We start from the raw sequence: 56,251 nt of genomic DNA, 5'->3' as shown, positions 1-56,251 counted from the left end.
GGGCCGAAGGCCGCTGTAGCCCAAACAGCAGTCGAAGTGTCCATGTCCTAGGAACACAACTGTCGAAGGATGTGGCGTCCCTCCCAAAAGTGACATGACACTGAAGATGAAGAGCCTGATTGAAGGTCTCGACCTTGATGAATAGTTCCTAGTGATGTTGGTGGCTGGTGGGGCGGTAGTAGGCGGTGAGGGAGCATTTGTAGGCGCGTTGATGTGTCAGATTCCGGCGATGACGGCAAGGAGCAGGGTGGCCACTCGGGCGTAGACACCGGGAAGGGTTCTTCCGGCGTGATTTTCTATTCCGCGTTGGTCTTCGCGTTCTCCAACGTTTGGGCTGGCCAGGCCCCAGAAGACGGACGACCTGCATGCCTTTGAGGGGGTGCTGATCGGGTCCAGCCGGAAGCCTCAGAAGAGCCACGAATGCCAAGCGCAATAGCCGTAGCCCGCATGCCCGGAGATGTCGGAGCGTTTGACGGTTTTCCGGGAGGTGACGCTCGGCACGAGAGTGGAAGCGACCAGACGCAGGACCTCATGCCACGACGGGGTGTCCCGGGCCAGTGCGGCGTTCGAGCTGCGATCAGGGGTCCGGCGGCCCGGCAGCGTTTGTTGGTGCCGGATTGGTGCGGGATGTCTGGAAACATTCCGGACAGGTGGGCCCGGGAATGCCGAACCCACGTGGTCTCGGATGAGCAGCCGAGCAGATGCATTCATACGGCAAAGCACTGCAACTTGGCGTCTCTCAGCGCGGGTTCCGCCCGGCTGGCGGTCCCTTACTCATCTAGTAGGCGCCGCCCTTTCCAGTAACTGCACCGAAGGTTCGGAGCAGATAGTTCATGTCTTGAACCATGGACCAGTTCTCCACGTAATACAGGTCCAGGCGAATCGAGTCATCCCAGGAGAGATCGCTGCGTCCGCTGACCTGCCAGGGACCAGTGAGACCAGGCTTTACCAAGAGACGCCGATGCGCGAAATCGTCGTAGGCCTCCACTTCCGCCGGCAAAGGAGGGCGAGGACCCACTAGGCTCATGTCACCTCGGAGCACGTTGAAGAGTTGCGGAAGTTCATCCAATGAGTATCTGCGTATGAACCGGCCCACACGGGTGACCCTTGGATCCTCCTTCATCTTAAAGAGGACACCATTGCCGTCGTTCGATCCTTTGAGTTTGGACAATTGCTGCTCGGCATCGACCACCATGGACCGGAATTTCAACATGTTGAACACTTCGCCCGAACGACCGATGCGCTGTTGCCGGAAAATCACTTCCCCGCGGCTGTCCAGCTTGACCATGAAAGCAACAACGCACATTGGCACAGCCAACAAGATGAGCAACGCCAGGGACGCGCAAACATCGAATGTACGCTTGGCCAGGGCCTTCGGCCCCTCCATCTTGGGGGTGGTGACGTGGACCAAGGGCAGACCCGCCAATGGCTGCACATGAACACGGGGACCGGCAACGTCAGTAAGGGCCGGTGCCATGAACATGCCAACGTCACGGGCAGTCAGGGCCCAGCCCAGCTGCCGCAGTGTTGGGGGATCTACGTCGGCGCCGTTGGAGATGGCTACTGTGTCCGCATTCGCGGACTCCACCGCCGCCAAGATCCCGTCGAGGTCCCGCCCGTTCCCGATGACGGGGAGGTCCGGACCGTTCGACGATAGGCCAGTGACGTCCGGAGTCGTCAGGTACGCAGCGACTGGCTGATATCCGGCCGCAGGATGGGATCCTAGTTGGCGGGCCAGGTGGGCAACACTCTGGGCCGCTCCAATGACGAGGACCCGGCGTACATGAAGGCCTTGCCTCCGCCTGCGGATCAGGTCCTTGCGCAAGATCCAGCGCCCGAACAACAGGCTTGCGATGCCCAGGGGTAGGGCCACAGCCACGTAGCCTCTGGCGGTATCCAACTGGAATACGTAAGAGAATATGGCCATTGCCCCGAACAACCACAGCGAGGACGTAGTGACCCGCCTGTACTCCTCCGCTCCGTATCCCTGGATTCGGGGTTCCCGGGTTCCTGAGACTCCCAGGCTCACCCACCACAGGACATCAATGACCAAGCTGACGAGCGGGTATGGAGTCTGCACGGACCCTATGCCCAATGAAGGGCGCTCCAGTCCGAATCGCAGGAGCTCTGCAATCGCCACTGCCCATGTGATACAGAGAAAGTCGACAAGCATGAGCCTGACTGGACCGTCGTGCGCTCTGACCGTCCGTTCTTTGCATGCTTCCGGTTGTTCATTCGGGTCTTGAGCAGCAATATTTACCAGCTTCAACCGCAGAGTCTCCCTAGGCTAGGTTTAATATTCCAATGGAGTTCTGGAACCGGCACGAAAAATTGACCATGATGGCCCTCTCGCCAATTGGTTCTTCTTCCGTGACATGAGGCGCAGTTACGCCAGTAAAATAATTATGAAAGACTTCTCGACTTGGCATTCACTAACTACCCCACAAGTACTATGTGTTGAATTACTCGGACCGGCTTTCGGGATGTCAACAACCATCATCACTACTGAGTATTAGCGGCCGCCGCCACTGATGCGTGTGGCCTTGAAAGCTAATTTGGCTAAGTGTCAGTTCAAGAATCTTTAGCCGTCAGCACAGAAGCGAGCCCCACGGGAGCGGTTACTTCCGTGACCGCCGTTGACTTTGTTCACAGAAATCCGATCCTGGCCAGTGCGGTGGCCTGGGAGTGGAGGAAACAAGGGTCATCCATAGCGCTCGGAGAGATCCACACATCGTGGTCCTCATTCATCCTGCAGGATCCCCTGGAAGCCGCTAGCTGGATAGCACTGGACGCTTTTTCCGATGACCTGGTCCCCCTTCCACTTAAGGTTCGCATCATTTCAGCATCCGGCCGTAACTGCATCGTTTTAGGGAAGCTCAGAGCCGCTCAACGCTATGCCCTGTCAGCGGAAGGTGCCGTGGCCATCCTTGACAAGGAAGCTACGGCTGCCGAGATTCCGTGTCAGATAACGGATGTGGTCCGAGGGGTTGCCCGATCCCTTCCCCGCCGTACGAGCATTGGCACGGCAATCACCGACAGGGAGATTCAAATACTTGAGCTCTACGCGCGTCGGCAGGCACTTACGGCATCGACGTTGGCCAAGACCCTCGGGATCCGCGACGACACTGTCCGAGGCCATCTGGCCCGTGGCCGAAGGAAGCTGGCAGCAGCCGGGTTACGGTGCAGCACACGTGTCGAACTCGCCAATGCCCTTCAGGAAATCGGATATAGCCACACCGACGACCAATGGTCTGCCGTTGGCCGCTGGTAGCCCCTTCACGCCTGGGAACACTGAGGTCACCGGACCTTTAACACTGAGCTTTTCCGCGACGAATATCCGAACGGAAATCCAGCATTAGATTTGAGAGCCCGAGCCAATCAGTACGGAGCTTCCCATTGAACGTCGACAAGTCTTCAACAGCCATGCCTCAGCAACGGACCGACCCCCCGAAACGCAGCAAGCGGACTGGGAGGCATGTGCTCTTGGGGGCCACCATCCTGGTCCTTCTTGCCACGATAACTGCCGCCAGTTTCTTGTTTGGCCTCGCTAATACTTTTGATACAAAGAGCCAGAAGATTGAGAGTGCCTTTCCGGACGAATCAACCCGTCCTTCCACGACGGTTCTCCCCGACGGAACAAGTCCCATCAACGTCTTGGTGGTGGGCAGCGACAGCCGGGACGCAACTCCAGAACAGGCGGAGTCCGGACAGGCCTCCAACCAGCGCTCGGACACAATGATGCTGGTGCACATCCCCGCGGACAGAAAAAAGGTGTATGTCGTATCCGTGATGCGGGACCTCTGGGTGCCGATTCCTGGCCATGGAAGTGCCAAGATCAACGCCGCCCTCGCGCTCGGCGGCGTTCCACTCATGGTCCAAACAGTTGAGGGGTTTCTGGACCAGCGGATTGACCATGTTGTCTTCATCGACTTCGATGGCTTCAAAGGCCTTACGGACGCAGTTGGAGGAGTAGACGTTGACGTTCCGGTCGCCTTTACGCCGTCGTGGTCGGGCGGGTCCAACATCAGTTTCGCCGAGGGGCCCATGCACATGAACGGCGAGACGGCCTTTTGGTTCGTCCATGAACGATACGCATTTGCTGACGGGGATTTCCAACGAACAAGAAACCAGCAGCTCTATTTTAGGGCCCTTTTCACGAAGATCGTGAGTCGCGACATATTGTCACATCCTCTTGCCGTCAATACCATGATCAGTGACTTTTCGCCGTATCTCACGGTGGACTCCGGCCTGAATTCGAGTGCCCTAGCGGGCCTCGGCATCGAGCTTCGAGATATCCGGTCCGATGACCAAGTGTCGTTCACCTTACCTACGAACGGCACTGGTTGGTCAACGGACGGGCAGTCCATTGTTCTCCCGGACCCGGATGCCGTTAGTGCATTGTCGCGCGCCATGGCGGAAGGAACAATGTCCCGGTACGTCTCCGATCACTCGGCGGCCATCAAGTAAGCAGAATGACGGCATCGTTCAGAGGGTCAACGAAAAGCCTCCTGGCGTGCAGCAGCTGCACACCAGGAGGCTTTTGTGATTCCCCGCTCCCACGCGGCGGGCAAAACGAAGCCCCCGGACCGGGACGGCCAGCCATCAGAGGCGGGCACGGACCAGGCCGGGGGCCGTCGTGTCGGATTCTAGTCCGAATCCGTCAAGGTCACGTTGACCACTGACACCGTGGTGTTGCCGTTGTAGGTGACCGTGGTGGTCAACGTCGCGTAGGAGGGGCGCTCCCCGCTGCTGAGGTTCTGCGTGCTGATCGCGAACATGGCCTTGCCATCTGCACCGGTAACCGTGGTTGCGACCGGATGGGGGCTGTTCTCGGGACCACCGTTGTCGGGGGCCGGGAAAACGTAGACACCCAAGACGTCACCGTCTCGGTTTGTGCCGGACGCCGTTACCGTTACTGTCGCGCCGACAATGGGGTTGCCGTTCGCGTCCTTGACGGTAATCGGGAAGTCGTACGCTCTCTGCGAGAGGTTGGTGTCGTGGCTCCCGTAGTGATGATCACCCTTCCAGTGGCTGACATCCGGCCCCAAATCCGGCGTCACGACCACCGGATCGGGTGAAACTGCGTGCGCAGGAGTTGCAACAGCTGCTGCAATCAAGGGAACGCTCCACGCCGTGCCGATTACTACCTTTCGACGGTCAATCGTCGAATTCTTGAATTTGCCTTTGTCTAAGGCCATCGTTTGCTCCTTCAAGTCGGCGCGGTGGCAGACTTAGGTAAATCTTTGATCGAGTATTGGTGCACACGGAATCTAACAGCCATTCCATTTGGCGTACAACACTTAGTTAATCGCGCAACCACCACTGAGATACGCAATCCCGGATGCTATGGACTTTCTAAGAATCCACCAGAATGCCGTGTGACTTGAGTTCTTCCACCACGCTCCGCAAATGCGCTGCGTATCCGTGCGGCAGCCCCACATGTGGAGCGATCCGTTCTGCAATAGCATTGATGTCACAAGGAACTGCCAGAGCGTTCCAGACCACGGGCCCAATACCGGTCACATGAACAATCCCATGCTCAGTCATTGCTACCAGTTCAGTCCCCTGACCGGTTGGGGCCGGGATCTCGACAGCATCGATGAGCGTCCCGCGTCTAAAAAATCCGGAGTGAGCAGTCCCGCCAGGGGCGGTCTCCGTCCGCTCCACCAGGGCTGCCGACCACGTTTTGGCCATGGGGGCCCGCTCCATGAGTTGAGGCAATATTCCTGCCAAATCCTTCGCCTCACGGTAAGACACTCGAACGGCGCCACCGGTCCGATCCAGGATTGAACACAGGCGTTGAAGCGGCTGCTCGACGGCACCCAGGAAAGATGCCTGGGGGGCCAATTCAATGATGGCTTCAGCGTGGCCCAGGGGTGTGATCAGCGGGAGTTCCGAGTCGCAATTCCGGTCGAGCAGCGCAACGGATGCCAACGTGGGCGCGTCTGGCGCCACCATTAATCCCAATTCGTCTGGTCCGACTTGGCGCTTAGGGGCCGGATGGCCCTGAGTAATGACTGATAGCGGTTTCGGGTACGGCACGATCGCGTTCGAACCATCAAGAGCCACGGTCTCGTCAGTAACGTACCCCAGATCTACCCCCAGTCGTCTGGTGGCCGTTGTCTTTCCCATGCCCGAACGGCCAACGAGGGCGGTTGTGCGGCCCGTCCTTGGGTCACACAACCCGGCAGCATGCAACATGAGGAGATCGCCCTTGCTCACGGCAACCCCGGCCAAGGTGATGGTGGTTGTCAGCGTCGCCGCGAAATCCCTGAAGGTTTGACCGGCGACGAACGACGTGCCTCCCATCGACGACACCCTCGCCCGGAATGGAATCAATTCCGAATGGTCAAAAGCTGCAGCCCAGTGCAATCGATGAGATATCGGCGGGCTTCCCGCGTGATCAAGGCACCGGGACCAAGCACGCTGCAACTCCAATAGAAGATCGTTTGTTACTCCCGAATCCATGACCACCGAGATCCGGGTACCTAAAACACGGAGTTGGAGCTCTTTGCTTCCCGCGTCCTTCATGTTTTCTTCTACCACCGTGACCTCCTGGGCAGTTACGTGACTTGGCTGGCTTTACAAACCCAACACCAAAGCACTCCAGATCATGCGTCGCTAGTAGTACAAACTGATGCGGTCCTCGCTCGACAACGAAAATTGCCCTGAATATGAGGAGATCAATTCAATGTGTTCTGACAGGCGGCGTGGCCAAAGTAACGCCAGGTCAGATCCCTCCCCGAACTACCCCACCAAATTCTCGGCCGCACCATCCATGTGCGCGATGATCGTCTCCCGCGCTTTCGCAGCATTCCCGGTTTCAATGGCAGCAACAATGTCATGATGCCGTCCGACGCTCATGTTTCGGGTTGCGCGTTCCAGTCCTGCGAACATGATGGACATCCGGATGGAGCCCTCCAGGGATTCCCACGAATGCAGCAGGGTTTCGTTTCCGGACAGGCGGCACAGGGTGCGGTGGAACTCCAGGTCGGATTCGATCCGCTCCTCCAAGGAGGACTTCGAGGCCTTTTCCATGGTGTCGACGGCGGCACGCAGCTCTGCGAGTGCGGCTTCCTTATCCGGCATGTCGCTGAGTGTCCGGGCCGCCAATGATTCCAGGACGCCGCGTACGGAGAAGATGTCCCGGATTTCCTTGACGTCCAGGTGCCGCACGGACATACGACCACGCGCGCCGGCGGAGATGAGGCCCTCCTGCTCCAGCTGACGGAGTGCTTCGCGGAGGGTGCCGCGGCTGATTTGCAGCATCTCGGAAAGCTCGGTTTCCACCAAGTGCCGCCCCGGCTCGAGTTCACCACTGGTGATCGCGGTCCGCAGTGCTGCGAGTGCCTGTTCGCGCAGGCTCTTTTTCTCGAGTCCCAGCAGGGATGCGGTGGCGGCCATGGTGTGTCCTCAGGTTCTATGGGCGACTGCTAACAGTCCGGTGTTAACTGTCGATACTACGGGCAGGAGTGCGGGACAGGCAGTCATGTCCGTCCCGCAAACCCAAAGAAACTCAGTCGAGTTCCGCCAGCACCTTGGCCACAATCCGGTCCACGGACAGCCCGTACCGTTCATGCAGCGTCGGCAGCGCACCGGCGTCGAGGAATTGATCCGGTAGCGCGATGGGAACCACCCGTTTGCCCAGACCGGCAGTCACGACGGCGGAGGCAACAGTTTCGAACAGACCGCCAACAATGGTGTGGTTCTCCAGCGTCACGGCAAGACGATCCGTGTTCAGCTCCGCCAGCACCGTGGCCGAGTCGAAGGGCTTGATGGTGGGCGTGTGCACCACGGCCACGTCCACGTTGTGCTTCGCCAGGGCATCCGCCGCCTGCAGCGCACGCATGGTCATCAGGCCGGAGGATACGAAGACGACGTCGTTTCCGCCACGCAGGACCTTGGCTTTGCCGAGTTCAAACTTATAGTCGTACTCGTCAAGGACAGTGGGCACGTTGCCGCGCAACAAGCGCAGGTACGTGGGTCCGTCCGAGGCTGCAAGCTGGGGAACGGCCTGCTCGATGTCCACGGAGTCGCAGGGGTCCACGATGGTCAGGTTGGGCATGCCGCGGAAGATCGCCATGTCCTCGGTGGCCTGGTGGCTGGGTCCGTAGCCCGTGGTCAGCCCGGGGAGCCCGCCGATGATGTTGACGTTGAGGTTCGGCTCGGCGATATCCAGGCACAGGAAGTCGTACGCACGCCGGGCCGCGAACACCGAGTAGGTGGAGGCGAACGGGATCAGCCCGGTTTCGGCCATGCCTGCAGCGGCGCCGAAGAGGAGCTGCTCGGCCATGCCCATCTGGAAGAAGCGCTCCGGGAACGCCTTGGCGAAGATGTGCATGTCCGTGTACTTGCCAAGGTCCGCGGTCAAGCCAACAATCCGCGAGTCGGCCTCGGCGGCTTTGACCAGCGCATGCCCAAAGGGGGCGGAGGTGGTCTTCTGGCCCGGATCGGCGAAGGACGCGATCATGGCGGAGGTCTTCAGCTTCGGTTTCGTGGTCACTGTGCTCATGCTGATGCCGTCCCTTCGTATCCTGCGGTCAGCTGTTCGCGGCAGATCTGCCACTCGTGTTCTTCGATGCGCATGAAGTGCGCCTTTTCGCGGGTTTCCAGCAGCGGCACGCCGCGGCCCACCTTGGTGTCGCAGAGAATCACCGAAGGCTGCCCCGAAGCAGAGGTTCCCGCAACCGCCCTGCGGGCGGCGATGTTGTCGAACGCTGCCAGCAGCGCACCGACGTCGTTGCCGTCCACGCGCTGCGTGTACCAACCGAACGATTCCCACTTCTCGGTGACGGGCTCGGTGCGGAGCACGGTGTCCGTGGCGCCGTCGGCCTGGAGGGCGTTGATGTCCACCATGGCCGTCAGGTTTCCCAGCTGGTGGTGATGCGCACCCATGGCGGCCTCCCACGTGGAGCCTTCATCGAGTTCACCGTCGGAGAGGAAGTTGATCACGCGGGACGCGGAGCCCTGCAAGCGCAGTCCCAAGGCCATTCCGACGGCGACGGTCAGGCCGTGACCCAGCGAACCGCCGGAGATTTCCATGCCCGGGGTGTACGTGGACATGCCTGACATGGGCAGGCGTGAATCGTCGGAACCGTATGTTTCGAGCTCGGCCACCGGAACAATTCCGGCTTCAGCCAAGGCCGCGTAGTGCCCGATTGCGTAGTGCCCGGTTGAGAGCAGGAAGCGGTCGCGGCCCTCCCAATGCGGGTCTTCAGCATGGTAGCTGAGCTGGTCGGCGTAGACGGAGGCGAACATATCGGCTGCACCAAGGGCCTGGCCAACGTAACCCTGGCCTTGGACCTCGCCCATGGTCAGGGCGTAGTGGCGGATGCGATGGGCAGCGGCGCGGATGCGGTCAACGCGCTCTGGCGTGGGAGCGGCCACGGGGGCCGCTGCAACTGATGAGAGAGTCACTGGTTTCCTTCCGGAGCCGGGCGCGCACCGATGGGGAGAACGCGCCCGACGTCGAGGGGTGCTTTAGGCGTTTACCGTCTGGGGAGTTTTGCTGGCGGCTTCTTCGGCGAGAGCACGCTCACGCTTGCCCCAGGTTTCCCGGGTGATGAGCGCCGACCACAGGCCGATGGCTGCGTAGATGCTGAACAGGGCGGCGGGGCCGATCCATCCGAAGCTGACGAACAAGAGGGTGGTGATGAAGGGGGTGAACCCTGAAACCATGGCCGAAATCTGGTAGGCGAGGGAGGCGCCCGATGAGCGGGTCTTGGCCTGGAACAGTTCCGGGAACCAGGCACCCTGGGCGCCGGCCAGTGAGTTCTGGCAGACAGCGTAAGCCACCACGATGGTTGCGATGATCAGGAGGAAGACACCGGTGTTGACCAGCATGAACATCGGGATACCGAACACCACTGCGAATGCCGTGGACCAGATGTAGACAGGACGTCGACCAACGCGGTCGGTCAGTTTGCCCCAATAGTAGGTAGCGAAGATACCGATGCCGGCAGCGACGCAGAGGGCAACCAGTGTTTCGGTTTTGTCCGCCAGTTTGTTGGTGTGCAGGTAGGAAATCATGTACGTCACGGACACGGCGTAGCCGGCAGTCTCAGCGATACGCAGGCCGATGCCCCGGACGATGTTGCGCCAGTCGGTCTTGATGACCTCGACAATAGGCGACTTCACGATGTCGCCCTTGGACTTTACTTCCTCGAACACCGGCGACTCGGGAACTTTGGAGCGGATGATCAGGCCAACGGCCACAAGGACGATGCTGGCGAGGAACGGGACACGCCACGCCCATTCGCTGCCGAGGCCCACGCTGCTGAGGAAGACGAGGTTTGCGAGCAGGAGGCCCACCGGGAAACCGGCCTGCACGATGCCTGTGAACTGACCCTTCTTCCGCCATGGTGCGTGCTCGTAGCTCATCAGGATGGCGCCGCCCCATTCAGCTCCGAACGCCAGGCCCTGAATGATGCGGACAAGAACAAGGAGTGCGGGAGCCAGGAGTCCCACTTGGGAGTACGTGGGCAGCAGGCCGATGGCGAAGGTTGCCAGGCCCATGAGAATCAGCGAGGCAACGAGGACCGGCTTGCGGCCGAGCTTGTCGCCGAGGTGGCCACCGATGATGCCGCCCAGCGGACGGGCAGCGAAGCCGACGCCGAGGGTCGCGAAGGAGGCCAGGGTGCCAGTCACCGGGTCGGCGCCCGGGAAGAACGCTGTACCGAAGTACAGCGCAGCGGCGGTGCCGAAACCGATGAAGTCGTAGGTTTCGATGACTGCGCCAACGCCTGAGCCGACGGCGACGCGCTTAGCTTCCTTGGTTCCATGAACCGGACCACGCATGGTCAGAGCTTCATTGCTCATAAGTGTCTTTCCCTTTCAAAAGTGCGGTGCGTCTTCGGCAACCCCACTGTCGACAGTCAACATAATACGTCAACTGTGACCGACGACACCAGCAATGTCAACAGTCAACTTTGAAGGTTGACTGTTGACAGTCAACGCAGCTAACGTGGTGTCCATCACTAAGGTCCCTCTCTGGCGAGGGCCCCAACTTGAGGATCAACGACGATGTTTCATCAACGACTGGGCTGCTCGTCCATCAGCTTCCGCCACCAGGATCTGCCGGCCGCCCTGCACACCATGCGCGGTCTCGGCTTCGAGGAAATAGACCTCGGTGCACTCCCGGGCGTCTGCGACCATGTGCCCTACGTTCTGGACGCCGAGGCCGTGGAGGCGGTCGCCGCCGTCGTCAATAACTCGGGCCTGCGCATCCGCTCGGTCAACGGTGACGTCGGGGACCTGAACGCAACGCTCGACGCCGGTGCCCAGGAAGCGCGCGAACGGCACCTTGAAATGCTGCTCGCTTTGGCCTCCAAGACGGGCGCGAAGGCGCTGGTCCTGCCTTGCGGGGCTATCGACCACGAGCCGCTGCGGAGCCTGGAAGACGACATCGACGCCGTAGCAGCTCAACTGATCCATGCTTCCAAGCGCGCGGCCGAGTTCGGCGTCGAGCTGTGGACCGAATCCCTGCACTACTACCGGCTGTGCTGGAACACGGAACGCGCGCAGCTGCTCGCCGACCGCCTGGCCGGGTCCGACGTCGGAATCGTCATGGACTTCAGCCACATCGTCGCCTCAGGCGGTGGCCCCGTGGATTTCGTGGACCGTTTCGCCGGCCGCATCAAGCACGTACACCTGCGGGACGCCGTGGCCGCCACCGAAAACGAGCCGGGGAATATCAACCTCAGCATCGGCAACGGACAGGCCGACTTCGCCGCCGGCCTGGCAGCACTCAGGGACAAGGGCTACACCGGCCATTTCTCCCTGGAACTCGAAACCCGGGACGTCACCCACGACGAACGCCCTGCCGCCGCAGCCAAAGCGGCCAGCTACATCTCAGACCTCATCTAACACCCACCATTCAAGGAGCACCATGACTACCATCCAGCGCACCGCCGTCCTCACCGGAGCTACCTCCGATCGCGGCATCGGCCTGACCACCGCCCGCCGCTACGCCAACCAGGGCTGGGGCATCGTCATCCTGGACCTCGACGGCGAGAAGTCCGCCAAGGTTGCCGCAGAGATCGCCAACGAATTCAACGTCCCGGCCTTCGGCTACGAAATCGACGTCGCCAACGAAGCGTCCGTCACCGCAGCCCAGGCCGCCGTCGCCGCAGAAGTTGCCGCCGGAAACCTCCCGCCCGTGGGTGCCCTGGCCAACATCGCCGGCATCACCTCACCCGTTCCCTTCCTCGAAACCACGCTTGAGCTGTGGCACAAGGTCATGGACGTCAACGCCACTGGCACCTACCTCGTCAGCAAGGCGTTCCTGCCGGACATGATCGCCAACGGCTGGGGCCGCATCGTCAACATGTCTTCGGTCTCCGCGCAGCGCGGCGGCGGCGTGTTCGGCAAGGTTCCCTACTCCGCAGCCAAGGCCGCCATCCTCGGCTTCACCAAGGCACTTGCCCGCGAAATCGGCGAAACCGGCGTGACCGTCAATGCCATCACCCCCGGCGCCGTGGACACCAACATCCGCGTCGGCAGCACCGAAGAGCAGGAAGCCGCCATCAACGCCGGCATCCCCTTGGGCCGCAATGCCACCACGGAGGAAGTAGCCGCCGTGATCACGTTCCTCTCCTCCGAGGACTCCGCGTACCTCACCGGCACCACCATCGACATCAACGGCGGCAGCCACATCCACTAAGTCCCTCCCCCAGTCCGAAATCCAGAACCAGGACCCACCATGACCAGAATCTTCAACGATCCCGCCGACTTCGCTGACGAAGCCCTCGCCGGTTTCTGTGACGCCCACTCGGACCTCGTCCGCCAGGTGGAAGGCGGCGCAGTCCGCCGCAACCGCCCGGCAACTCCGAAAGTTGCCGTCATCACAGGCGGCGGCTCCGGGCACTACCCGGCCTTCGCAGGCATCATCGGACCGGGCTTCGCTGACGGTGCCGTGGTGGGCAACATCTTCACCTCACCCTCAGCCCAGCAGGCCTACTCCGTGGCCAAGGCCGCAAACTCCGGAGCCGGCGTGGTCTTCACCTACGGCAACTACGCCGGGGATGTCATGAACTTCGGCATGGCCAGTGAGCGACTGAATGCCGAGGGGATCGCCACTCAAAACGTGCTGGTCACGGACGATATCGCCAGCGCCTCCCTCGAGGAGATCGAGAAGCGCCGCGGTATCGCCGGTGACTTCGTGGTCTTCAAAGTCATGGGAGCTGCTGCAGAAGCCGGGCTGGACCTCGACTCCGTGGTTCGTCTGGGGCGTAAGGCGAATGAGTTGACGCGGACCATTGGCACGGCCTTCAGCGGTTGCACGTTCCCCGGTGCCGAGCAGCCGTTGTTCCGCCTTCCCGAGGGACAGATGGGCCTGGGCCTGGGTATCCATGGCGAGCCTGGACTGTTCGATACCGAGCTGCCGTCCGCCGTCGAACTTGGCCGGGAACTGGTGCGGCGCGTGCTGGCTGAGACGCCTTCGGCTCCCACGTCCGGCAGGCTCGCCGTGATCCTCAACGGCCTTGGGTCCACCAAACACGAAGAACTCTTTGTCCTCTGGCGGACCGTGGCTCCCCTGCTGCGCGAGGCGGGCTACACGCTGGTCATGCCGGAGGTGGGCGAATTGGTCACCAGCCTGGACATGGCGGGCGCTTCGCTGACACTCACGTGGCTGGACGACGAGCTTGAGCAGTACTGGACCGCTCCGGCGCTGACGCCGGCGTATCGTCGGGGTGCTGTTGGCTTTGAAGTCGCCACCGCGGGCGCGGATGAAGCTGAGTTGGATGCCACGGCCGCTGCCGACTACTCCTCCACAGAGGCCTCCCGCGACTACGCCCGGCAATGCCTGAAGGCGTTGGACACCACCGCAGCCTTGTTGCGGGTCTCCGAGGCGATGCTGGGCGACATGGACGCAATCGCGGGCGACGGTGACCATGGCCGTGGCATGGTCCGAGGATCTGCCGCAGCCCTTCATGCTGCCGCCGCCGCCTCCGATCGCGGAGCGGGAGCCGGTTCGCTGTTGGCCGCTGCCGGCGATGCGTGGGCAGACAAGGCCGGCGGAACGTCGGGCGTCCTGTGGGGTGCAGGGCTGCGCGCCTTTGGCGAGCGGTTGGGTGACACAGAGACCCCGACGCCGGCCGTCCTCGCTGAGTCGGTTCGCGCCTTCGCGGATCGCATCGCGAACCTTGGCAAGGCCGAGATCGGCGACAAAACCATGATGGATGCGCTCCTCCCGTTCGCGTCCTCACTCGAAGACCGCGTGGCTGCCGGTACACAGGCGGAGCAAGCGTGGGCCGCTGCCGCAGCAGACGCTACCGGCGCCGCCGCCTCCACTGCCGGACTTCGTCCGCTGAAGGGCCGTGCCCGGCCACTGGCCGAAAAGAGCATCGGCACGCCGGATCCAGGGGCGACGTCGCTCGCCATGGTGTTCGCCGCCGTCGGGCCCCATTTCACCGCCATTCCCGTCCCCGCCGCAGCAACAAACTAGGAGAATTTCATGCGCATTATCGTGGGCGCCGACGAAGCCGGCGTTGATTACAAAGACCGAATCATGGCCGATCTTCAGGCTGATTCCCGGATTACGGAAGTGATCGACATCGGGGTAAACCGGGCAGACGAAGACTTCACCAGGGCCTACCCTTACGTTGGCATCGCTGCCGGAGAGATGATCCGGGACGGCAAGGCGGACCGGGCTATCCTGTTCTGCGGCACGGGAATCGGTGTTGCCATCGCGGCCAACAAGGTGCCGGGCATCAGGGCGACGGCAGCCCACGACTCGTTCTCCGTGGAGCGGTCAATCCTGTCCAACGACTGCCAGGTCCTCACCATGGGCCAGCGCGTGGTGGGCGTGGAGCTCGCCCGACGCTTGGCCAAGGAGTGGATCGGCTACGCGTTCGATCCCGAGTCCGGGTCAGCCGCGAAGGTTAAGGTGCTGAGCGACTTCGAGGGCTGCTAGATCTTGGCCGCGGTCATGAACAGCCAAAAGAGCGTGGGTTCAGGTACAGCGCAACGGCCCCTCGCTACACTGGCTTCCATGTCCTGCCGAATTAGCGAACTGGTCCTGAATTGCACCGACGCGGAGCTTCTCGCGAAGTTCTGGAGCGAAGTCCTTGGCTACGTTGAACTCGACCGCGAGGATGGCGCGATTGAAATCGGGCCACCTGACGCAGGTTTCGGAGGGCTGCAGCCCACCATCATCCTGAGCCCCAGCAGCAGCCCCCGCACGGGGCGCCTTCCGCTGCACATCGACGTCAATCCTGTGGACCGGGACCAGGACGCGGAGCTGGAACGGTTACTTGCCCTCGGGGCCCGGCCAGCCGACGTCGGCCAGACCGGTGAGGAGCAATGGCACGTACTGGAGGACCCTGAGGGCAACGAATTCTGCCTGCTGCGGAGGCGGCTGGGATAAGGATAGAGCTTGCAACGGGCAGTAGTCCCGAGAAGTAGGTCTGGCAGTCTTCCGGATGGTATGACGAGCCGGGCCTGCGCCGTTTAAGGTGTGCAGTCGACAATGGTTTGCACGAAGGGAGCACACTTTCTCATCCAGTCGCCGCCCTTCTGATGGCACCATGCCGCGGCATCGCTGACCCAGAGCAGCGGCTCCTCGTGCGCCTTACTGTAAACCGCCTGCCATTTCGAGTGGCTTCAAGTGGTTGGCAATGAAACGCCGGTCTGATCGTTCGAGGGACTCGTCGCTCTCCAGAATGAGCCTTGCCCCCGGTTGACGCCAAGCCATCAAGCAATCGCCCGAGGCAGAGGGGCCGGGTCATCTTATCCGCTAGGTTTCGGTCAACGTAGAGGCGTGTTGAGAGACCGGTATCGGTGACTCCGCTGAGAAAAGCTGCCCCTTCGTCCCTAGAACCCTCCGCCGCCACCAGCTGAGTCGCCTGCCATGTTGGCGAAGCGCGAGTAGTGACCTTGGAAAGCAACCACGATGTCCTTCGTGGGACCGTTACGGTGCTTTGCAATGAGGATGTCTGCCTCGCCGGCACGCGGCGATTCTTTGTCGTACACATCCTCACGGTGGAGCAGGATGACCATGTCGGCGTCCTGCTCGATGGAGCCGGATTCGCGGAGGTCGGAGACCATGGGGCGCTTGTCCTGGCGCTGCTCGGAACCACGGTTCAGCTGTGACAGCGCGATGACTGGAACCTGCAACTCCTTGGCGAGCAGCTTGAGCGCACGCGAGAACTCGGAGACTTCCTGCTGGCGGGACTCCACTTTCTTACCGGAGCTCATGAGCTGGAGGTAGTCAAGGATCACCAGCTTGAGGTCATGCTGCTGCTTCAGGCGGCGGCACTTCGCCCTGATCTCCATGAGGGACATGTTGGGGCTGTCGTCGATGAAAAGCGGCGCGTCATTCATGCGGCCCATGGTGGTTGCGATCTTTGACCACTGCTCGTCCTTGATGGTTCCCTTGCGGAGATCCTGCAGGCCAATGGTGGCTTCTGCGGAAAGCAGACGCATGGCGATTTCGTTCCGGCCCATTTCCAAGGAGAACATGACGGTGGCCAGGTTGTTCTTGATGGCGGCGGAGCGGGCAAAGTCCAGTGCGAACGTGGACTTACCCACGGCAGGACGCGCGGCGATGACGATCATCTGGCCCGGGTGGAGGCCGTGCGTGAGTTCGTCCAGCTCATAGAACCCGGTGGGAACACCCACCATGCCTTCGCCGCGGTGGCCGGAGGCCTCGATCTCGTCCACGGTCGCTTCCATGACGTCCTTCAACGCCACGTAGTCCTCGGCTGTGCGCTTTTCAGCCACCGCATAGACCTCGGCCTGCGCCTGGTTGACGAGGTCTTCCACCTCGCCGTCCTGGCCGTAGCCCATCTGGACGATCTTGGTACCGGCATTTACCAGTCGGCGGAGCACAGCGCGCTCAGCGACGATTTCGGCGTAGTAGCCGGCGTTGGCTGCTGTGGGGACCGTCTGGATGAGTTCGTGCAGGTAAGCGGGGCCGCCGATCCTGTTGATCTCGCCGCGCTTGGTCAGTTCATCGGACACGGTTACGGCGTCGGCAGGCTCGCCGCGGCCGTAAAGATCGATGATCGACTCGTAGATGGTCTCGTGGGCCGGACGGTAGAAGTCGTGCCCTCGGACGATTTCGACGACGTCGGCGATCGCATCCTTGGACAGCATCATGCCGCCGAGTACCGATTGTTCAGCGGGGATGTCCTGGGGAGGTTTGCGGCTCGAATCCGAAGCGCGTGAGCCCTCGATTGAGTCCAAGTGCGTAACTGACAAAGCCGTCCTCCATTTGTGTACCGCTGCAGAGAGTGAGTCCCTCAGCGGTGCGTAAAGCGCAGGTGAACCTGGGATGGATTGCCCGAGCCTCCGGACCAGCCGAGTGCTCCTGTTATATCCACTGGGTCCGACAGTTTTCGGTCTTCCCCAACTATCCACAACTTATCCACAGACGAATCCCCAGGCGTGTTTGCGCGCGGCTGCTTGGGGGTTACTGAGAGGGCGGATTCCATACTGAAACAGGTTCCTCAGCTACGTTAGCGGTGCTCCACTCCGCCGCAAAGCCCACTGTCAAGTGACGTTGTGGAAAACCTGTGGAATACCGCCCCCACGTTGTGCACAGACTGTGGGCGAGCCTGTGGATAGAGAAATTCTTTTCAAGGAAACTAGCCTCTGACCTGCGGAAACGTTGACTTTCGACTGTGGACGAAAGAAAACTTCGGCGGAAATTCATCCACAGCCACCACAGCCCGAGGTGGTTCGGAGCGGGTCAAATCCATGCTAAACATGCCGCAAATGTGATGCATCTTACATTGAGGGCCTTAATTTGACACTGCCCTCTCAGAAGCCTATGCCGGTATTGGAATGTGCTGTGGATAACCAACTTCTGGCATAAGCTCTAGGCATGGGGATGAACTTTGGTGACGTGCTGTTGATTGCCCTTCCGCTTCTTGTCCTCGTGGGCCTGCTGTGGGCGCTCTCAGCGGCCTTCAAACCGCGGGATACAGGCCTCTCCGATGCAGAGAGGTATCAGCGTGAGCTGGCGGCTCGTTCTGCTGCGCACCAGGCTTCCCAGGTGCAGGCCGCACTGGCTGTACGCGCCCGGATCGACGCTTCCACCAAGCCGAGCCAGAACGAGGCCCAGCACAGCCAGCAGACGGAACAAAACAGGTCAGCCGTCCAGGCGCAGGCCGCAAAATCCCAGGCCGCCGGCCAGACAAGCCACCAGCCTGCCGTGCTCCCCAATGGGCAGCTCAACCCTCAGCTCGCCTACGAGTTGCAGAACCTGGTCCGCAACGGCCAGAAGATCCAGGCCATCAAGATCCTTCGCCAAGCCACCCATTCAGACTTGCTTACCGCTAAGAACTACGTAGATCGGCTCTGACAAAACGCCATGGATTCCATCGTCGTACCGCTTTTGATCCTCATTGTGGTCATCGCGGGCGTGCTCCTGCTTATTCGCTCGTTCACCAAACGTTCGGCAGAAACCACCGCCGGCGTCGCTGCGGCGAACACACCCAAGGATCCCGTGGAACTGGCCAGGGAGTCGGCGGCCAAGCTCAACCAGGAGCAGCACCGGCAGCTTTACTCACTCATCGCCCAGGGGCAGGGCATGGCGGCCATCAAGCTGTACCTCCAGGCAACCGGAGAGGGCCTGCGCGCGTCCCGTGACGCGGTGGGTGCCCTGGCCGCACACCCGCAGCCGTTCACGCCACAAGCTCCAGCCAAAGCCTTGATCGCCGACGATGACGATGAACCCGAACGCTTTCCCTACCGCTACAGGGCAATTGTCAGCAAGGGTGACGTGACCCGCGAGGTGAGCAGCAACATGCTCAACGATGAGATCTACGGGCGCATCCGGACGTTGGCAAAAAGTGGCGACGTCGAGGGCGCGGCCCTTGCCCTGACGCGCCACTCAGACATCAACATCAAGCAAGCCCGCGAGTTCATTGAGCTCCTGGACGACTGACGTAGAAGAAACCGTCGAGGGGTGCTGAGTGGCAAGGGTACCGATCGTTTACAAGACCACACACCGGGTCAAGTTCTCCGAGCTCGATCCTTACAACCACGTGAACACGGGAGTGTACGCGGCCTATTACGCAGATCACCGGATGGAGGGCCTGCGTGACAATGTCGGATGGGATCTGGAGACCCTGGGAAAGCTGCCATTCATGGTCTGGGTCAGGAGGATGGAGATCGATTTTCTGCGGCCCGCCCGGGGCGATCAGGAAATCATCATCACGTCGTTCGTGCGTGAGTTCCGTGGTCCCGATGCGCTGATCGAGTGCTCCATGGCCGACTCCCACGGAAATAGCGTCTCGCGCTGCCTCATGACCGTTGCCTACGTGGACAAGGAAACAAGTCACTCGACAGACTGGCCTGCCGACGTCATGGCGCTGTTCTTCGAGAAATGAAACCTCGCGAGCGCATTCGGCCGCCGGGGCAAGGCCAATTCCGCCTCGTCAGGGAAAACTAGAAGTCGAACAGGTCGCCCAGGAAGCCTTCCTTCTTCTTGCGTTTCCGGCCGTACTGGTCACGATCAGAGCCGCTCCTGCGGTCGTAGTCCCGCCGATCGTAGTCCCGCCTGTCCCGGTCGTCGTATCGCGGCTGCTGTGGACGCGACTCAAAGGGGTTGTAGAGGGGCGGCGGCGCGATCGGCGGCTGGGACGGCGCTGCAGCCGGCCGGGCCGGAGCGGGGCCGGTCTCAGCAGCGACCCGATCAATGATCTTGTCCAGCTCGCCGCGATCCAACCACACTCCCCTGCACTGCGGGCAGTAGTCGATCTCGACGCCGCCTCGTTCGCTCATCACCAGGTCAATGGAATCCACAGGACACTTCATGTCTGCCCCAACGACTGGAACGGCCGGAAAGTTCGGCCTACCTGCCTGCTGAGATACCGGCGAGCAACTGCTCAAACGGCAGGGACTCAAGCGCTTCGCTCTTCCGGCGCGGCTGGGTGCCACTGAGCAGCTGCACGAGTTCACCCGCGGCCCGGTCCACGCGCGCCGACAGGGGCGATCCGCCGTCGTCGGTGTTTCCCCAGTCCTGGGGCCCCGCAAAGACGCCGGTGGCCGCGATCCTGGTCCGCAAGTAGCTGAACAGAGGACGCATGGCGTAGTCGAGGACCATCTGGTGGCGGTCGGTGCCGCCGGTTGCGCCCAACAGTACCGCTTTTCCTTCCAGCGACTTGGGGTCAAGGACGTCGATGAACGACTTGAAGAGTCCGCTGTAGGAGGCGCTGAAGACAGGACTGACTGCGATGATCGCGTCGGAATCCTCGACGCCGGCAATCACCTCTGCGAGGCGCGGCGCGGCATACCCGGTGACGAAGTTGTTGGCGATGTCCACGGCAAGGTCGCGCAGTTCGACCACGTCGATCCTCGGCTCGTAGCCTGCCGCACGCAACAGCCGCTCGGCGGAAGCGGCCAGCTGGTCGGCCAGCAAACGGCTCGACGACGGGACGCCGAGTCCGGCGGAAAGTACTGTGATGCGGCGGGTTTCCATGGCAATCTCCTGTTGCTCGTTCATACTCAGCTTACATGCATTTGCATCTAAATCAATGAACGGCGGGGTCGGCGGAAGTATTCCCGGACCGCCCTAGCGCCCCCTGTTTTGCTCCAGGAAAGCCACGGTCGCGGCGGAGATCTGCTCCTGGGCTGCCTCTTGGCTGATCTCCGGATGGCCGTCGCCGGGCTGCGGACCGTAACTGCCGAAGAAAGCGTGAGCACCGCCCTGAATCGCAACGAAACCGGCGGCGGGAGGCAGCAGTTCGCGGGAAGCGTCGATCTTGTCCGGCGTGCTGAGCCCATCCTCCGTCCCCGAAATCGACAGGACCGCCAAACCCTCGCGGTCCCGTAGCGATTCCACCGGATACGAGGCGTAGAGGAGCAGGCCGCTGACATCTGCGTTGTTGCCGGCGAACGACGACGCACTGACCCCGCCCAGCGAGTGGCCACCCACTACCCACGTGGAGATCCCGGGGTTCGCTGCCATGGCGCCGCGGGCCTGGTTTCCATCCAGCAGGCTGAGGCCCAAAGGCGTTTTCAGGATGACAACCAGGAACCCTGCATCCACAGCCGGCCTGAGTACGTCCGCGTAGGCCCTGGCCTCAACACGGGCACCCGGGTAGAAAATCAGCCCCAGGGTTGCTGGAGCGCCGGCCGGCTTCATGGTGATGGTCGTCGGTGATTCGATGACGGACACTTCCGACGCCGGTCGCGCCGCGGCCGCACTGTTCGGCTGATAGGCAAAGGGGTTGAGCCACGCCAGGGCAGCCACCAGAGCCAAAACGGCCACACGGCCCGTCCATGCCCCAATGGTCCGCAGCGTGGAACGCGGTGGTGACGCATGGCGACGGCGCCACAGGAGGACGCCCCAGAGGAGTCCGAGGACCGCGGCCACCACCAACAGGACAGGCAGCAGGGGGTGCCCGCGCAATACCGCGGGATTGCCGATCAGCATCCATCCCGGGACCAGAAGCATGGCCGCGGCGCACACCCCGGATGCCCAGAAGAGGACTGGCCGGCGCGTCGCAGGTCCTGCTGGAGCCACTGAAGAGGAGGTCATCCCACAATAATAGTTCCATCATGGAGATAATTCCCAACCGCCGCGTCACCCTCGGGGCTCCGAGACCGACTGGCCTCAGGGTGTTCGGCTGGTATGGGCGGCCAGGAAATCGAAGGTCTTGTCCCGGGCCTCCTGGGCTTCAGCGAAGTTCAGATGGAACTGGTACTCGTGGGGAAGTTCGGGCACATGGTTGGCGGGCCAAAACAGTTCGGTCACCGGAACACCCGCCTCTTTCAGACGGGTGCTGTACGGCACGGATTGGAGCCAGGTGAGGCCATCGCCGTTTCCGCCGCTGATGAACGTGGGAGGGAAGTCTGCGGTCACGAAGTCGATGGTGGACATGGTGGCGCCCGCGTACGTCGCCGACCAATCCTTGGTGCCGGTGTAAGCCCACAACGAGGTCTTGAACCCCCAGGCCACAATGCCGCTGAGGTCCGCCATGGCGCGGAGGTCGTAGACGCCGCAATGGAGTATGGTGGCGGCCAGGTCTTCCTTCTGGAGGGCCGGCCGTATTCCCATCAGGTTGGCGTACTCGGGGTTCACTGTCAGCGTGGTCAGTTGGCTTGCCAGCTGCGCCCCGGCAGAGTCACCGGCGAGGACAATCCGGCTGGCATCCACGTTCAACTCGGTGGCATGCGCCTTGATGTAGGCAAGTGCGTCATTGATGTCCCGCACGGCCGTGGGGTAGGTGGCCTCGGGGGCGATCGGGTAGCTCATCCCGATGGTTGTGTAGCCCTTGGCAGCGAGGATCCGAAGATACGGTTCCACGTCCCGCTGCGCCCCTGAGATCCAGGCACCGCCGTGGATCCAGACCACCGCAGGAAGCGGCGCGGCGGTCCCGGCAGGGCTGAACACGTCAAACGTGGAGCCTGGCTTGTAGTTGACTCCCGGATTCGTTTGCAACGGCGTGTCGGGGACATAGGGCTCCATCTCGTCGATGGTGGCCTGGGCTCCCCGCTCGAACACGCTGCGAATCAGCATGGCGGACGGCCACGGAGTGGCAGAGAGCGCCAGAAGGACGATCAGGACCAGCAGGATCGCCAAGTCGAGTTTCCGCAGGCGCCATGAGCGCTTGATCTTCCTGCGGGACGGCGGGCTGCCCGCAGGTCCCGCAGGCACTGTTTTGCTGGCTCTTGAGCTGGCTTGAGTCGATTCCAACGGCCCCACTAGACACTCTCCCCCGGTCGGTGCACCTGTGGACCATGCTAAACCTTGGCTGCAAGGGCGGGTCCGATCACGAAGTCCATGTCATAAGTCGATTTTGGCGACGGCATGCTGGCTCTTGCGGTGCCAGTTGGGCCAGAGTGTAGGAGTGGACTGCGCGCCACCCGCTCCGCCATTTTCCGCACGAAAGTAGACCATGACACACGAATCAATCGCCCCGTTGGAGGGCGTCCGGGTATTGGAACTCGGCAACTACATCGCTGCGCCCACAGCCGGCAGGCTGCTCGCCGATTTCGGTGCCGAGGTCATCAAGGTCGAACGGCCCGGGACGGGCGACGAACTGCGCAACTGGCGCCTGCACAAAGGCACCACGTCCATGCTTTACCGCACGCTCAATCGGAACAAGAAGTCCGTGGTCCTGGATCTCCGCACCGAGGCGGGCAAGCAGGCTGTGCTTGCCCTCGTTGCGGAATCGGACATCCTCCTGGAGAACTTCCGGCCCGGCACGCTGGAGAAGTGGGGCCTCGGCCCCGAGGTCCTCAACGAGGCCAATCCGGACCTGATCGTCACCCGCATCTCCGCTTTCGGGCAAACAGGTCCGCTGTCCCAGCGGCCCGGATTTGCCGCCGTCGCCGAAGCGTATGGCGGGTTCCGCAACCTCGTGGGCGACCCGGACCGCGCACCAGTGCGGGTGGGCGTCTCCATCGGGGACTCGATCGCGGGCCTGTACGCCGCCTTCGGCTCGGTGATGAGCCTGTATCAGCGTGAAGCACGACGCCGGGACGCAGCTGGCGCTGTTCCGCTCGCCGAGCGCGTCATCGACGTCGCCCTCCATGAAGCAATGTTCTCCATGATGGAATCCCTCGTCCCGGACTACCAGGCGTACGGGGTAGACCGCCAGCGCGTGGGTGGTCGGATGGAAGGCATCGCCCCCTCGAATGCCTATGTGTGCCAAGACGGCGCGAGCATTGTGGTGGCCGGAAACGGCGACTCCATCTTTCAGCGCTACATGCAGACAATCGGCCGCCCCGACCTTGCCGACGATCCCGAGCTTCAGCGCAACGCCGGACGCTGGGCCAGGCGTGAGGAGCTTGACCAGGCAATCGGCGAGTGGACAGCCTCGCTGGACGCCTCCGACGCACTGACAGCGTTGGAAGCCGCAGGCGTCCCCGCAGGACCCATCTACACCGCAGCCGATATCAGCACGGACAGCCAGTACGCGGCGCGCAACATGATCCAGAAGTTCGACGTTTCCACGGGCGAAGAGATCCTCCCCGGAGTGGGGTTCCCGGGCATTGTTCCCGTGATCGGCGGCCAGTCCCTGCCCATCAGGAACCTCGGCCCGGACCTGGGTGAAAACACGCAGGAAATCCTTGGCGGGCTCCTGAAAATGGACGCCGCACAGATCGATGCGGCGTCCGGCCGCGAGGAGGCCATCCGGCCATGAAACCCGTTGAAAGCCCCTTGGCCACAACCTTGGGTGGCGCCATCCTGCGGGACGTCACGCTGCGGGACGGACTTCAGCTCACCGGCAAGCTCCTGCCCACGGAAGAGAAGATCCAGACAGTCCGCGAACTGCTGCGGTTGGGCGTGCCTGCCATCGAGCTGGGATCCATGGCCCGCGCGGACCTCGTCCCCACCATGGCGAACACCCTTGAAGTGGTGCAGGCGCTTACCCCCGAGGAACTCGAAAAATGCTGGATCTGGGTGGCCACTCCGGGCCACGTCGCCAAGGCCTCCGCCGCGGGCGCGCGCAATTTCCAGTACTGCCTGTCCGCCTCGGATTCACACAACAAGGCGAACATCGGGCGCACTATGGACGAAAGCCTGGCCGCTTTGCCCGAGGCCGTTGAATACTCCAGAGCAGTCAATGGCCGGATTCAGCTGTGCATCGCGACGTCCTTCACGTGTCCGTTCGAGGGCTACGTTCCCGAGGAGCGCATCCTGTCCATCGCCAACGATCCCAGGGCCGAGGGCACCGCGGACATCGTCATCTGTGACACCTTGGGGCAGGCCGTTCCGGCTCAAGTATCCCGCCTCATAACCCGGGTCCGGGAGGAGTCCCCGGCCCGCCGCATCGTCTATCACGGCCACGATACCTGGGGCTTGGGCGTGGCCAATACGCTCGCGGCCATCCAGGCGGGAGCCGCCATGGTGGACGGTGCTCTTGGCGGCCTGGGCGGCTGCCCGTTTGCTCCCGGCGCCAGCGGCAACACGTCCAGCGAGGACATCCTCTTCGCGACCCGTCCCGATTGGCTGACCCCTGTCGTGTTCGGAGAACTCGTGGTGTTATCCGAGAAGCTGCTGGCAGAACTCGGCGAACCCAACCGCTCTAAAGCGTCACAGGGTGCCCGTTCGCGGGCCGAAGCCTTCGAATGGGTCATGCCCTAGGCCGCGTGGACTCACTAAGCCGGCTTGCTGGCTTTTCCGTCCAACCACAGCGTGTCCGACTCGTCCCGGTGAGTCCCGTCCGTTCCCACGTGTTTGTTGTCGATTTTCGGCCCATTCTTGATGACGTGCACCAGGGCCATGCCATGTCCACGGCCCAGATCGTAGTCAGCCTTGAGCCATTTAAGGATGGTCCCAGCCTTGACAGAGGGGTCAGAAAAACCCTTGCTTTCGGCAATCTCCAAGAGCTGGCGCGGAGTGAGTCCGGTCTTGTCTTCAATGGTGTCAAGGTATGCCTGGAACGACATTGGAAGGCCTTTCGTCTTGGCTTGGGACGTCCATGATCAGGACGGCCATCAGGGATTCCTAGGTAGGCGAGACTCTACTGGATGGGGCTGACATCCAAAACTGTCTGTGCATGCCGCGTCAGCCTCCTGCGCCCCTACACTGATGTGATGGTGCGCAGGATGCTCACGGAAGGACAGCGGCGTCCTTTGGCCTTGTGCATGCTCATCGCCTCCAGCATCGCGCTCGTGGCGGGCTGTGACGGATCACCGCTCGAACCGCCGTCGACTTCAGGGGTGGCGTCCACGGCGGAGCAACAGCCGATCACCGTGGAGGTCAACCAGTCCAGGGACCAATACGGCAAGCAAGCCATCCAGATCCAGCTCACCAACACCACCGATACGCCTCTCACCGTGACGGGAGCCCGACTCGACTCGCCCTTGTTTGACGGTGGCATTTCGTGGGAGCCGACGGCCGGCACCCTGGAGCTGCCGCCCAGGCAACCCAAAAGCCTCCCGGCCAGCCTTCCCGCAGCCGACTGCAGGATGGCCGGCGACGCATCACCGGCACCCATTGGCGCCACTGTCCGTTACGCCGAACCTGGCGGTTCCCCTCAGGACACGGCGACCACCGCCGCTGATCCCTTCGGTGTCCTCGCCCGGAACGCCGGCGAGCTATGCCTGGCCAAGGAGGCTTCCGCCGTCGCCACCATAGTCCTGGCCCCAGGCCTGGACGTGGCTGCGGACGGACGCACCGCCGTCGTACGTTTGCTCATCACGCCGGTCGCCCCGAGCGGTGCCGCGCAGACGCTGACGATCGAAAGCATCGAGGAGACAACACTGTTGGCCGAGCCGCCCACCGAGCCGTGGCCCACGAACGTCCTCATCCGGTCCGGCGCGGACCGGCAGGAGATCGCCCTGGGAATCCGGCCCGTGCGCTGTGATCCCCATGCTGTGGCGGAAGACAAGGTGGGCACACTCCTGCCACTGCGGATCAAAGTGGGAGACCGGCAGGGCCAGCTGAAGATCGCGGCCTCCACGGAATTACGTGGCCGGATCTATGACTTCGTGACCGCGGCCTGCTCAGGCCAATAACTCGGGCCAATAACTCAGGCCAATCAAGGGACTTCAGTCCTCGAAATGGGCTGTGGTGGGCTGCTGCCCGGAAACGCGGTTCACCATCTCCAACGCCACTGCGTACAGTTTCTGGTTCCGATCGCTGGAAGCCCGCCGAAGGAAGTCGAAGGCCTCGTTCTGGCTGCAGCGGTTCTGGGCCATGATTATCCCGCAGGCAAGATCGATCACGGTCCTGTTTTCCATCGCGGCCTTGAGGTCATTCCCTCGCTGGTCGGAGGCCGCGATCCTGATCGCCAGGCGCAGGGCTTTGCTGGCCATCTCCGCGAAAAGCACCGCGTCAGCGACAACCTGCTCCGTAAAAAGCCCTGGCTGGGGAGCAAAGAAATTGAGTACGGCCGCTGAGTCCTCTCCCAAGGTCATGGGGACGCCCAGCGCGCTGTGCACGCCGGCGGCCAAGAGAGCACTGGAATACTCGGGCCAGCGAGGGTCCGAAAGGACGTCCCCCAGGAGGACCGGGACGCCGCTGTCCAAGGCTTCAACGCATGGCCCGGAACCCAAAGCCTGCTCGATCCGGTCCAGCACCACCGCCCGGTCGCTGCTGCCGCCAATCGTGGCAGTGCGCTTCCGCCGGCGCAATGTCACGGCACACTCGATGTTGGTTGTCGTAATCCGGGTCATCATGCCGGCGGCGAAGCCGGTCAGCCCCTGGAGGACGGCCTTGACGTCATCGGTGCCGCCAATGAGATCGACCAGCTGCTCAAAGTCCTCTGCCCACTCGTCAGCAACCATGACGTCAAATCTAGAAGAACCGGCAGCAGGCCACAACAGTAGCGGCCGTTCCTAGCCCACGATTGGCAGGGCGGATGGAGCGCATTCCACTCTGACAGTGACATCCGCTTCCACGGACTTTACTTCTCCGTCCACTTGGTACGGCAGCGGTTTGAGCGTGGTGAATTCGTAGCTGCTCACACTGGGCTGCTCGACCAAGCCCTGCGTGGTGGCCCGCAAGGCCGTCAGCAAGACCCGCCACTTGGGCATGTGCGGAAAGACGATCACCTCGAATTTCCCGTCCGACGGGTGGTTGTCCGCCTCACTGAGCGTGGCGTACTTGGCCATCTCGGGGATGTTCGCGAAAACAAGGCTGTCGAACTTGCGCCGTTTCCCGTCAGATTGTCGGATGGCGAAGGGCTGGAATTTGGAGAAGGTCTTGATGACCGTGACCATTTCCGTGATAGCGCCCTTTCCGCCCTTTTCGAGTTCCGTTGCGATAACAGGAGTGAGGCCGAACCCGATGTAGGAATGCGCATACTCGTCGGGCTCATCCTCGTTCTTGCCCGTGTGGATGCGCAGTAGGTCGATGTTGCGGACGTGGCCCTCAGCAATTGCCTCTGCCAGGGGTTTCGTTCCGGTGATCCTGCTGTGGTCGTTGGCATTGCCAGCGGCCAGGACTGCGCAAACGGCCTGCGGATTCCCGGCGTGCATCACGCCGTTGACAACCTCGTTGTATCCGCCATCGCCGCTCACCGACACCACCAGAACGTCACCGCCCTTGCCAGCGGCTTCCCGGGCCAACTCCACGGCATGACCAGCGTGCTCAGTGGGTTGCAGGGTGATGTCAGTTTGGTAGCTGAGGGTGGCACTGAGTTTGCTATGCAATTGCTGCGCCAGCTCAGGCGCATCCCCGGTGCTGTTGGGATTGAAGATGATGACAATCGACGTGAAGATCCGGGCAGAATCCTTGACGTGCTCCTGGTTCATTGCGATGTCCCTTACCGTTGAGCGTTGATGAGATGCCGGCTGGAGTAGGAGACGAAGGGCCGGCCGGCCCGCATCTGCTCATCCAGCTCACTGAGCTTGCCCCAGTATCGTTCTGCGGAGAAATCAGGAACCCACCACACGCACTTGCGCAGGATCCACACCACCGCGCCTACGTCGAAGAATTCCATCCGGCACCTGGCAGTACGGAGGTTCGTAACTGTGAGTCCAGCGTCCTCGGCGGCCGCAACCTCCGCCTGGGGGTCGCGGCCCGTGCGCTGTTGCGGCAGCGGACCAAGGAAGTGCTCAATGAGTTCAAACGCCGACGCCGGCCCCACATGTTGAGCGAAATAGTGGCCGCCGGGGACCAGCACCCGCCGGATCTCTCCCCAGTCCGGGCGAACAGGGTGCCGCGCGGTGACCAGTTCGAATGATTCCCCTGGGAACGGCAAGCCGGCACCCGCACCGGGTTCAACAACTTCCACCCCTCGGGGCCCCAGCAGCTCGCGGGCACGCCGGGCGTTTGGCGGCCAGCCTTCAGTTGCGGCCATCCGCGCAGGAAACACTGAAGCTTCTGAAAGAACTTCCCCTCCGCCGGTGTCCAAATCGAGCGCACTACTGACAGTGGCGAGCCGGTCAGCCATCAGCTTGGCAAATCCCCACGGAGGCCTTTCCTCAGTGGCCCGGCCCTCCAACCAGACGAATCCCCAACCCGTCACATCGGCTTCAACAGCCTCGTTGACCAAAGTCTCGAAATCCCGCATCAGTGTCCTATCGTCTACGTACCTCCCTTGCGAGAGCTGTACAGCCACACTGGCCATCAGGCCGAAGGAGCGGCTTCGCCAACACAAGCTTCAACGTACCCTTTCCCTGCACGGTACGGCTCCAACTCTCCAGCCTGGTGTCGGCAGCGTGGACCGAGTTACGGGCATCCTGAGCAGCGGCTGCCGCCGCACAGGTGCTCCTTTTCCCCCGGTAGGGTTGCATCATGGGGACAGTTCTTGACGTCGAAAATTTGCTGGTGGGGTACGCCGGGGCTCCAGTGTGTGGCGAAGTTTCTGCTGCTGTGGACGCCGGACAGGTACTGGGAATCGTCGGCGTCAACGGTGCCGGGAAGTCCACGGTGGCCCGAACCATCGCCGGACGCCAGGCACCCCTGGCCGGGGACGTGAAAGTCCATGGCCTTCTCATTGACCCCGACGCCGTGCCGTTCCGCAGGCAGGTTTCCGCAGTCTTCGATGACGACCTGTTCTTCCCTTCGCTGACGGTTCGGGAACACCTGCTCCTCATCGCCCGTGGCCATTCCCTCGATGACCCCGAGGGGTACGTGGAGGAAGAACTCGAGTTCTTTGGGCTGGTGGGCAGGTCCCACGCGATCCCCGACGCCCTGTCCTCCGGTCAACGGCGCAGGCTTTTGCTCGCAGCGGGACTCATCAGGCCGTCGTCGCTCCTGATCCTGGACGAGCCCGAACAGCGGCTCGACCCCCGGATGCGGGTAGCCCTCGGTGAGCGCATCGCTGAGCATGCCGAGGCCGGTGGCGCGGTGGTTCTGGTCACCCATGATCCGCAGCTTTTGCTCGCCACGGCTTCCACGTGCTTGGTCATCGATGAGGAAGTCCGGCAATTCGATCCGGAGCAGGGAGCCTCGATCATTGCCGGGTCCTGATGTGCTGACCACTGAACCACCGCGTGAACCACCGCGGCAAAGCCGCCACCTCTCCGCGGAGATTGTCCGCTTCACGCGCAGGTCGGCCCGCCGCCACAAGCGAAGCCTCATTTCCTGGAAAGACCGTTTTGTCGACGCCTACAGCTGGGGGCTCGGCATCGGCGTCTCCCTCGCCATCGCGGCCTCGTTCGTCCTGGCCCTGCGCAACGAGATCGCGGACCGCGCTTCGACCACCAACAGCATCATCCCCGGACAGTGGCTAGTCCTTCCTGAGCCTGTGCTGTGGACCAGCCTGACGTTCGCAGTCCTCCTCGTCATCAGCACGCTGGCCCGAAAGCTGGGTCCGATGACTGTGAACGGACCCGAAAGTACGTGGTGGCTGACCCTTCCCATCGACCGCCGCCCCATGGTCCTGCCGCCTTTCGTCCGCAAGGTCGCGCTGACCGGCATTGGCACAGCCGTCCTTTACCTGCCTTTCAGCATGGTGTCCTCCGTTGACCGCACCCCTTGGGAACACCTCTTCGCCTCCATCACGGTTGGCGCTGCGGGCTTACTGGCCGTGGTGCTGGCAGCCGCGCAGCAGCTCGGATTGTTAGGGCCCCGGCTCGGTCGCATCACGGCGACGGCGGCGCTGCTGGTGTGCGCGGTCCTCCCCCTGTTGTCCTCGTCTCCGTGGCCAACTGCACTGGTGGGCGCTGCCGCCGTCGGACTCCTGATCCTGGTGGCGCCACGCGCCGGTGAAGTGCGCGGCGAAGAACTGGTCCGCGGGGGCGCCGTCGCGGGCCATGCCGGCGCATCGCTGTTCATGATGGATTCCAACGAGGTACTCCGTGCACTCAGCGGCGGACAGCGAAGGGTCGACGGCGGCAGGGCCGCCAGGTTGTACAGTCGCCCGGTGCGCGGCCCTCTTCGGGCGCTGATCCGGGCGGACGTGGTGGCTTTCCTCCGGCTCCATCCGCCGTTGACACCGCCGCTCCTGTGGCTTGCTGCCTCCATCGCGGTACTGCTTGTGGAAGGCGGGCTGCCCGAGTTCGCACAGTTGGCGGTCGTTGTGATCGCGGGCTGCGCAACCGCATCGGGCATGGGAAGCGTGGCCCGCAAGACTGCGTTGGTTCCTGAACTCGATGCGCTGTTGCCGTTGCATCCGGCGCTGGTTCGTACCAGCCGCACGCTCATGCCCAGCGTGGCGATGGCAGTGTGGATGGCTATCCTCAGCGGCCTCCTCGTGCTGCTTGGTGCTCCGGATCCGGCCTTGATCGGGGTCGGCGCCCTTGCTGGGGTTGGCATGGGTGCGGGGACGCTCCGCGCCGCTACCAGGACGCCGCCGGACTGGTCCGCACCGCCTGTGGAAACCCCGTTCGGTCCGGTGCCACGGGCCCAACTGGGCTCGCTGATGCACGGATTGGATGTGACCATCCTGGCGATGATTCCGCTTTTGGCTGCCCTGTACCTGGGCTACGTGCCATCGCTGGTGGTGATCGTCCAGGCGGTATTCAGCGCCGGCATCGTCCTGCTCGTTGTGTTGTCTCGGCCCAAGCGCTAGCCAACTACAGCAGGACCGTGCCTTGAATGCACGTGGCCGATGCACCGCCGATCCAGATTTCGCCATCCTCGGCTTTCACGTGGATACGGCCGGAGCGGCCCAGGACGGTGCCCTGCGCAGCCACGTATTCTTCCGGCGCCCGGCCGCTCCCGATCAGCCATTGCGCCGCGCCGGCATTGAAACTGCCCGTCACCGGGTCCTCCACCATGGCATCACCGGGAATGAACGTACGGACTTCAAAGTCGACGCCGGAACCTGCCTTGTGGGGGCCGATCACCCCGACCTTGAGGTCACCCATCGCCACAAGATCCGGTTCGACAGCCAGGACCTGTTCCGCAGACTCGAGCAGAACACCAATCCACTGCGGTCCGTTCACCAGCCACGCAGCGTCCAACAGGGCGTCCTCCGGGAGCCTCAAGCCAGCGGCCAGCTGTGAGCGGACTGCGGCGTCCACTGGACCGAAACGGGTCAGCGGCGGAGCGGCAAAAGCCAGCCGGCCGGCGTCGTGCTTGACCCGAACCAAGCCTGCACCGCACTCCTGAACCAGGACGCCGTCCGTCTTGGGCACTCCCCCGGCCTCAAGCCACGTGTGTGCGGAACCGAGTGTTGGATGCCCCGCGAAAGGGAACTCCTCGCTGCCCGTGAAAATCCGTACCCTGTAATCCGCCGCAGGATCAGTGGGCGGCAGCAGGAACGTGGTCTCGGAGAGGTTGGTCCAGTTGGCGAAGTGCTGCATGGTTTCACTGCTCAAGCCCTCGGCATCGACGACGACGGCAAGCGGGTTTCCGAGGTACGGCACCTCTGAGAACACGTCGACCTGGTGGAACGGGCGGAGGCGGGGGGCTTCTGAAGTCACCGCTGCAGGCTATCACCGGGTGCTGGCAGGCCTGCTCCGCGTCTGCGAAACTACGAGCATGGCAGAGAACAAGACCAAGCCCACAGCCGTGTCAGTGGAGGAATTCCTCGCCGCCGTGGAGCATCCCGTGCGCCGGGCCGACGGCTTCGAATTGCTGGACATGATGCGTGACCTCACCGGCCAGGAAGCCGTCATGTGGGGTCCGACGATCGTCGGGTTCGGCAGCTACCACTACAAATACGACAGCGGCCGGGAGGGCGACGCGGCCGCCGTCGGTTTTTCTCCGCGCAAGGCGAACCTGGTCCTGTACGGCGTCACCGAAGGCCCGGACGCCGACCGGCTCCTCCCTGAGCTCGGCAAGCACAAGACCAGCACGGCCTGCTTGTACGTCAACAAGTTGGACGACGTGGACCGGGACGTCCTCGCCGAAATGATCCGTACCGGCTACAAGCACGTGCTGGCGGAGTTCCACAGGCCCTAGCCGTTCGCCGAGATGCCATTTAATGACAATCCCGGGCGTCACCATTGTCATTAAATGGCATCTCGGCGCAGAAAAAGACCCCCGCCACCGGAATCCGGTTGCGGGGGTCTTCTTTGCAGTCAGAGACTACTTAGCTGCAACGACCTCGAGGTCGATGACAGCCGAAACATCCTCGTGCAGGCGAACGTTGGCCTGGTACGAACCGACAGACTTGATGTGGTTCGGCAGTTCAACGTTGCGCTTGTCGATGGCGCCGAGGCCAGCGGCCTCAACAGCAGCAGCGACGTCAGCAGGCTTGACGGTGCCGAAGAGACGACCGGACTCGCCAGCCTTCACCTCGAGCTTGACCTTCTTGGAGGACAGAGCCTGGGCCTGTGCCTGTGCAGCTTCAACAGAAGCGTGTGCACGAGCAGCGCGGGCAGCCTTGATGGACTCAACCTGCTTCTCGCCACCCTTGCTCCAGGTCAGGGCGAAACCGCGGGGCAGCAGGAAGTTACGTGCGTAACCGTCCTTGACCTCGACAACGTCGCCAGCAGCACCGAGACCGGTTACTTCGTGGGTCAGAATGAGCTTTGCCATGTTAGTTAATCCCTTCCCTTAGCCGCGGCCAGCGCCGGAGTAAGGCAGCAGAGCAACTTCGCGGGCGTTCTTGATTGCCTGAGCGATCTTGCGCTGTTCCTGAACGGTAACGCCAGTAACGCGACGAGCGCGGATCTTTCCGCGATCGGAGATGAACTTGCGCAGCAGTGCTACGTCCTTGTAGTCGATGACAGTGATGTCAGCGGCCTTCAAGGGGTTGGACTTTGGTTTGGGCTTACGGAGTTCAGCCTTAGCCATCGTGGAGCTCCTTTTCTATGGAGCCCGTGGATATTGATCCACGGGATGGTGGTGTTCGACGGCGAATGTCGCCCGAGTGCCTTCCGGCAGTCCCGGCGAGTGTCCGGCGTCGGACTTTTTCTTGGTGTTTAGAAGGGAGGTTCGGAATCCGGGCCGTTGCCCCAGCCGCCGCCTGCATTGCTGACACCGGGCGTTGCCCAAGGGTCATCCTGCTGTGCGGGCTGGCTGTTGCCGCCCCAGGTTCCACCGGAGTTGCCGCCCTGGTTTCCACCAGGAGCGCCACCTCCAAAGCCACCGGAATTGCCGGCGTTGCCTCCACCGAAGCCACCCTGGCCACCGCCGGAGCGCTGGGTTCGGTTGACCTTGGCGTTTGCGTAACGCAGGCTGGGGCCGATTTCGTCGACCTCAAGCTCAATAACGGTGCGCTTTTCGCCTTCTTTGGTTTCGTAAGAACGGCTCTTCAAACGGCCGGAAACGATGACGCGCATGCCCTTTGTGAGGGACTCGGCCACGTTCTCGGCTGCTTCGCGCCATACGGAAGCGCGGAGGAACAGGGTTTCCCCGTCCTTCCACTCATTCGACTGGCGGTCAAAGGTCCGGGGAGTAGAAGCGATGGTGAAGTTCGCTACTGCTGAGCCAGACGGGGTGAACCGCAGCTCCGGGTCATTGGTGAGATTACCAATGACCGTAATAGTGGTTTCGCCTGCCATCTACTGCCTCCTTGTTCGTTCCTGCGGGGTAAAGATCTGGAAGGGGCTGATTACTCAGCAACGACCTTCTGGTCTTCGGGGCGGATGATCTTGGTGCGCATGATCGTCTCGTTGAGAGACAGCTGGCGGTCAAGTTCCTTGGCGGTAGCCGGCTCAGCGGTGAAGTTCACCACTGCGTAGATACCTTCGGACTTCTTCTTGATGTCGTACGCCAGACGGCGACGGCCCCAGATGTCAACCTTTTCGATGGTTCCACCATCAGTGGTGATGACAGTGAGGAACTTCTGAAGCGACGACTCTACGGTACGCTCTTCGACCTCGGGGTCGATGATTACCATCAATTCGTAAGGACGCATATGTGAACCCACCTCCTTTGGGCTAAGCGGTTACGGTATTTCCGTAACAGGAGGTTCATTTGCGATGCTGTGGATCGCTCCCCCGCCGAAAGTTCGGAAGGAGGGCGCAACACAGACTTCAATATCTTAGTGCATCTCCTGCACACAAACCTATTCGGCGGGCTCCCACGCTGGAACCCGCCAGCCTGCGTATGTGGATAACGGCTGGCCACCACGGTGAATACTGGGAGCATGACCGTCCTGAAGTCCATCGTCCTCTTCGTATTGGCCGCCGTTGCAGAGATCGGCGGGGCATGGCTGATCTGGCAGGCCGTACGTGAAGGAAAAGCCTGGTGGTGGGCCGGCCTGGGCATCGTGGCCCTGGGCATCTACGGATTCTTTGCGGCCTTCCAGCCTGACGCCCATTTTGGCCGGGTCCTGGCCGCCTATGGTGGTGTGTTCATCGCCGGATCACTCGCGTGGGGAATGCTCCTTGACGGTTTCAGGCCGGACCGATGGGACGTCATCGGTGCCGCAATCTGCATCGTGGGCGTAGGAGTGATCATGTTCGCCCCCAGACCTGGCGCCTAACCTGGAAACGACAAAACCCCGGAAGATCATTGATCTTCCGGGGTTCTCTGTGCGCGGAGGGGGACTTGAACCCCCACCCCCTTTCGAGGACTAGCACCTCAAGCTAGCGCGTCTGCCATTCCGCCACCCGCGCAAGGTGATTCGGAGAAACAGTGTTTCGTTTTTCTCCTCGACAGCGACAAAGACATTACCACGAGGAACCGGAACCCACTGATTCCTGAAGCGGCAGGGCAGCCATGTCCAGTGCCCAGCTAGGGTGGGGCCATGGATGCCACTCTCCTGAACACCCTGGTCCTGACTGTCGTTTTCGCCGCAATTGCCCTGTATGCCCTCTACTTCGTGATCCGCGCAGGCGTGCGGGATGGCATCCTCCAGGCCGAGCAAAAGCGCGAGGCCAACGCCCCGTCACGCGAGGCATGACGTTGCATCCGACACCAAGTAGCTAGGGTGGGCAAATGAAGCACGTCAGAGTGAGGCGAAGCCGGCTGCGCTTCCTTGTCATGGTGGTGGCTGGCGCAGCTGCCTTCTTCGCCACTGGCACCACGGGAAACTGGGTGGATGCCCCGGCAGTCAGTTGGGCCGCTGCGGCGCTGGTCTACGTTGCGTGGGTGTGGCTGGTGATTGCGCGGATGGGCCCTGAGGAAACCCGGCAGCATGCAACATCCGAGGACCCGTCCCGTAAAGTCACCGACCTCCTGATCCTCATCGCCAATCTGGCCAGCATCGCCGCCGCGGCCGCAGTGATCGCAAATTCGCACAGCGAAAGCACGGACGCCCGCCTCTACTCAGCAGCCTTGGCCTTGGCCTGCGTCGCGTTGTCCTGGATGCTCGTTCAAACACTCTTCACCCTGCGTTATGCCGAGCTCTACTACAGCCCCGCGGCCGACGCCGGAGGGGACGTGGGCGGCATCAACTTCAACCAGGAACGTCCGCCCCAGTACACCGACTTCGCGTACCTCGCCACCAGCCTGGGCATGACCTATCAGGTTTCGGACACCAATCTCGGCAATCACAGGATCCGCGCGGAAGCCCTGAAACACAGCCTTCTTTCCTACCTGTTCGGCACGGTCATCCTGGCCGTCACCATCAACCTCATCGTCGGGCTGGCGCTGTAGCGCGCCTCGGCGGGCCTCAAAAGAAACGGGGCAGCCGCCGTCGAACGTTGACGGCAGCTGCCCCGTTGCAAAGTGACGCTTACGACGCCGGTCCGGAACCAACCTCTGCGGGTTCGGCTTCGGCGCTGGTCGCCCCGGCGTCATTACGGCCATTCCTGCGATAACGCCACACACCAATGCCCACGACGACGGCAGCCAGGGCCAGCGACAGGAACAGCGACTCACGCGTGGATTCGATGACCACCATCCCGATGATGAGCGCCACGATGCTGCCGATTGCAATCCACGTGAGGTACGGGAAGAACCACATCTTCAGCTCAAGGTCCTTGGCGGCGGCACCCATGCGTCGGCGCAGAATGAGCTGCGAGGAAGCGATCACCAGCCACACGAACAGCGCGATGGCACCTGACGTATTCACGAGGAACAGGAACACGGTGTCCGGGGCGATGTAGTTCAGGCCGACGGTCACGAAGCCCACCACGGTGGAGGCGAGGACTGCTGCAGCCGGAACGCCACGCTTGGAGATCTTCATCCAGGACTTGGGGGCGTCCCCACGCTGCGAGAGCGAGAACAGCATGCGGCTGGCCGTGTAGAGCCCTGAGTTCAGGCACGAGAGCACCGAGGTGAGGACGACGATGTCCATGATGGTGCCGGCGCCCGGGATTCCGTAGAGCTCGATCACGGCAACGTACGGGCTCTTGGCCACGGAGGCGTCGTTCCACGGCAGGAGCGTGACCACGATTGCGATGGAGCCGATGTAGAAGATCAGGATTCGCCAGACAGTGGACTTCACGGCCTTCTTGACGGCGTCAACAGGGTTCTCGGATTCACCAGCAGCGATGGTGGCGATTTCAGCGCCGAAGAAGGAGAAGACCACCACAAGGATGCCGGCCAGGACCGCGCCCGGGCCGTTCGGCATGAAGCCGCCCTGATCCAGGAGGTTGGAGACGCCCGGCGCGGAAACACCAGGCATGAGGCCGAGGATGGCGGCAATGCCGGCCAGCAGGAAGATGACGATCGCGGCGACCTTGATGGACGCGAACCAGAACTCGAACTCGCCGTAGGACTTCACGGAGCCGAGGTTGGTCAGTGTCAGGAGGACCATGAGGACGAGGGCCCAGATCCATTGGTCGACGCCCGGAACCCAGCGGTGCATGATCGCAGCGCCGGCCGTGGCTTCGATGCCCAGAACGATGATCCAGAACCAGGCGTAGAGCCAGCCGATGCTGAACCCGGCCCAACGGCCAAGGGCTTTGTCGGCGTAGGTGGAGAACGAGCCCGTCTCCGGGTTGGCAGCTGCCATTTCGCCCAGCATGCGCATGACGAGGATGACGACGAGGCCGGCAGCGAGGTAGGCCACGAGGATGCCCGGGCCTGCCTGCTGGATTGCCGCGCCGGAACCTACGAACAGACCCGCTCCGATGACGCCGGCAATGGCGATCATGGAGAGGTGACGTGGTTTCAGCGATTTCGAAAGTTGTTGGTCAGCGTGCATGGATCGGCGCCGTCCTTTAGGTTTGGGGTTGGCTGCAGTGGTGTGCCACTGGCCACATGACTAGTTCACGCTAGCCTGCGGGACTGACGCCAATCCTGTGCAAGTGAACATTTTGCCGCTGCCCAAACCGGAACCTGGCACAAAATGTAAACCGTAGGGCATCTGAAGTTTCCTATTGGAAACATTCGAAATACCCCTGAAACGAGTGCTTGAGGCTTCTGCTACACCGTGGTCTGGAAGAACACCTCAACAACAGCCGTCAAATAGTGCGGATCCTGCACACCGCACAACTCGCGGGCCGAGTGCATCGACAGCAAGGGGACCCCCACATCCACGGTGCGGATTCCCAGGCGCGTTGCCGTCAGCGGACCGATGGTGGAACCGCACGGAAGATCATTGTTGGAGACGTACTCCTGGTACGGCACCCCGGACTCTTCGCAGAGCCTCGCCCAGAGGGCAGCACCTGTGGCGTCCGTGGCGTAGCGCTGGTTGGCGTTGATCTTCAGCAACGGTCCGCCGTTCAACACCGGCTTGTTGGCGGGATCGTGCTTCTCCGCGTAGTTCGGGTGGACAGCGTGGCCGGCGTCCGCAGAAACACAGAACGACGCCGCCAAGGCCTGCCGCCGCTGGCTCACCGAGGCGCCGAGGCCGTCGGAGATACGGGTCAGGATGTCCTCAAGGACGGGTCCGCAGGCGCCGGAACGCGAGTTGGAGCCGATCTCCTCGTGGTCAAAGGCAGCCAGGACGGCGATCGGACCGTCCGCGGGGGCCGCAGCAGTGTGGCGGATCAACGCCACCAAGCCCGCGTGTGTGGAGGAAAGGTTGTCCATGCGGCCGGAAGCGAAGAACTCACCCTTGGCCCCGAAAACCGCAGGCGCTTGCGTGTCTGCCACAACGACGTCGTAACCACCGATTTCGGCCGCATCAACAGTGGTGCCTTCAACGCGGCTGGCGAGCAATCCCAACAGATCCTCGGCGGCAGGGTCACCCTGCCCAAAGATGGGGTTCATGTGCTGCTGCTTGGAAAGGAGGACACCGTTGTCATTGACGCCGCGGTCCAGGTGAATGGCCAGTTGCGGGAAGCGCAACAGCGGTCCCGTGGCGGTCAGATGCTGCGTGCCGTCGCGCATCACCAGGCGGCCGGCCAGCTGCAGTTCGCGGTCCAGCCAGGAGTTCAGGAGAGGCCCGCCGTAAACCTCGACGCCGGCCTGCAGCCAACCGAACTTGCCGGTGGTGGGTTTCGGCTTGAGCTTGAATGACGGAGAATCCGTGTGCGCGCCCATGATGTTGAAACCCGTGGTGGGTCCTGCATTTTCGGGAGTCACCCAGGCAATCAGGGCACCATCGCGGATCACGTAGAACTTACCCGCCCCGCCCTCCCACGGCTGCAGTTCAGCCAAAGCCGTGAAGCCAACGGCGTCCAACCGCCGGGCGGCCTCGTGCACTGCGTGGAAGCTCGACGGCGAGGCCGTTACGTACGCACCGAGGTCCTGGATGTGGTCAACTGCTGCGGAGGCATTCGAAGGCATGACCCCGAGTCTAGTCCTTGCTTCTGCGATGCCTCCGGCTACACCGTGACGTTCAGCGCGGCTGTGTAGCCTGCTGCCACCGAGCCAGACATAGTCGCCAATTGGTATATTCCTCCGTCGTCACCAAAGACGTTGTCCGAGGTCAGCGTGGTGTTCGGGAAATTCCGGGCACTCGACTCGTAGCCGGCCGAGGCGTAAACCTCCTTGCAGGCCGCCTCGGTGAGGGCGATTTGCGAGACCGCCAACACTTGGCCCGCCGCCGATGTGTTGCTCATCGATTCAAATACCTCAAAGTGAATATGTGGCCATCGGCCGTTGTAGGCGCCGGGGTAAATGGAGGTGAAAGTGATCTGGCCATTGGCGTCGGCCTCCTGGACGCCACGGAGATAGTTCTCGTTCTCCAGGCCGGAGTCGTACAGCGAATACTTCCCGTTCTGGTCGCAGTGCCACGCATACACGGCCGCACCGGCCAGCGGAGAGCAGCCGTTCGCGTTGTCCAACAGCGTCAGCGTAAACGTCAACGGCACTCCCGCTGCCTTGGTGGTGGACGACCCGAAGCTGGAGGTGATGTCCTTGCGGACCACTCCGGAAGCTTCGAGCACGTTCGGGCCGTTGGAGCCGTCTCCTGGGTAGGGGCCCAAGGTTTCCTCGGGAATCTCTACGCCGCATTCCGCGAAGGCCCGCGTCACTGTGCTGGTGGCGGAAGGCGTTGCGGTCACCGTCGTGGTTTCCGTTGCCGTGGCGGTTGCGCTGGCAGTGCTCGACGGCGATGCGCTGCCACCTCCCGTACCCGGCGTACAGGCGGCCAGGGCTGCTGCCGTCCCCGCTCCGAACAGAACTCCCAAGGTGCGTCGCCGGCTCAGGAGCGTGGACAGATCGAACTCAAGTCCGCGGTCATGGTTAGGATGCGGTCCGTCTGATCCGGCCGGTTCCTTGGAGGGCTGTTGAGGAGAAGTCATGCATCCATGAAACGCGTGGGGGCTATGGCTTGTACATGGGAGAACTGTGGCGGGCCTGTGAATCCTCCGGTTTGCCTCAGTAGTCCGGGTTACTCGGCACCACGAGTCCGGTTTCGTACGCGTACACCACAACCTGGACCCGGTCCCGCAAATGCAGCTTGCTCAGGATCCGCCGAACGTGGGTCTTCACCGTGGCCTCGGATAGGAAGAACTTGTGAGCGATCTCCGCATTGGACAGGCCCTCGGCGATCGTCGTCAGGATCTCGGTTTCCCGTGGTGTCAGCTCATCCAGCAGCGGATCCCGGTGCGGGTTGGGGGAATGGCCGGGCACGGCACCGCCGCGCACATAGGTCTCCAGCAACCGTTGCGTCACACGCGGCGCGACCACGGCATCACCGCTGGCAACGAGCCGGACGGCGTGGACCAGTTCAACCGGGGCTACGTCCTTGAGCAGGAACGCAGAGGCCCCAGCCTGGAGCCCGCTGAAGGCGTACTCATCGAGGTCGAACGTTGTGAGGATAATGACGCGGGCATCGGAACCGGAATCCGATATACGGCGAGTGGCCTCAATGCCGTCCATGGTGGGCATCCGCACATCCATCAGCACCACGTCCGGTTGCAGCGCCTCCACCTGCCGGACGGCCTCGCTGCCATCGGACGCCTCCCCCACCACATGGAAATCGTCTTCGCCTTCAAGGATGAGCCGGAAGCCCATCCTGAGCAGTGGCTGATCGTCCACCAGCAGCACTTTGATGATGTCTTCTGTCATGACTCCCCCTTGTCGCCGTTCCAGCGAAGCTCGGCGTGGACCGCCCAGCCTCCCCTGTTTCCCGGACCGGCAGTTACGATTCCAGCATAGATTCCTGCACGTTCACGCATCCCCGCGATGCCTTGGCCAGTGCCGAGGCTGCCCACGGATTCGCCGCCACCCTCCCGGGTTCCGCGGCCGTCGTCGAGCACGTCAATGGTGACCAAATCGCCGTCGCGAGCCACCTGCACATCCACCCGGCTCAACGCCCGCCCATAGCGCAGGACGTTCGTCAGCGATTCCTGCACAATTCTGTAGACGGTGAGCTGAAGCGCCGGGTCGGCTGGCAGTGCGGGACCCGTGTGCGCGTAGTGCAACGGCAATCCGGCCGTGCGGAACCCATCCAGCAGTTTTCCGAGGTTGTGCCCGGACTCAAGGGGCGCCAGCGGCGCGGGCCGCCCTGAATCATCGCGCAGGACACCCAGGACGCGACGCATGTCCGCCAACGCGGCCCTGCCGGTCCGTGACAGTTCACTGAGGACCTCGCGGGCACGATCCGGATCCTTCTGGACCACCACAGCGGCCCCGTCCGAGAGACTGATCATCACAGTCAAAGAGTGCGCCACGACGTCGTGCATTTCACGCGCGATCCGGTTGCGCTCGGTGACCTTGCCAAGCTGCGTGGTCCTGGCCGCCCAAGCAGCGATCTCTGCCTCGTGCTCCCTGCGCTGGCGCACCGAAATACCGATGCCCGTGGCAAGGAGGTTGGACAGCATGATGGTCACCGCGGTGGCGATGTTGTTGATCAGGTGGAAGTTCTCCGGCACGTCCTGCAGCGCGCCCGCCGTGCTGGGGCTTGTCCACATGAACAAGTAGAGAAGGCTCAGAGGAATGCTGGCGCTTCCGAACACCCCCAGCGCCATAATCCGCGGCCTGGAAACCGCCACGGCATAGAGCGCAAACCACAGCCCTGCGGACACGTTTGAACCCCACGGGTTCAGGATGGTCGCCGCAACTTCCAAAATCGCGACGGCGGCCACCACCTGAAGCGGGAACCGGCGCCGGAATACCAGCACACCCGCGATCATCAGCAGCAGCGCCACCACGAGCCACTTGCCCTCCACGATCGAGGTCACGATGGTCGGCAACGCCAAAAGCACGTAACAGAGGACCACCACGGCATCCATTGCCCGGGGGTGCTTGAAGAAATAGCGCCGGATCCGGCCCCTGCGGCGCTGGGCGATTTCAGCAAAGGACGCGTCGGCCATGGCAGCCGGCGCGTCCTTCGTCTGTGGAGCTTCAGTCATGGGTTGAGCCTAGACGGCAACCCGTCCTAGACGTCCCGCTTCTTCAATAGAATCATGGCCAGAGCAACCGGCACTACGACCCAGGCGCCAAGCACCAGGCCTGCCTGCCACACTTCCAGCGTTTCCGGGACATGCTCGACGGCGGTCAGCGGGCTGATTGTGTTGCCGGGCAGGTACTTGCTGGCTTCCTTGAAGAAATCGCCGGGGATGAGCTGGAAGGCAATCGGCGCGACGAAGAACAAACCAACCAGGCTCATGATGCCGCCGGCCGAGTTGCGGACGATCGTTCCGAGCGCCATGCCAATGGCTGCCACTGCTGCAATGTAGACGCTGTTGACCAGCAGGAGCTTGATGGACTGGGAGCTGCCCAGGTCCAGTTTGAGATCGTAGTTGTCCACGATCGGAAGTGCCACCAGGCCGGCAATGTAGGTGGACAGCGCGGTCAGAACGAAGGCGCTGACCATCACAACAATGAGCTTGGCAAGGAACGGCGACATGCGCTTAGGCACGGCGGCGAAGGTGGAGCGAGCCATGCCCGTGGTGAACTCGGAGCTCATGAGCAGGACGCCCAGGGAACCGAGGATGAGCTGGGCGAAGGCAATGCCGGAAGTAGGAATGCTGACGGCCAGGTCCCCGCCTTGCGCGGCAATGGCTGCGGCTGCCTGGGGATCCGATGCTGCTTGCTCGGCGAACTGCCCTGTTCCCCACGCCCCAAGAGCTGCGAAGCCCACCATTACTACGGCGGTGGACGCCAGGAGGATCAGCGTGGACATCAGGGTGCGGAACTTGATGAACTCGGAGTTCAGGACGCGATGGAATGCCGGTCCGGGACCGACCGAGTTGCGGATGGACCTGCGGTCCACAGTGGTGGTGCTCATATCTATTTCCCTCCGGCCTGGGCGGGAACCGAAGCCCCGGTGGTGATGTGCGAGTGGTATTCGACCTCGTCCTTGGTGAGTTCCATGTAGGCCTCTTCAAGGCTTGCCTGGAGCGGGGTCAGCTCGTAAACCATGACCTGGTTGTCCAAGGCGGTCCGGGCGATTCCGCGGGGATCGACCCCCGAAACCTCCAGGAGTTCGCGCTCGTGGACTTCCACGGACACTCCCGTGCCTGCCAGCAGCTGCATGAGCCTCTCCGGCTGGTCCGTGCGGACGCGGGTCCGTGCATGCCCCTTGCCGGTAATGATCTCCGCGATGGGAGCGTCGGCGATGATCTTGCCGCGGCCGATCACGATCAGGTGGTCTGCCGTCAAAGCCATTTCACTCATGAGGTGGCTGGACAGGAACACCGTGCGGCCCTCGGAGGCCAGGTACTTGACCAGGTTGCGAACCCAGACCACGCCTTCCGGGTCCAGACCGTTGACCGGCTCATCCAGGATGATGGTCTGAGGATCGCCCAGCAGCGCAGCGGCGATGCCGAGGCGCTGACCCATTCCGAGCGAAAATCCTTTGACCTTCTTCTTCGCGACGTCGCCCAGGCCAGTCATCTCGATGACTTCAAGGACCCGGCTCTTGGGGATGCTGTGCGTCGCTGCCATGGCCAGCAAGTGGTTGTAGGCGGTGCGGCTGGTGTGGACGGCCTTGGCGTCCAGCAGGGCACCGATTTCACGCAGCGGTGCCTTGTGCTGGGCGAAAGGCTCACCGTTCACGGTCACCGAACCGGAAGTGGGAGCATCCAGCCCCATGATCATGCGCATGGTGGTGGACTTGCCGGCGCCGTTCGGGCCAAGGAAGCCCGTCACCCGTCCGGCCTGGACAGTGAAACTGACACCGCCGACGGCGGTCTTCTCGCCGTAGACCTTGGTCAGGCCTTTTGCTTCGATCATGGAAGCGTTCCCTCCTCGGAGCACACGCAGGTGTGCAAGTGAGTTTTGAATGTACGTACAACGCTACTCACGGAGGGGGCTGAAATCGCCGGTCTCAGGGATGATTCAGGGTTCAGTCAGGGTAATCCTCGCGGATGACCCCGGGGAGTCCAAGTCTGCTTAGTCGCCAACCGGAAGGGGCGAGTACACACGCAGTTCGCCCGGTTTCACGGTGAAGGCCGCACTCCTGACGCCTGGTTTCGGCTCACCGTCCACGGCCAGCACCAGGGGCTGGCCAATGGCCTCCACCGTGATGGTGGTTGCCTCAGTCAGGTGGGTGACTTTGGAGGCGGCGACCGTGCCCGTCACCACGGCCCACAGCAGGCGTGCGCGCGCGAAGGGCTCATCCGCGGTGATCATGCGGAGATCGAAAACGCCGTCATCGAGGACCGGCCTCCGGAGCGGTGCATGGTCACGGGGGTAGTAGCGGCCGCGGCCCAAGTACAGGATCCAGAGCTTATGCTTCACACCGTCCACGGTCAGCGTGGTGGGCGAGTTCACGGCAAAGGTACGCAGCGACGCCACCAACCCGGCCAGCGGCTTGCCCAGAGCCGGTTGCAGCCGCTCCCTGCGGCGAACCATATTCGGGTACACCCCCACGCTGGCCGTATTCAGCATGACCAATTCCGTGGTCTCCGGCAGCTCTGGCAAGCCACGCTGGACAACAACATGCCCAAGATCCACGGACGCCGCGTGGCCTTTGGTGACGGCAGCCACGGCCTCGTCGATGGAACTGGTACCGAGGTCGCGGGCAAAGTGGTTGAGTGTTCCGCCGGGGAGCACCAACAGTGGCAGAGAATGCTCGACGGCGGCAGCAGCCGCCGCGCCAACCGTTCCGTCACCACCCCACACACCAAGCGCTACGGTGCCCGGCCGGGTAGCCGTCGCCTCAATCTCGGCTGCGACATCCTCCCCCTCGGCGATCTCATGTATATGAGCCTTGGGGAATATAACCTTCAGTAGTTCGGCGGTTTCGGGGGAGTAGGACCCGCCCAGGACGTTGACCGCGATACTCAGCCCATCGCCGTCGGAAATCGCCGGGGCTTCGGCCGGCGTGCAGTGGGGTACGGGCTCCGCGGGCCGGGCGGGCCACCATTTCCGGGTCAGGACTGCTGCGCCCGCGCCAATGGCCGAGCCCAGGACAACGTCGGAGGGCCAGTGCGCCCCCGTGTGCACCCGGGAATAGGCCACACCCGCAGCGATCGGGGCCAAGGCCGCGCCGAGTCCGGGCGAAACCATCCCGGCCCCTACGGCGAACGCCACAGCAGAGGCCGAATGACCCGACGGCATGGAGGAACTGACCGGCTGCGGGTTCACGAACCGGAAAACGGGCAAGTGTTCGGGAAGGGGCCGCCTGCGGGGGAGGACCGTCTTGAAGATCAGGTTGGTGACTCCCGAGGCGACACCCAAAGCAAGGAGTCCGTGCAGCGCTGCCCGCCGAGGCTTTCCAGGCACGGTAGCCATGATTCCTGCGATGCCGATCCAAAGCTTCCCCTTAGTGGCAGCGGAAGAAAGCCTTCGGAAAAAGACGTCGTGATCGCCCTGCGGTTGCCGGGACACCGCCCGCACCAGGAATTTGTCCAGCCTTGCAACCCGTTTGGGGCCTTTGCCCAAGAAGCCTCGCATCCAATCACAGTAACTCTTGTCTTCCATCGCCGGCGTCCGCGGCCCACCGGTCACTCCCGGTAGCCGTAGCTACGATGTAGTGATGATTCGCTTCCTGCGCCCGCGTCAACGGCCCGGCTGGCAGATCCTCACACCGGGGCTGCTCCTGCTTTGCGCGTTCGCGGTTCCAGGCGCGATGCTCCTGTCCGGGCAAGGCGAGCCGGCCTTCAACCGCATCGATACCACCTGGCAGGCCTACTCTTTCACCCTGCATTCACCTTTTTGGGATGGCGTGAATACGGTCCTCAATTGGGGCGGCTATGTGGGGATGCTGGTCTTCCACATCCTGCTGGTGGTTGCACTCCTCATCTGGCGCCGACCGATGGCTGCAGCGTTTTCGGCCATCTCGGGCGTTACCGCACTGGCAGTTACCCAGCTGGCCAAAGCGGTGGTGGGCAGGGAACGGCCCGAGGGCGCCAAAGTGCTGACCGACACGGGTTCATACCCTTCGGGGCATGTATCTGCCACGACCGCGTTCCTGCTGGTGCTGGCTTTGCTCATTGGCTGGTGGTGGATGAAGCTCCTGGCCGTCTTGGGCGTACTTGCCATGATGGTCAGCCGCACCTACCTGTCAGCCCACTGGCTCAGCGACGTCATTGGGGGTGCGTGCCTTGCCGCCGGAGTCGTGTTGATGCTCTGGTGGGGCTTCCGCGATATATGTATCAAGGAGAATGAAAGCGCGGGCGGAAGAACTATTTGGAGTTCAAAGGCTTCGCGACGCCTGCCAGCAGCAGGGCGAGCAGAATAGGCGCACCAATGGCAAGCAGGGCCATGTGGATGCCTGTGTGGTCGCCCAAATAGCCCAGCAGTGGCGGTCCGGCCAGGAACGCAACGTAGCCAATGGTGGAAACTACCGAGACACGGGCGGCCGCATGCTTGGGATCGTCCGCTGCTGCCGACATACCCATAGGGAAGGCCAGGGCTGCACCAACACCCCACAGGGCTGCACCAATTCCTGCCAGCACAACGTTTCCTGCGAAGACGAACAACGTCAGGCCTAACGCCGCCGCAGCCATGCTGGCCCGCAGGACTGCCACCCGACCAAACTTGTCGATCACCTTGCCGCCCAGGAACCTCATGACGGTCATCGCTGCAACGAACAACGCGAACAGCAGTGCGCCGGTGGACTCCGAAGCTCCCAGCCCGTCCACGGCTGCCTTGGCAATCCAGTCGTTCCCCGCACCTTCGGTCAGTGTCGCGCCCAGGACCACGACGCCGATGAGCAGCGTCCTGGCGTCCCGCCAAGCCGTGGGGCCCTTCTCGGCCGGGGCGCCGCCGTCGAGCGCTTCCGCCACCGCAACGTCGTGCGGCAGGAAGTACCGGGGGACTGTCAATGCGAGGAGGACCGCGATGGCCGCAATGACCAGCAGGTGCTCAGGCAGGCCAACGCCCAGCTGCGAAAGGCCGGCACCGATCAGCGCACCCAGGAACGCGCCGCCGCTGAACGCAGCGTGGAACTGCGGCATGATGGTGCGGTTGAGCCGGTGTTCAACGTCCGCGCCTTCAATGTTTTGGGCGACGTCCCACAAACCGATGCCAATGCCGAAGAAGAACAACGCAATAGCCGTAGCCGGAACCGAGGCGGCCATCAGGGAGAAGGCGATGCCCGCTCCAGCAGCGCCCGCCACGATACCGGCCGCCCGAACCGTGTTGGCGGTACCTATCCTGCCCACCACCCAGCCTGCCGAAGGCAGCGCCAGCAACGATCCGACGGCGGTGCAGAGCAGCAAGGTGCCCATCTGGCCGGACGTCAGGCTCAGCGCCTCGGTGACTGCCGGAATCCGAGCAGCCCAGCTGGCAAAGACAAGGCCGTTCATACCGAAGATCAGGAACGTCGCCACCGCAGCGGCGTTGACGTTAGTGGTGCTTCTGGTGCTGGTGGTCATGCAATCACAACTTCCACGGAGAGTTTGTTGAGCCGGGCAAGGTCTTCGGGGGATGGTTTCAGGTCTGTCACTATGACGTCCACGCTGTCCATCGCTGCAACCAGGGCCACAGCGCTGGCATTCCACTTGCTTCCCGAGGACGCCACAACCACCCGCGACGCCGATTCCAGGCCGGCGCGCTTCACGGCGGCATCGCCGAGGTCGTGGGCCAGGAGGCCATCCTTGAGATTGAGGGCGCAGGGCGTAACGATTGCCGTGTCGAAGCGCAATGAACGGATGTTGGCTTCGGCCATCGGTCCCCGGAATGACTGTTCGCCGGGAATGAGGCTGCCTCCGGGAAGGATGAGCTCGGGACGGCGGCCGGATTTGCTGTCCGTGAGGGCCTCTACACCGTGCAAGGACATCGGCATTACCGTGAGTTCGCGGGTGCTGAGGCGCCGTGCGATTTCCGTGGCCGTGGATCCACTGTCCAGCCAGACGTGTTCGCGGTCCCTGAGAAGCCCGTCTACGGCCTTGGCAATCCTGAGCTTTGATTCGTGGTCTTCCAACTCGCGCTGCCCGTAACCGGGGTTGTCGCCGCGGGCCACCAGGCTGCGCGCGCCGCCGTGAATCCGTTTCAACACTCCGTTGGCAGCGAGGATCTCGAGGTCACGCCGGATCGTGGCGCCGGACGATTCCGTAGCGGCGATGAGCTCGTCCACCGTCACTTCTTCGCGTGTGCGCAGCAGCTCGCCGATGAGCCGGTGGCGGTCAGCAGTTCCCATGGTTCAACAGTAGCCTGCCTTGCTCACTTAATCATCTCGGCTGATCATTTGCTCAGCGACGCTCTCTCACATCCCGCCCGTTAAACCGGAACGCTCTTGCAGCCGGTGCAAGAGCGTTCATCGGAAAGCGTTGGGATGTGAGAGAGCGTCGGAACTACCGGGCGCGGTCTACTCGCTTCTCGTCCCATACGGGTTCCTCGGACTCGTACACCTTGCCGTCGGAACCGAAGATCAGGAAGCGGTCGAACGACTTGGCGAACCAGCGGTCGTGCGTGACGGCCAGGACGGTTCCCTCGAATGCGTCAATGGCACGCTCCAAGGCCTCTCCCGAGTGCAGGTCCAGGTTATCCGTCGGCTCATCAAGCAAGAGCAGCGTGGCACCGGAGAGCTGCAGCAACAGAATCTGGAACCGCGCCTGCTGACCGCCGGACAACGACTCGTACTTCTGCTCTGACTGTCCCGCCAAGCCGTAGGAATCCAGGGCTCCCGCAGCAGCTTCCCGAGGCAGCCCTGAGCGGTGTTCGTCACCGCGGTGCAGGATCTCCAGCAATGTCCGGCCCAACAGGTCAGGACGGACGTGCGTCTGCGCGAAGAACCCGGGCCGGATGCGCGCGCCGAGTTTCACGGTGCCCTCGTGCGGCACTTCGGCGATAACGACGTCGGACACTGGCAGGTGCTCGCGCTCCGGGTCAGTGCCGCCCGTGGCGAGGAGGCGGAGGAAGTGGCTCTTACCGGAACCGTTGGAGCCCAGAACGCCCACGCGGTCCCCGAACCAGATCTCCGTGGAGAACGGCTTCATCAGTCCGGTCAGTTCCAGCTTCTCAGCGACCACCGCGCGCTTGGCAGTGCGGCCGCCCTTGAGGCGCATTTTGACGTTTTGCTCGATCGGCAGGGCCTCGGGTGGTCCGGCTTCCAGGAACTTGGCAAGGCGGGTCTGCGCTGCCTGGTACCTGTTGGCCATATCGGAGCGGAACGCCGCCTTGTTCTTGTACATGTTGACGAGTTCCTTGAGCTTGATGTGCTCCTCGTCCCAGCGCTTGCGAAGTTCCTCGAACCGCGCGTTGCGGTCGGCACGTGCTTCCACGTACGAGCCGAAGCCGCCGCCGTGGATCCACGCGCCGGCCCCGTTGATGCCCGGTTCAAGCGTCACGATGCGGCCGGCCGCGTTGTTGAGCAGCTCGCGATCGTGGCTGATGAACAGCACGGTCTTCTTGGACTCGTTGAGCTTGCCTTCCAGCCATCGCTTGCCAGGGACGTCAAGGTAGTTGTCCGGCTCGTCAAGGAGCAGGAGTTCGTCCGGGCCAGCGAAGAGCGCTTCCAACACCAATCGCTTCTGTTCGCCGCCGGACAGCGTGGAGGCGCGGCGGAACTGCGCCTTGTCGAAGGAAATCCCCAGTGCGGCCATGCAGACTTCGTCCCAGACGGTTTCCACGTCGTAGCCGCCCGCATCTCCCCAGTCCACGATCGCTTGGGCGTACTTCATCTGGGTGGGTTCGTCGTCGTGCTCCATCATGGCGAGCTCGGCTTCTTCGACGGCCTTTGCCGCAGCGGCAAGCCCGGGAGGGGCCGCCGAGACCAGGAGGTCGCGGACCGTGGAGTCATCGCGTACCTGACCCACGAACTGGCGCATGATCCCCATGTTTCCCGAGCGGCCCACTGCACCCTCGTCCGGTGTGAGGTCGCCCGAGATGATCTTGAACAGTGTGGTCTTGCCAGTTCCGTTGGGTCCGATCAGCGCCGTCTTGGTGCCGTCGGGGACTTTGAAAGTCACGCCGTTGAGCAGCTGGGTGCCGTCGGAGAGGAAGTAGTCGATGCCGGAAACGTCAATATGGGCCACCGTTCAATCCTCCCACGGCGAGCTATTAACGCTCGACGGCGGTACGCGGCCGGCGCGCGGAAGCGGACTAAGGCTTCCTGCGGGCAAAGTCCGGCGCGTGCTCGGGGCGTGGTCCGAAGGCAATCATGCGCGCGGGAAGTTTCGGGAAGCCGGGAAGCCGCCGCGCCGCAAAGACGAGGGGTTTTGGAGGATTCGGCTGTTTTCCAGCCATGACTTGGGCGAACACCACACGATGAAGCACCCGCTGGAACGTTTGGACCATCACGGTGGGGAGCCAGCGCCGCTTCTGCACCGCGGCGAGGTGGTCGTCGTCGAGCGTTTCACTCAGCAGCGGTGACGCGATCACTCGAGCGGCCGCCACGGCATCCTGCACGGCAAGGTTGATCCCAACGCCGCCGGCGGGGGACATTGCGTGGGCGGCGTCCCCGATCAACAACAGCCCCGGTTCATGCCAGCGGGAGAGCCTGTTCAGTTTCACGTCCAGCAAGTGGAGGTCGTCCATGGAACCGATCTGGTCCACCCTGTCGGCGAGGTCCGGCCGGAGACGGGCCACCCGGTCACGGAACGATTCAACCCCCTCTGCACGGAGCTTGGCATCGGAACCCTTGGCGGCGAGGTAGGCGATCTGGTGGTAGTCCTTGCGGGTGAGGCTCAATAGCACTTCAGAGCCGGCAAAGCGGGGCGAAATGGAGGCCACAGGATCGGTCTCGTCGGCATCACGGGGGATCCGGAACCACCACGTATCGAACGGCACTGGGAACTCCCGCGGGACCAACCCCGCCCGCGAACGGAGCACGGAGCCTCGACCATCACACGCCACCATCAGCTCGGACCGAAATTCTCCGGTCCCCAAAGTGTCACCGGTCAGGGGGTCGCGGGTTCGGTAGCTGACACCAACAACCTTGCCCGAACCATCCTTCAACAGGTCTGTGGCCTCGGTGTTCATACGGAGCGTGAAGGTGGGTTCCTGCTGCGCCGCCTCCACCAGGAAGTTCAGGAGATCCCATTGGGGCACCATCGCAACATAGTTGTAGGGAGCTTTGAGAAGCCCGAAATCGGCGAGAACCACGGAATCCCCGCCCTCCATGGGGAGCCGGAAGTTGCCGAGCTTGCTCTGCGGCAGGGCACGAAAGCCTTCGCCCAGGCCCAGTTCGTCGAGAAGCCTGATGGTGGAAGCGTGCACGGTGTCGCCACGGAAGTCGCGGAGGAAGTCGGCGTGTTTCTCCAACACCGTGACTTCAACGCCGGCACGGGCAAGCAGCAGTCCCAGCATTATCCCGGCCGGCCCACCGCCAACCACAACACACTGGGTACTCGCTTCCATGATTCTCCTCCGGATCAGCCGGCCGCAGTAAGGAACGTTTTCAGCAGCGGCCCGCTGGTAGTCGCACCCAGTCCGCCGTCTTCAACAAACACCGCCACGGCCAGGTCCCCATGGGTGGCAACGATCCACGCGTGCGTTTTGGGGGGATCGTCATTGCCGAATTCCGCGGTTCCGGTCTTGGCCCCCACGGGGGCGCCCGGCACGGAAGAGAGGAATCCGGCGTGTCCGGACGTCACCACTGCACGCATCATGTCAGCCAGCGCTGCGGCTTCCTCCTTGGTGATGGGCTTGGTGGACGCGGGCGCGGCAGGGGCTGCGCTTGCCGTTTCGGAAGCGGACGACGCCGGTGCGCTGCCGGTTTCCGTGGGGACCGCACCGGGTTCCTGGGCAGCGTCGGCGTTGAGCACGAGCTGGGGAGAAACCGGAGCGCCGTTGGCAACAGAAGCCGCCATGATTGCGGCGGAGAGAGGGGAGAAGAGCACCTTGCCCTGGCCAATCATGGAAGCGGCGTGCTCCGTGCCCTCGGCAGCGTTGGGAACTGAACCCAGGAAAGCGTCAGCGCCGAGTTTGGGAGCTTCCACGGCCACGCCAAGTGCCTGCGCCGCGGATTCAAGCTGGTCCTGGCTGACGGTGTCGCGGGCATTGATGAAGGCCGTGTTGCACGAGTGTGCGAAGGCGTCCCGCAGCGCGACCGATCCCAGCGAGCTTTCCGGGTAGCCCTCTGCATTCTTGAAGGTACGGCCGTCGACGGTGAGCGTCGGCGGGCATTCCACCTTCGAGTCGGGGGTTGCGCCGTTGCGGAACATCGCGAGCGAATCCACGATCTTGAACGTGGAACCCGGAGCGTATTGTCCGAGCATTGCAGTGTTGTAGCCGTTGCTTCCCGGACCGGACGCGGCAGCAAGGACTGCACCCGTGGAGGGTCTGAGGGCCACAATGGCCGATGCCGGACCAACTCCGGCCAGCGTCTCTTCCGCGAGCTGCTGCAGCCGCAGGTCAAGGGTGGTTTTAAGCGTGGTTCCGGGCGCGGGGAGCGACGAGAAGAACACCTTGGTACCGGGGGTTTCGCCCTCGGACTTGGCCTCCGCCTTGGCCACTACTTCCACACCGTCCTTGCCCCGCAGCAGGGAATCGTACTTCTGCTGCAGGCCACCGGTTCCGGTGGTGTCACCGGCCCGGAGCGCGCCGTTGGACTTTTCAATTTGCTCAGCACTGGCCTGGCCTACGCTGCCCAGCAGGGCTCGCGCGAAAGTGCGGGTGGGCGCCAGGGCCATGGAATCCAGGATGCTGGCACCGCCGGGGATGGCTTCAATCCGTGCCTCGGTGATGTCGGCGGTGTAAGCGCGGAGGACCAGGCCCTCCACGAAGGCCTGCGGGCCGGAGGCAGCCACTTGCTTGGCGTATTCTTCTGCGTCCAACCCGAGCAACCCGGCCATGGCACGGGCAGAGGAGTCAGCTTGCTCGGCGGAAATCTTGGTCTTGTCGATACCCACCCGGAAAACGGGGCGGTCTTCCACAATCGGGGTATCCCCTGCGCCGAGGATCTGGCCACGCTGGGCGGGGACAGTCTTGACGGAGAGGGTCTCGCCATCGGAGAGCTGCGGGGCGAGCAGGGCAGGGTTCCATTGAACGGCCCATTTGCCGTCGGACTTCTTCAAGGTGGCCTCGGAGCTGTACTCCCACTTTGCCGAGCCGATGTTCCAGCTGTAGCTCAGTGGGAACGTGGCGGTGTCGCCGTCGAGCTTTACGTCCCCGGACTGAACTGATGGCTTAGCGTCAAGGCCGCCGAAAACGGCGTTGAGTTCATCGTTGGCCGCGGCAGCGTCCTTGCCCTCAACGGCGAGAGAACCGACGTCGAGCGCTGCCAGAGAAGAGGCGAGCTGCTTGGCAGCGCCCTCCGCACCGGCGCGGCCGTCATCACAGGCGGTCAGCGAGCCAGCCATCACAAGCGCTACAAGGCCAAGGACAAGATTCCGTGTTTTCCCCACCCGCGCCATTATGCCCCGTTCCCCTGACAGTTTCTTGCAAACCCAACTGACTCGCAGTTGTGGTTGTTCCCAGCCCTCAAAACAACCACTAATGCGAGTCAGTTGGGTCAGCCGCGAGTTAGGTTACGGTTCGCATGTGAACTTGGCATCACCCCAGACACCGTGGGCTCCGTTGATGGAACCGGAAGGATCCACCGCCAGCTCCACGTAGGCCACACCGGTCAGGTCAACGGAAACCGCTTCCGGAGCGAATCCCGGCGTGTACGTGCGCGACTGGTATTTGTTCACGCCGTCTGCGTTGACCTTGAAGATGATGTTGCCGCCAAATCCGCTCTCAAGGCCTACCTGCGAGGTAAAGGAACTGCATTTTCCGCCCAGGTAATACGTGATCTTGGATGCCGCGTGTACACCCAATCCCTTGCTGAACACCGGCTGCTGGCCTGTGGCGGGATCGGTGTAGTTCACGGCCAAGGGCTTGTCCGGCGAGGAAGCCGAGTCCTTGTTGGCGACGTTCTTGCCGATCACGCCATAGCCGTTGAGGGCTTGGACCCACGGCGTCTCGGAGGCAAATACGGAGCCAACAGGGACGTCCGGCAACGGCTGCGAGGTCACCTTCCAGTCGAAGAACTTCACCCGGGTGTCAGTGGGCAACGTGACGGACGCCAGTTCCTTGGTCGGGTTGAGCCGGACCGTGTTGGAGAACGCCTGGTACTTGTATTGCGTGTACTCCGGGGACGGTCCGTTAGCGTTGTTGCGGCCCTGCTCGGAGACCGCCAGCACGGCGCCGTTCAGTACCGAGGGTTGCAACCAGTTAGGGAAGAAGATGGACTGTTGTTCCATGCTTCCATCGGAATATGTCAGTGTCAGGGCCGGGCTCGTACCGTTTCCCACAGCGGCCGATCCCAGGACAGCCAAGTGTGTGCCCTTGCCCTTGACCGCGATGGTTTGGGCGGACAACGCAACCGAGTTGGGGACATCGGGTCCCACTGCCGGCCACGTGTAGTCAACCTGCGTCGGCTTGCCGGCATCCACGGTGACCGTGCTGCCCGGCCTGACTCCGCCTGCCGGAACCGTAGCGGCAGCCAGCTGCTCGGCAGCGAAGGTGGCCCCTCCGCCGTCGAAGTTTCCGAGCGCCTTGCCCGCAACCGTGGTGACCGAAACGGTGTTGTAAGCGGCGGCCAGTGAACCGTAGGCGACGTAGATCTGGTTCGCGCCCGTCACCGACTGCGTGCCAGGGTCAGAAGCCGCGTACGACGCCGAAACCCGGACCGTCTGCTGCCCCGCCTTCGCGCTGGAGCCAGGCGTGATGACGAACGTCGCAGTTGTTGTCGCACCACCATTGACCTTGGCGGCTGTGGTTCCCGAGGAGGAAACTACGGTCCAGCCCTCCGGCAGGACGGGCGTCAGGACAACGTTGGTCTTCGCCTTGGATCCAGTGTTGACGAACGCCGCCGTCACAGTGGTTTGCTGGTCCTGGAAGACCTGCTCTCCGGTAGTGACCCGCACTTCGGCGGCCGTGTCCTCCTGGCTCTTGCCACCCAGCGGACCGGCCTGCTGGAGCTGGACCGTGGCCGACTTGTTGGAAGCGATGGACCCGGTCTTTACCCAGATGGTGCCGTTGTTGGCCTCATCGAAGTACCAGCCGGTGGTTGCTGCGGCGTAGGCTGCCTGCGTTGTGTGCTGGTTGAGCTTGGTGCCGCCGATCTTGACGTCCTTGGGTGCTGCGCCGGCGTGGACTTTCAGTTCATAGGGACGGGCCGCGGCCTTTCCGGTGTACTCGCCCTTGCGCTCGTTGATGGTGACTTTGACGCTGCTGTTTCCCTTGCCCGGAGCGTCTACCTCGAAGAGCTGGGTGGAGGACTTGCCGTCCTTGAACTCGCGGGTGACCTTGTCGTCCTCGTAGAGCGTGAAGCTGTTCTTGCCCTGGGCGTAGACGTCCAAGGTGATCGGGGAATCTTCCGGTACCAAGGAGGCGTTGCGGGCCACGATGCCCTGCGGGATCACTGCTCCGGCCCGGACAAAGACCGGCAACTTATCCAACGGGGCGTTGTAGCCGTTGAGGATCTGGCCGCCCTGGTAGAGCTTGCCTGTCCAGTAGTCCATCCACTGCTGACCGGCGGGGAGGAAGATGCCGTTGCGGACGTCTGTCTGGGTGAAGACCGGTGCCACCAGGAAATCGGAGCCCAGCATGAACTGGTTGTTCGCCTCGGCACCGTAGGACCACTGCTGATCCGGGAATTCGAGGGCCATGGAACGCATCATGGACACACCAGTGGCCGAGGATTCCTGGGCCAGCGTGTAGATGAAAGGCATGAGCTGCTGGCGGAGCTGGAGGTACTGGCGGTTGATGGCCGTGGCCTGGTCGCCGTAGAGCCAGGGACGCTTGTCCGTCGCAGCCCAGCCGGACATGGAGTAGAGCGCCGGCGCGAAGGCCTTCCATTGGAGATCGCGTACATAGGATTCGGTGGAGCCGCCGAAGATTCCGTCCACATCGCCGGTGGTGAAGGCAAAACCTGAGTTGCCGGCACCGGTGAGGGCCGAGACCTGCCAGCGGACGGCGTCGAGGTTTCCTGAATGGTCACCCGTCCACTGC

Annotated in this window: 55 protein-coding genes, 1 tRNA gene and 1 pseudogene (1 of these 57 running past the window's edge); 20 read left to right on the top strand and 37 right to left on the bottom strand. The window is 62.7% G+C overall.

The genetic code is table 11. The annotated features are described in order from the left end of the window. Positions 1–216: 216 nt before the first annotated feature. Positions 217–749, bottom strand: a pseudogene (locus ACFRJ9_RS09185) (IS982 family transposase); the annotation flags it as partial. Positions 750–778: 29 nt separating this feature from the next. Continuing rightward, a complete protein-coding gene (locus ACFRJ9_RS09180) occupies positions 779–2,173 on the bottom strand; it encodes a sugar transferase (protein WP_377666638.1) in 1,395 nt (464 codons plus the stop codon). A gap of 390 nt (positions 2,174–2,563) precedes the next feature. Here ACFRJ9_RS09180 and ACFRJ9_RS09175 point away from each other — a divergent pair, with 390 nt between their 5' ends. Together ACFRJ9_RS09175 and ACFRJ9_RS09170 are read left to right on the top strand one after the other, a co-directional pair. Next, complete coding sequence (locus ACFRJ9_RS09175) at positions 2,564–3,271, top strand: hypothetical protein (protein ID WP_377666636.1); 708 nt, start codon at positions 2,564–2,566, stop codon at positions 3,269–3,271. A gap of 206 nt (positions 3,272–3,477) precedes the next feature. Then, positions 3,478–4,467 carry an LCP family protein gene (locus ACFRJ9_RS09170; protein ID WP_377666634.1) on the top strand — a complete coding sequence of 330 codons (990 nt, stop codon included), beginning with the start codon at positions 3,478–3,480 and terminating at the stop codon, positions 4,465–4,467. A 179-nt stretch (positions 4,468–4,646) separates the two neighbouring features. Here the strand turns inward: ACFRJ9_RS09170 and ACFRJ9_RS09165 are convergent, their stop codons facing one another. From ACFRJ9_RS09165 to ACFRJ9_RS09140, 6 genes are all read right to left on the bottom strand, one after another. Then, positions 4,647–5,198: a transcriptional initiation protein Tat gene (locus tag ACFRJ9_RS09165; RefSeq protein WP_377666633.1), complete on the bottom strand. Its 552-nt coding sequence runs from the start codon at positions 5,196–5,198 to the stop codon at positions 4,647–4,649. Positions 5,199–5,355: 157 nt separating this feature from the next. Further along, a complete protein-coding gene (locus ACFRJ9_RS09160) occupies positions 5,356–6,546 on the bottom strand; it encodes a hypothetical protein (protein WP_377666631.1) in 1,191 nt (396 codons plus the stop codon). Between the two features lie 201 nt (positions 6,547–6,747). Next, entirely contained in the window at positions 6,748–7,404 is a 657-nt protein-coding gene (locus ACFRJ9_RS09155) for a GntR family transcriptional regulator (protein ID WP_377666629.1), read from the bottom strand. A 112-nt stretch (positions 7,405–7,516) separates the two neighbouring features. Then, positions 7,517–8,512, bottom strand: a complete 996-nt coding sequence (locus tag ACFRJ9_RS09150) for a transketolase family protein (protein ID WP_377666627.1) — start codon at positions 8,510–8,512, stop codon at positions 7,517–7,519. After that, positions 8,509–9,417, bottom strand: a complete 909-nt coding sequence (locus ACFRJ9_RS09145) for a transketolase (RefSeq protein ID WP_377666626.1) — start codon at positions 9,415–9,417, stop codon at positions 8,509–8,511. The genes ACFRJ9_RS09150 and ACFRJ9_RS09145 overlap by 4 nt, the downstream gene beginning before the upstream one ends. A 63-nt stretch (positions 9,418–9,480) precedes the next feature. Next, on the bottom strand, positions 9,481–10,818 hold the full coding sequence (locus tag ACFRJ9_RS09140) for an MFS transporter (RefSeq protein WP_377666624.1): 1,338 nt from the start codon (positions 10,816–10,818) through the stop codon (positions 9,481–9,483). 204 nt (positions 10,819–11,022) lie between these two features. Between ACFRJ9_RS09140 and ACFRJ9_RS09135 the strand changes: the two genes are divergently transcribed. The 5 genes from ACFRJ9_RS09135 to ACFRJ9_RS09115 all read left to right on the top strand — a co-directional run bounded on the left by ACFRJ9_RS09135 (position 11,023) and on the right by ACFRJ9_RS09115 (position 15,367). Further along, entirely contained in the window at positions 11,023–11,865 is an 843-nt protein-coding gene (locus ACFRJ9_RS09135) for a sugar phosphate isomerase/epimerase family protein (RefSeq protein ID WP_377666622.1), read from the top strand. A 22-nt stretch (positions 11,866–11,887) separates the two neighbouring features. Further along, positions 11,888–12,661: an SDR family NAD(P)-dependent oxidoreductase gene (locus ACFRJ9_RS09130; RefSeq protein WP_377666620.1), complete on the top strand. Its 774-nt coding sequence runs from the start codon at positions 11,888–11,890 to the stop codon at positions 12,659–12,661. Between the two features lie 39 nt (positions 12,662–12,700). Next, complete coding sequence (locus ACFRJ9_RS09125) at positions 12,701–14,446, top strand: dihydroxyacetone kinase family protein (RefSeq protein ID WP_377666618.1); 1,746 nt, start codon at positions 12,701–12,703, stop codon at positions 14,444–14,446. Positions 14,447–14,455: 9 nt separating this feature from the next. Then, a complete protein-coding gene (locus ACFRJ9_RS09120; RefSeq protein WP_377666616.1) occupies positions 14,456–14,914 on the top strand; it encodes a ribose-5-phosphate isomerase in 459 nt (152 codons plus the stop codon). Between the two features lie 78 nt (positions 14,915–14,992). After that, positions 14,993–15,367: a VOC family protein gene (locus ACFRJ9_RS09115; protein ID WP_377666614.1), complete on the top strand. Its 375-nt coding sequence runs from the start codon at positions 14,993–14,995 to the stop codon at positions 15,365–15,367. A 446-nt stretch (positions 15,368–15,813) separates the two neighbouring features. Here the strand turns inward: ACFRJ9_RS09115 and dnaB are convergent, their stop codons facing one another. Further along, positions 15,814–17,202: a replicative DNA helicase gene (dnaB, locus tag ACFRJ9_RS09110; protein WP_377666612.1), complete on the bottom strand. Its 1,389-nt coding sequence runs from the start codon at positions 17,200–17,202 to the stop codon at positions 15,814–15,816. A gap of 631 nt (positions 17,203–17,833) precedes the next feature. Here dnaB and ACFRJ9_RS09105 point away from each other — a divergent pair. From ACFRJ9_RS09105 to ACFRJ9_RS09095, 3 genes are read left to right on the top strand one after another with little or no spacing between them, the layout of a single operon-like run. Continuing rightward, positions 17,834–18,307, top strand: a complete 474-nt coding sequence (locus tag ACFRJ9_RS09105; protein WP_377666701.1) for a hypothetical protein — start codon at positions 17,834–17,836, stop codon at positions 18,305–18,307. 9 nt (positions 18,308–18,316) lie between these two features. Then, positions 18,317–18,892 carry a hypothetical protein gene (locus ACFRJ9_RS09100; protein ID WP_377666610.1) on the top strand — a complete coding sequence of 192 codons (576 nt, stop codon included), beginning with the start codon at positions 18,317–18,319 and terminating at the stop codon, positions 18,890–18,892. Positions 18,893–18,920: 28 nt separating this feature from the next. Further along, positions 18,921–19,337 carry an acyl-CoA thioesterase gene (locus tag ACFRJ9_RS09095; RefSeq protein WP_377666608.1) on the top strand — a complete coding sequence of 139 codons (417 nt, stop codon included), beginning with the start codon at positions 18,921–18,923 and terminating at the stop codon, positions 19,335–19,337. A 58-nt stretch (positions 19,338–19,395) separates the two neighbouring features. Here the strand turns inward: ACFRJ9_RS09095 and ACFRJ9_RS09090 are convergent, their stop codons facing one another. The 4 genes from ACFRJ9_RS09090 to ACFRJ9_RS09075 all read right to left on the bottom strand — a co-directional run bounded on the left by ACFRJ9_RS09090 (position 19,396) and on the right by ACFRJ9_RS09075 (position 22,609). Continuing rightward, a complete protein-coding gene (locus ACFRJ9_RS09090) occupies positions 19,396–19,752 on the bottom strand; it encodes a zf-TFIIB domain-containing protein (protein ID WP_377666606.1) in 357 nt (118 codons plus the stop codon). A 49-nt stretch (positions 19,753–19,801) separates the two neighbouring features. Beyond that, complete coding sequence (locus ACFRJ9_RS09085) at positions 19,802–20,428, bottom strand: FMN reductase (protein WP_377666604.1); 627 nt, start codon at positions 20,426–20,428, stop codon at positions 19,802–19,804. Positions 20,429–20,521: 93 nt separating this feature from the next. Beyond that, on the bottom strand, positions 20,522–21,490 hold the full coding sequence (locus tag ACFRJ9_RS09080; protein ID WP_377666602.1) for an alpha/beta hydrolase: 969 nt from the start codon (positions 21,488–21,490) through the stop codon (positions 20,522–20,524). A 75-nt stretch (positions 21,491–21,565) separates the two neighbouring features. Further along, positions 21,566–22,609, bottom strand: coding sequence for an alpha/beta hydrolase (locus ACFRJ9_RS09075; RefSeq protein ID WP_377666600.1), 1,044 nt, complete (start codon positions 22,607–22,609; stop codon positions 21,566–21,568). 241 nt (positions 22,610–22,850) lie between these two features. On the opposite strand from ACFRJ9_RS09075, the gene ACFRJ9_RS09070 reads away from it, so the two are divergent. Then, a complete protein-coding gene (locus ACFRJ9_RS09070; RefSeq protein ID WP_377666598.1) occupies positions 22,851–24,101 on the top strand; it encodes a CaiB/BaiF CoA transferase family protein in 1,251 nt (416 codons plus the stop codon). Continuing rightward, a complete protein-coding gene (locus tag ACFRJ9_RS09065) occupies positions 24,098–25,045 on the top strand; it encodes a hydroxymethylglutaryl-CoA lyase (RefSeq protein ID WP_377666596.1) in 948 nt (315 codons plus the stop codon). Before ACFRJ9_RS09070 ends, ACFRJ9_RS09065 begins: the two co-directional genes overlap by 4 nt. 14 nt (positions 25,046–25,059) lie before the next feature. Here the strand turns inward: ACFRJ9_RS09065 and ACFRJ9_RS09060 are convergent, their stop codons facing one another. Continuing rightward, positions 25,060–25,350 carry a DUF4287 domain-containing protein gene (locus ACFRJ9_RS09060; protein WP_377666594.1) on the bottom strand — a complete coding sequence of 97 codons (291 nt, stop codon included), beginning with the start codon at positions 25,348–25,350 and terminating at the stop codon, positions 25,060–25,062. 147 nt (positions 25,351–25,497) lie between these two features. On the opposite strand from ACFRJ9_RS09060, the gene ACFRJ9_RS09055 reads away from it, so the two are divergent. Then, positions 25,498–26,421: a hypothetical protein gene (locus ACFRJ9_RS09055; RefSeq protein WP_377666592.1), complete on the top strand. Its 924-nt coding sequence runs from the start codon at positions 25,498–25,500 to the stop codon at positions 26,419–26,421. 33 nt (positions 26,422–26,454) lie between these two features. Here the strand turns inward: ACFRJ9_RS09055 and ACFRJ9_RS09050 are convergent, their stop codons facing one another. Genes ACFRJ9_RS09050 through ACFRJ9_RS09040 form a run of 3 tightly spaced genes read right to left on the bottom strand, consistent with a single transcriptional unit; the run spans position 26,455 to position 28,922 of the window. Continuing rightward, a complete protein-coding gene (locus ACFRJ9_RS09050) occupies positions 26,455–27,192 on the bottom strand; it encodes an ANTAR domain-containing response regulator (protein ID WP_377666590.1) in 738 nt (245 codons plus the stop codon). A gap of 51 nt (positions 27,193–27,243) precedes the next feature. After that, positions 27,244–28,161 (bottom strand): diacylglycerol/lipid kinase family protein, encoded by a 918-nt coding sequence (locus tag ACFRJ9_RS09045; protein WP_377666588.1) that lies wholly within the window; start codon positions 28,159–28,161, stop codon positions 27,244–27,246. Positions 28,162–28,172: 11 nt separating this feature from the next. Further along, positions 28,173–28,922, bottom strand: coding sequence for a methyltransferase domain-containing protein (locus ACFRJ9_RS09040; protein ID WP_377666586.1), 750 nt, complete (start codon positions 28,920–28,922; stop codon positions 28,173–28,175). Between the two features lie 224 nt (positions 28,923–29,146). Between ACFRJ9_RS09040 and ACFRJ9_RS09035 the strand changes: the two genes are divergently transcribed. Together ACFRJ9_RS09035 and ACFRJ9_RS09030 are read left to right on the top strand one after the other, a co-directional pair. Then, a complete protein-coding gene (locus ACFRJ9_RS09035; RefSeq protein ID WP_377666584.1) occupies positions 29,147–29,824 on the top strand; it encodes an ATP-binding cassette domain-containing protein in 678 nt (225 codons plus the stop codon). Beyond that, on the top strand, positions 29,811–31,367 hold the full coding sequence (locus ACFRJ9_RS09030) for a DUF6297 family protein (RefSeq protein ID WP_377666582.1): 1,557 nt from the start codon (positions 29,811–29,813) through the stop codon (positions 31,365–31,367). Before ACFRJ9_RS09035 ends, ACFRJ9_RS09030 begins: the two co-directional genes overlap by 14 nt. A gap of 4 nt (positions 31,368–31,371) precedes the next feature. Here the strand turns inward: ACFRJ9_RS09030 and ACFRJ9_RS09025 are convergent, their stop codons facing one another. Continuing rightward, positions 31,372–32,223, bottom strand: a complete 852-nt coding sequence (locus ACFRJ9_RS09025) for a PhzF family phenazine biosynthesis protein (protein WP_377666580.1) — start codon at positions 32,221–32,223, stop codon at positions 31,372–31,374. Positions 32,224–32,281: 58 nt separating this feature from the next. Here ACFRJ9_RS09025 and ACFRJ9_RS09020 point away from each other — a divergent pair, with 58 nt between their 5' ends. Continuing rightward, the gene (locus tag ACFRJ9_RS09020) at positions 32,282–32,704 is read left to right on the top strand and encodes a DUF1801 domain-containing protein (protein WP_377666578.1); all 423 of its coding nucleotides are present in this window, start codon (positions 32,282–32,284) and stop codon (positions 32,702–32,704) included. Between the two features lie 126 nt (positions 32,705–32,830). Here the strand turns inward: ACFRJ9_RS09020 and rplI are convergent, their stop codons facing one another. The 4 genes from rplI to rpsF all read right to left on the bottom strand — a co-directional run bounded on the left by rplI (position 32,831) and on the right by rpsF (position 34,607). Further along, the gene (rplI, locus tag ACFRJ9_RS09015) at positions 32,831–33,283 is read right to left on the bottom strand and encodes a 50S ribosomal protein L9 (RefSeq protein WP_377666576.1); all 453 of its coding nucleotides are present in this window, start codon (positions 33,281–33,283) and stop codon (positions 32,831–32,833) included. Positions 33,284–33,301: 18 nt separating this feature from the next. Continuing rightward, a complete protein-coding gene (gene rpsR / locus ACFRJ9_RS09010; protein WP_003800144.1) occupies positions 33,302–33,541 on the bottom strand; it encodes a 30S ribosomal protein S18 in 240 nt (79 codons plus the stop codon). A gap of 128 nt (positions 33,542–33,669) precedes the next feature. Beyond that, positions 33,670–34,251 (bottom strand): single-stranded DNA-binding protein, encoded by a 582-nt coding sequence (locus ACFRJ9_RS09005; protein WP_377666574.1) that lies wholly within the window; start codon positions 34,249–34,251, stop codon positions 33,670–33,672. Between the two features lie 50 nt (positions 34,252–34,301). Beyond that, complete coding sequence (rpsF, locus tag ACFRJ9_RS09000) at positions 34,302–34,607, bottom strand: 30S ribosomal protein S6 (protein ID WP_377666572.1); 306 nt, start codon at positions 34,605–34,607, stop codon at positions 34,302–34,304. Positions 34,608–34,838: 231 nt separating this feature from the next. On the opposite strand from rpsF, the gene ACFRJ9_RS08995 reads away from it, so the two are divergent. Next, positions 34,839–35,177 (top strand): YnfA family protein, encoded by a 339-nt coding sequence (locus ACFRJ9_RS08995; protein WP_377666570.1) that lies wholly within the window; start codon positions 34,839–34,841, stop codon positions 35,175–35,177. Positions 35,178–35,227: 50 nt separating this feature from the next. Here ACFRJ9_RS08995 and ACFRJ9_RS08990 read toward each other — a convergent pair. Then, positions 35,228–35,310 (bottom strand) — tRNA-Leu (locus ACFRJ9_RS08990). Between the two features lie 131 nt (positions 35,311–35,441). Here ACFRJ9_RS08990 and ACFRJ9_RS08985 point away from each other — a divergent pair. Continuing rightward, a complete protein-coding gene (locus ACFRJ9_RS08985) occupies positions 35,442–35,597 on the top strand; it encodes a hypothetical protein (RefSeq protein ID WP_377666568.1) in 156 nt (51 codons plus the stop codon). A 35-nt stretch (positions 35,598–35,632) separates the two neighbouring features. Then, positions 35,633–36,292: a DUF1345 domain-containing protein gene (locus tag ACFRJ9_RS08980; protein ID WP_377666567.1), complete on the top strand. Its 660-nt coding sequence runs from the start codon at positions 35,633–35,635 to the stop codon at positions 36,290–36,292. A gap of 79 nt (positions 36,293–36,371) precedes the next feature. Here ACFRJ9_RS08980 and ACFRJ9_RS08975 read toward each other — a convergent pair whose 3' ends face one another. The 8 genes from ACFRJ9_RS08975 to ACFRJ9_RS08940 form a co-directional block, all read right to left on the bottom strand. Further along, positions 36,372–37,787, bottom strand: coding sequence for an amino acid permease (locus ACFRJ9_RS08975; protein WP_377666565.1), 1,416 nt, complete (start codon positions 37,785–37,787; stop codon positions 36,372–36,374). A gap of 221 nt (positions 37,788–38,008) precedes the next feature. Further along, a complete protein-coding gene (locus tag ACFRJ9_RS08970; RefSeq protein WP_377666563.1) occupies positions 38,009–39,316 on the bottom strand; it encodes a M18 family aminopeptidase in 1,308 nt (435 codons plus the stop codon). A gap of 38 nt (positions 39,317–39,354) precedes the next feature. Beyond that, positions 39,355–40,275: an intradiol ring-cleavage dioxygenase gene (locus ACFRJ9_RS08965; RefSeq protein WP_377666561.1), complete on the bottom strand. Its 921-nt coding sequence runs from the start codon at positions 40,273–40,275 to the stop codon at positions 39,355–39,357. 76 nt (positions 40,276–40,351) lie between these two features. After that, the gene (locus ACFRJ9_RS08960; protein ID WP_377666559.1) at positions 40,352–41,044 is read right to left on the bottom strand and encodes a response regulator; all 693 of its coding nucleotides are present in this window, start codon (positions 41,042–41,044) and stop codon (positions 40,352–40,354) included. Next, a complete protein-coding gene (locus tag ACFRJ9_RS08955) occupies positions 41,041–42,330 on the bottom strand; it encodes a sensor histidine kinase (RefSeq protein WP_377666557.1) in 1,290 nt (429 codons plus the stop codon). Before ACFRJ9_RS08955 ends, ACFRJ9_RS08960 begins: the two co-directional genes overlap by 4 nt. A gap of 26 nt (positions 42,331–42,356) precedes the next feature. Further along, complete coding sequence (locus ACFRJ9_RS08950) at positions 42,357–43,208, bottom strand: ABC transporter permease (protein WP_377666556.1); 852 nt, start codon at positions 43,206–43,208, stop codon at positions 42,357–42,359. Positions 43,209–43,210: 2 nt separating this feature from the next. Continuing rightward, positions 43,211–44,155 (bottom strand): ABC transporter ATP-binding protein, encoded by a 945-nt coding sequence (locus ACFRJ9_RS08945; RefSeq protein ID WP_377666554.1) that lies wholly within the window; start codon positions 44,153–44,155, stop codon positions 43,211–43,213. Positions 44,156–44,314: 159 nt separating this feature from the next. Then, positions 44,315–45,820, bottom strand: a complete 1,506-nt coding sequence (locus ACFRJ9_RS08940; protein ID WP_377666552.1) for a bifunctional phosphatase PAP2/diacylglycerol kinase family protein — start codon at positions 45,818–45,820, stop codon at positions 44,315–44,317. An 82-nt stretch (positions 45,821–45,902) separates the two neighbouring features. On the opposite strand from ACFRJ9_RS08940, the gene ACFRJ9_RS08935 reads away from it, so the two are divergent. After that, positions 45,903–46,607, top strand: coding sequence for a phosphatase PAP2 family protein (locus ACFRJ9_RS08935; RefSeq protein WP_377666550.1), 705 nt, complete (start codon positions 45,903–45,905; stop codon positions 46,605–46,607). Here the strand turns inward: ACFRJ9_RS08935 and ACFRJ9_RS08930 are convergent. The 6 genes from ACFRJ9_RS08930 to ACFRJ9_RS08905 form a co-directional block, all read right to left on the bottom strand. After that, positions 46,552–47,745 carry an MFS transporter gene (locus ACFRJ9_RS08930; protein ID WP_377666548.1) on the bottom strand — a complete coding sequence of 398 codons (1,194 nt, stop codon included), beginning with the start codon at positions 47,743–47,745 and terminating at the stop codon, positions 46,552–46,554. The genes ACFRJ9_RS08935 and ACFRJ9_RS08930 overlap by 56 nt on opposite strands. After that, complete coding sequence (locus ACFRJ9_RS08925) at positions 47,742–48,509, bottom strand: DeoR/GlpR family DNA-binding transcription regulator (protein WP_377666546.1); 768 nt, start codon at positions 48,507–48,509, stop codon at positions 47,742–47,744. The genes ACFRJ9_RS08930 and ACFRJ9_RS08925 overlap by 4 nt, the downstream gene beginning before the upstream one ends. Before the next feature lie 154 nt (positions 48,510–48,663). Then, on the bottom strand, positions 48,664–50,346 hold the full coding sequence (locus ACFRJ9_RS08920; RefSeq protein WP_377666544.1) for an ABC-F family ATP-binding cassette domain-containing protein: 1,683 nt from the start codon (positions 50,344–50,346) through the stop codon (positions 48,664–48,666). A 67-nt stretch (positions 50,347–50,413) separates the two neighbouring features. Beyond that, entirely contained in the window at positions 50,414–51,670 is a 1,257-nt protein-coding gene (locus ACFRJ9_RS08915; protein ID WP_377666542.1) for an FAD-dependent oxidoreductase, read from the bottom strand. A gap of 14 nt (positions 51,671–51,684) precedes the next feature. After that, entirely contained in the window at positions 51,685–53,667 is a 1,983-nt protein-coding gene (locus tag ACFRJ9_RS08910; protein ID WP_377666540.1) for a penicillin-binding transpeptidase domain-containing protein, read from the bottom strand. Between the two features lie 114 nt (positions 53,668–53,781). Next, positions 53,782–56,251 carry the 3' portion of an NPCBM/NEW2 domain-containing protein gene (locus tag ACFRJ9_RS08905; protein ID WP_377666538.1) on the bottom strand. Its footprint extends 1,388 nt past the window's final position, so only the last 2,470 of its 3,858 coding nucleotides appear in the window; its start codon lies beyond the right edge, outside the window; the stop codon is at positions 53,782–53,784.

The sequence above is a fragment of the Paenarthrobacter sp. NPDC056912 genome (assembly GCF_042786555.1).
Taxonomy (GTDB): Bacteria; Actinomycetota; Actinomycetes; order Actinomycetales; family Micrococcaceae; genus Arthrobacter.
This window is presented reverse-complemented; position numbering and strand designations above follow the sequence as displayed.

Coding starts and splice junctions, on each gene's coding strand:
- ACFRJ9_RS09180 (WP_377666638.1), bottom strand. CDS start 2,173: ATGCTTGTCGACTTTCTCTGTATCACATGGGCAGTGGCGATTGCAGAG.
- ACFRJ9_RS09165 (WP_377666633.1), bottom strand. CDS start 5,198: ATGGCCTTAGACAAAGGCAAATTCAAGAATTCGACGATTGACCGTCGA.
- ACFRJ9_RS09155 (WP_377666629.1), bottom strand. CDS start 7,404: ATGGCCGCCACCGCATCCCTGCTGGGACTCGAGAAAAAGAGCCTGCGC.
- ACFRJ9_RS09150 (WP_377666627.1), bottom strand. CDS start 8,512: ATGAGCACAGTGACCACGAAACCGAAGCTGAAGACCTCCGCCATGATC.
- ACFRJ9_RS09140 (WP_377666624.1), bottom strand. CDS start 10,818: ATGAGCAATGAAGCTCTGACCATGCGTGGTCCGGTTCATGGAACCAAG.
- ACFRJ9_RS09135 (WP_377666622.1), top strand. CDS start 11,023: ATGTTTCATCAACGACTGGGCTGCTCGTCCATCAGCTTCCGCCACCAG.
- ACFRJ9_RS09130 (WP_377666620.1), top strand. CDS start 11,888: ATGACTACCATCCAGCGCACCGCCGTCCTCACCGGAGCTACCTCCGAT.
- ACFRJ9_RS09125 (WP_377666618.1), top strand. CDS start 12,701: ATGACCAGAATCTTCAACGATCCCGCCGACTTCGCTGACGAAGCCCTC.
- ACFRJ9_RS09120 (WP_377666616.1), top strand. CDS start 14,456: ATGCGCATTATCGTGGGCGCCGACGAAGCCGGCGTTGATTACAAAGAC.
- ACFRJ9_RS09115 (WP_377666614.1), top strand. CDS start 14,993: ATGTCCTGCCGAATTAGCGAACTGGTCCTGAATTGCACCGACGCGGAG.
- ACFRJ9_RS09105 (WP_377666701.1), top strand. CDS start 17,834: ATGAACTTTGGTGACGTGCTGTTGATTGCCCTTCCGCTTCTTGTCCTC.
- ACFRJ9_RS09100 (WP_377666610.1), top strand. CDS start 18,317: ATGGATTCCATCGTCGTACCGCTTTTGATCCTCATTGTGGTCATCGCG.
- ACFRJ9_RS09085 (WP_377666604.1), bottom strand. CDS start 20,428: ATGGAAACCCGCCGCATCACAGTACTTTCCGCCGGACTCGGCGTCCCG.
- ACFRJ9_RS09080 (WP_377666602.1), bottom strand. CDS start 21,490: ATGACCTCCTCTTCAGTGGCTCCAGCAGGACCTGCGACGCGCCGGCCA.
- ACFRJ9_RS09070 (WP_377666598.1), top strand. CDS start 22,851: ATGACACACGAATCAATCGCCCCGTTGGAGGGCGTCCGGGTATTGGAA.
- ACFRJ9_RS09065 (WP_377666596.1), top strand. CDS start 24,098: ATGAAACCCGTTGAAAGCCCCTTGGCCACAACCTTGGGTGGCGCCATC.
- ACFRJ9_RS09060 (WP_377666594.1), bottom strand. CDS start 25,350: ATGTCGTTCCAGGCATACCTTGACACCATTGAAGACAAGACCGGACTC.
- ACFRJ9_RS09055 (WP_377666592.1), top strand. CDS start 25,498: ATGGTGCGCAGGATGCTCACGGAAGGACAGCGGCGTCCTTTGGCCTTG.
- ACFRJ9_RS09050 (WP_377666590.1), bottom strand. CDS start 27,192: ATGGTTGCTGACGAGTGGGCAGAGGACTTTGAGCAGCTGGTCGATCTC.
- ACFRJ9_RS09045 (WP_377666588.1), bottom strand. CDS start 28,161: ATGAACCAGGAGCACGTCAAGGATTCTGCCCGGATCTTCACGTCGATT.
- ACFRJ9_RS09040 (WP_377666586.1), bottom strand. CDS start 28,922: ATGCGGGATTTCGAGACTTTGGTCAACGAGGCTGTTGAAGCCGATGTG.
- ACFRJ9_RS09035 (WP_377666584.1), top strand. CDS start 29,147: ATGGGGACAGTTCTTGACGTCGAAAATTTGCTGGTGGGGTACGCCGGG.
- ACFRJ9_RS09020 (WP_377666578.1), top strand. CDS start 32,282: ATGGCAGAGAACAAGACCAAGCCCACAGCCGTGTCAGTGGAGGAATTC.
- rplI (WP_377666576.1), bottom strand. CDS start 33,283: ATGGCAAAGCTCATTCTGACCCACGAAGTAACCGGTCTCGGTGCTGCT.
- rpsR (WP_003800144.1), bottom strand. CDS start 33,541: ATGGCTAAGGCTGAACTCCGTAAGCCCAAACCAAAGTCCAACCCCTTG.
- ACFRJ9_RS09005 (WP_377666574.1), bottom strand. CDS start 34,251: ATGGCAGGCGAAACCACTATTACGGTCATTGGTAATCTCACCAATGAC.
- rpsF (WP_377666572.1), bottom strand. CDS start 34,607: ATGCGTCCTTACGAATTGATGGTAATCATCGACCCCGAGGTCGAAGAG.
- ACFRJ9_RS08995 (WP_377666570.1), top strand. CDS start 34,839: ATGACCGTCCTGAAGTCCATCGTCCTCTTCGTATTGGCCGCCGTTGCA.
- ACFRJ9_RS08985 (WP_377666568.1), top strand. CDS start 35,442: ATGGATGCCACTCTCCTGAACACCCTGGTCCTGACTGTCGTTTTCGCC.
- ACFRJ9_RS08980 (WP_377666567.1), top strand. CDS start 35,633: ATGAAGCACGTCAGAGTGAGGCGAAGCCGGCTGCGCTTCCTTGTCATG.
- ACFRJ9_RS08975 (WP_377666565.1), bottom strand. CDS start 37,787: ATGCACGCTGACCAACAACTTTCGAAATCGCTGAAACCACGTCACCTC.
- ACFRJ9_RS08970 (WP_377666563.1), bottom strand. CDS start 39,316: ATGCCTTCGAATGCCTCCGCAGCAGTTGACCACATCCAGGACCTCGGT.
- ACFRJ9_RS08965 (WP_377666561.1), bottom strand. CDS start 40,275: ATGACTTCTCCTCAACAGCCCTCCAAGGAACCGGCCGGATCAGACGGA.
- ACFRJ9_RS08960 (WP_377666559.1), bottom strand. CDS start 41,044: ATGACAGAAGACATCATCAAAGTGCTGCTGGTGGACGATCAGCCACTG.
- ACFRJ9_RS08955 (WP_377666557.1), bottom strand. CDS start 42,330: ATGACTGAAGCTCCACAGACGAAGGACGCGCCGGCTGCCATGGCCGAC.
- ACFRJ9_RS08950 (WP_377666556.1), bottom strand. CDS start 43,208: ATGAGCACCACCACTGTGGACCGCAGGTCCATCCGCAACTCGGTCGGT.
- ACFRJ9_RS08945 (WP_377666554.1), bottom strand. CDS start 44,155: ATGATCGAAGCAAAAGGCCTGACCAAGGTCTACGGCGAGAAGACCGCC.
- ACFRJ9_RS08940 (WP_377666552.1), bottom strand. CDS start 45,820: ATGCGAGGCTTCTTGGGCAAAGGCCCCAAACGGGTTGCAAGGCTGGAC.
- ACFRJ9_RS08935 (WP_377666550.1), top strand. CDS start 45,903: ATGATTCGCTTCCTGCGCCCGCGTCAACGGCCCGGCTGGCAGATCCTC.
- ACFRJ9_RS08930 (WP_377666548.1), bottom strand. CDS start 47,745: ATGACCACCAGCACCAGAAGCACCACTAACGTCAACGCCGCTGCGGTG.
- ACFRJ9_RS08925 (WP_377666546.1), bottom strand. CDS start 48,509: ATGGGAACTGCTGACCGCCACCGGCTCATCGGCGAGCTGCTGCGCACA.
- ACFRJ9_RS08915 (WP_377666542.1), bottom strand. CDS start 51,670: ATGGAAGCGAGTACCCAGTGTGTTGTGGTTGGCGGTGGGCCGGCCGGG.
- ACFRJ9_RS08910 (WP_377666540.1), bottom strand. CDS start 53,667: ATGGCGCGGGTGGGGAAAACACGGAATCTTGTCCTTGGCCTTGTAGCG.